Annotated in this window: 55 protein-coding genes, 1 tRNA gene and 2 pseudogenes (1 of these 58 running past the window's edge); 19 read left to right on the top strand and 39 right to left on the bottom strand. The window is 72.7% G+C overall.

The window, feature by feature from the left end; genetic code table 11:
• On the top strand, window positions 1-322 hold the 3' portion of the coding sequence (locus tag A6Q81_RS08820; protein ID WP_286690227.1) for a universal stress protein. The gene continues 65 nt to the left of window position 1, outside the view; only the last 322 of its 387 coding nucleotides appear in the window; the start codon falls outside the window, past its left edge; the stop codon is at window positions 320-322.
• Window positions 323-365: 43 nt separating this feature from the next.
• Here A6Q81_RS08820 and A6Q81_RS08815 read toward each other — a convergent pair whose 3' ends face one another.
• The 9 genes and pseudogenes from A6Q81_RS08815 to A6Q81_RS08780 form a co-directional block, all read right to left on the bottom strand.
• On the bottom strand, window positions 366-821 hold the full coding sequence (locus tag A6Q81_RS08815) for a DUF2231 domain-containing protein (RefSeq protein WP_236749757.1): 456 nt from the start codon (window positions 819-821) through the stop codon (window positions 366-368).
• A 58-nt stretch (window positions 822-879) separates the two neighbouring features.
• Window positions 880-2,262 carry a sensor histidine kinase gene (locus A6Q81_RS08810; RefSeq protein WP_286690226.1) on the bottom strand — a complete coding sequence of 461 codons (1,383 nt, stop codon included), beginning with the start codon at window positions 2,260-2,262 and terminating at the stop codon, window positions 880-882.
• Window positions 2,259-2,963, bottom strand: a complete 705-nt coding sequence (locus tag A6Q81_RS08805) for a response regulator transcription factor (RefSeq protein WP_286690225.1) — start codon at window positions 2,961-2,963, stop codon at window positions 2,259-2,261. Before A6Q81_RS08805 ends, A6Q81_RS08810 begins: the two co-directional genes overlap by 4 nt.
• Before the next feature lie 50 nt (window positions 2,964-3,013).
• The gene (locus A6Q81_RS08800; protein WP_067860404.1) at window positions 3,014-3,223 is read right to left on the bottom strand and encodes a ferredoxin; all 210 of its coding nucleotides are present in this window, start codon (window positions 3,221-3,223) and stop codon (window positions 3,014-3,016) included.
• Complete coding sequence (locus A6Q81_RS08795; protein ID WP_286690224.1) at window positions 3,220-3,741, bottom strand: NADH-ubiquinone oxidoreductase-F iron-sulfur binding region domain-containing protein; 522 nt, start codon at window positions 3,739-3,741, stop codon at window positions 3,220-3,222. Before A6Q81_RS08795 ends, A6Q81_RS08800 begins: the two co-directional genes overlap by 4 nt.
• A 40-nt stretch (window positions 3,742-3,781) precedes the next feature.
• Window positions 3,782-4,300 (bottom strand): annotated as a pseudogene (locus A6Q81_RS17215) (hypothetical protein); the annotation flags it as partial.
• A complete protein-coding gene (locus tag A6Q81_RS08790; RefSeq protein WP_286690223.1) occupies window positions 4,297-4,899 on the bottom strand; it encodes a hypothetical protein in 603 nt (200 codons plus the stop codon). The gene A6Q81_RS08790 and the pseudogene A6Q81_RS17215, both read right to left, overlap by 4 nt.
• Window positions 4,896-5,852, bottom strand: coding sequence for an FAD:protein FMN transferase (locus A6Q81_RS08785; protein ID WP_286690222.1), 957 nt, complete (start codon window positions 5,850-5,852; stop codon window positions 4,896-4,898). The genes A6Q81_RS08790 and A6Q81_RS08785 overlap by 4 nt, the downstream gene beginning before the upstream one ends.
• Window positions 5,849-6,130, bottom strand: coding sequence for a hypothetical protein (locus A6Q81_RS08780; RefSeq protein WP_169795974.1), 282 nt, complete (start codon window positions 6,128-6,130; stop codon window positions 5,849-5,851). The genes A6Q81_RS08785 and A6Q81_RS08780 overlap by 4 nt, the downstream gene beginning before the upstream one ends.
• Before the next feature lie 131 nt (window positions 6,131-6,261).
• Here A6Q81_RS08780 and A6Q81_RS08775 point away from each other — a divergent pair, with 131 nt between their 5' ends.
• Both A6Q81_RS08775 and A6Q81_RS08770 read left to right on the top strand, forming a co-directional pair.
• Complete coding sequence (locus A6Q81_RS08775) at window positions 6,262-7,614, top strand: FAD-binding oxidoreductase (RefSeq protein WP_286690221.1); 1,353 nt, start codon at window positions 6,262-6,264, stop codon at window positions 7,612-7,614.
• Window positions 7,615-7,795: 181 nt separating this feature from the next.
• Complete coding sequence (locus A6Q81_RS08770; protein ID WP_193786272.1) at window positions 7,796-9,220, top strand: ATP-binding protein; 1,425 nt, start codon at window positions 7,796-7,798, stop codon at window positions 9,218-9,220.
• Window positions 9,221-9,260: 40 nt separating this feature from the next.
• Here A6Q81_RS08770 and A6Q81_RS08765 read toward each other — a convergent pair whose 3' ends face one another.
• Complete coding sequence (locus A6Q81_RS08765) at window positions 9,261-10,955, bottom strand: acyl-CoA dehydrogenase family protein (RefSeq protein ID WP_286690220.1); 1,695 nt, start codon at window positions 10,953-10,955, stop codon at window positions 9,261-9,263.
• Between the two features lie 74 nt (window positions 10,956-11,029).
• Between A6Q81_RS08765 and A6Q81_RS08760 the strand changes: the two genes are divergently transcribed.
• The 3 genes from A6Q81_RS08760 to A6Q81_RS08750 all read left to right on the top strand — a co-directional run bounded on the left by A6Q81_RS08760 (window position 11,030) and on the right by A6Q81_RS08750 (window position 13,271).
• A complete protein-coding gene (locus A6Q81_RS08760) occupies window positions 11,030-11,764 on the top strand; it encodes a PaaX domain-containing protein, C- domain protein (RefSeq protein WP_286690219.1) in 735 nt (244 codons plus the stop codon).
• A gap of 105 nt (window positions 11,765-11,869) precedes the next feature.
• Window positions 11,870-12,262, top strand: a complete 393-nt coding sequence (locus A6Q81_RS08755; RefSeq protein WP_286690218.1) for a tautomerase family protein — start codon at window positions 11,870-11,872, stop codon at window positions 12,260-12,262.
• 79 nt (window positions 12,263-12,341) lie between these two features.
• A complete protein-coding gene (locus tag A6Q81_RS08750) occupies window positions 12,342-13,271 on the top strand; it encodes a hypothetical protein (protein WP_286690217.1) in 930 nt (309 codons plus the stop codon).
• Window positions 13,272-13,391: 120 nt separating this feature from the next.
• Here the strand turns inward: A6Q81_RS08750 and yidC are convergent, their stop codons facing one another.
• The 3 genes from yidC to A6Q81_RS08735 form a co-directional block, all read right to left on the bottom strand.
• Window positions 13,392-14,189 carry a membrane protein insertase YidC gene (gene yidC / locus A6Q81_RS08745; RefSeq protein WP_286690216.1) on the bottom strand — a complete coding sequence of 266 codons (798 nt, stop codon included), beginning with the start codon at window positions 14,187-14,189 and terminating at the stop codon, window positions 13,392-13,394.
• 52 nt (window positions 14,190-14,241) lie between these two features.
• Window positions 14,242-14,517, bottom strand: coding sequence for a hypothetical protein (locus tag A6Q81_RS08740; RefSeq protein WP_286690215.1), 276 nt, complete (start codon window positions 14,515-14,517; stop codon window positions 14,242-14,244).
• Between the two features lie 137 nt (window positions 14,518-14,654).
• Window positions 14,655-14,741: transfer RNA gene (locus tag A6Q81_RS08735), tRNA-Ser, on the bottom strand.
• 78 nt (window positions 14,742-14,819) lie between these two features.
• Between A6Q81_RS08735 and A6Q81_RS08730 the strand changes: the two genes are divergently transcribed.
• A complete protein-coding gene (locus tag A6Q81_RS08730; RefSeq protein ID WP_067860426.1) occupies window positions 14,820-15,458 on the top strand; it encodes a nucleoside/nucleotide kinase family protein in 639 nt (212 codons plus the stop codon).
• A 104-nt stretch (window positions 15,459-15,562) separates the two neighbouring features.
• On the opposite strand, the gene A6Q81_RS08725 is transcribed toward A6Q81_RS08730, so the two are convergent.
• On the bottom strand, window positions 15,563-16,711 hold the full coding sequence (locus A6Q81_RS08725; RefSeq protein WP_286690214.1) for a MalY/PatB family protein: 1,149 nt from the start codon (window positions 16,709-16,711) through the stop codon (window positions 15,563-15,565).
• 90 nt (window positions 16,712-16,801) lie between these two features.
• Here A6Q81_RS08725 and A6Q81_RS08720 point away from each other — a divergent pair, with 90 nt between their 5' ends.
• The 3 genes from A6Q81_RS08720 to A6Q81_RS08710 all read left to right on the top strand — a co-directional run bounded on the left by A6Q81_RS08720 (window position 16,802) and on the right by A6Q81_RS08710 (window position 20,020).
• Window positions 16,802-17,215, top strand: coding sequence for a hypothetical protein (locus A6Q81_RS08720; RefSeq protein WP_286690213.1), 414 nt, complete (start codon window positions 16,802-16,804; stop codon window positions 17,213-17,215).
• 24 nt (window positions 17,216-17,239) lie between these two features.
• The gene (locus A6Q81_RS08715; protein ID WP_286690212.1) at window positions 17,240-18,325 is read left to right on the top strand and encodes a dipeptidase; all 1,086 of its coding nucleotides are present in this window, start codon (window positions 17,240-17,242) and stop codon (window positions 18,323-18,325) included.
• A 75-nt stretch (window positions 18,326-18,400) separates the two neighbouring features.
• Window positions 18,401-20,020 carry an AMP-binding protein gene (locus A6Q81_RS08710; RefSeq protein WP_286690211.1) on the top strand — a complete coding sequence of 540 codons (1,620 nt, stop codon included), beginning with the start codon at window positions 18,401-18,403 and terminating at the stop codon, window positions 20,018-20,020.
• Window positions 20,021-20,057: 37 nt separating this feature from the next.
• Here the strand turns inward: A6Q81_RS08710 and A6Q81_RS08705 are convergent, their stop codons facing one another.
• Window positions 20,058-21,125: a hypothetical protein gene (locus A6Q81_RS08705; protein ID WP_286690210.1), complete on the bottom strand. Its 1,068-nt coding sequence runs from the start codon at window positions 21,123-21,125 to the stop codon at window positions 20,058-20,060.
• 90 nt (window positions 21,126-21,215) lie between these two features.
• Here A6Q81_RS08705 and A6Q81_RS08700 point away from each other — a divergent pair, with 90 nt between their 5' ends.
• Window positions 21,216-22,481 (top strand): alpha/beta hydrolase, encoded by a 1,266-nt coding sequence (locus tag A6Q81_RS08700; RefSeq protein WP_286690209.1) that lies wholly within the window; start codon window positions 21,216-21,218, stop codon window positions 22,479-22,481.
• Between the two features lie 7 nt (window positions 22,482-22,488).
• Here A6Q81_RS08700 and A6Q81_RS08695 read toward each other — a convergent pair whose 3' ends face one another.
• From A6Q81_RS08695 to A6Q81_RS08635, 13 genes are all read right to left on the bottom strand, one after another.
• The gene (locus A6Q81_RS08695; RefSeq protein ID WP_067860440.1) at window positions 22,489-22,788 is read right to left on the bottom strand and encodes a DUF2277 domain-containing protein; all 300 of its coding nucleotides are present in this window, start codon (window positions 22,786-22,788) and stop codon (window positions 22,489-22,491) included.
• A 78-nt stretch (window positions 22,789-22,866) separates the two neighbouring features.
• Window positions 22,867-23,475 (bottom strand): CE1759 family FMN reductase, encoded by a 609-nt coding sequence (locus A6Q81_RS08690; RefSeq protein WP_286690208.1) that lies wholly within the window; start codon window positions 23,473-23,475, stop codon window positions 22,867-22,869.
• Window positions 23,472-24,581, bottom strand: a complete 1,110-nt coding sequence (locus tag A6Q81_RS08685; RefSeq protein ID WP_067861894.1) for an LLM class flavin-dependent oxidoreductase — start codon at window positions 24,579-24,581, stop codon at window positions 23,472-23,474. The genes A6Q81_RS08690 and A6Q81_RS08685 overlap by 4 nt, the downstream gene beginning before the upstream one ends.
• A gap of 275 nt (window positions 24,582-24,856) precedes the next feature.
• Window positions 24,857-25,423 (bottom strand): hypothetical protein, encoded by a 567-nt coding sequence (locus A6Q81_RS08680; protein ID WP_286690207.1) that lies wholly within the window; start codon window positions 25,421-25,423, stop codon window positions 24,857-24,859.
• 102 nt (window positions 25,424-25,525) lie between these two features.
• The gene (gene tadA, locus A6Q81_RS08675; RefSeq protein ID WP_257721380.1) at window positions 25,526-25,990 is read right to left on the bottom strand and encodes a tRNA adenosine(34) deaminase TadA; all 465 of its coding nucleotides are present in this window, start codon (window positions 25,988-25,990) and stop codon (window positions 25,526-25,528) included.
• Between the two features lie 681 nt (window positions 25,991-26,671).
• Complete coding sequence (araA, locus tag A6Q81_RS08670) at window positions 26,672-28,039, bottom strand: L-arabinose isomerase (RefSeq protein WP_286690206.1); 1,368 nt, start codon at window positions 28,037-28,039, stop codon at window positions 26,672-26,674.
• A 20-nt stretch (window positions 28,040-28,059) separates the two neighbouring features.
• Window positions 28,060-28,734 (bottom strand): L-ribulose-5-phosphate 4-epimerase, encoded by a 675-nt coding sequence (locus A6Q81_RS08665; protein WP_067860448.1) that lies wholly within the window; start codon window positions 28,732-28,734, stop codon window positions 28,060-28,062.
• Window positions 28,731-30,449, bottom strand: a complete 1,719-nt coding sequence (gene araB / locus A6Q81_RS08660) for a ribulokinase (protein ID WP_286690205.1) — start codon at window positions 30,447-30,449, stop codon at window positions 28,731-28,733. The genes A6Q81_RS08665 and araB overlap by 4 nt, the downstream gene beginning before the upstream one ends.
• Entirely contained in the window at window positions 30,446-31,492 is a 1,047-nt protein-coding gene (locus A6Q81_RS08655) for a LacI family DNA-binding transcriptional regulator (RefSeq protein ID WP_067860452.1), read from the bottom strand. Before A6Q81_RS08655 ends, araB begins: the two co-directional genes overlap by 4 nt.
• On the bottom strand, window positions 31,489-32,493 hold the full coding sequence (gene yjfF / locus A6Q81_RS08650; protein WP_067860454.1) for a galactofuranose ABC transporter, permease protein YjfF: 1,005 nt from the start codon (window positions 32,491-32,493) through the stop codon (window positions 31,489-31,491). The genes A6Q81_RS08655 and yjfF overlap by 4 nt, the downstream gene beginning before the upstream one ends.
• Complete coding sequence (locus A6Q81_RS08645) at window positions 32,490-33,527, bottom strand: ABC transporter permease (RefSeq protein ID WP_067860456.1); 1,038 nt, start codon at window positions 33,525-33,527, stop codon at window positions 32,490-32,492. Before A6Q81_RS08645 ends, yjfF begins: the two co-directional genes overlap by 4 nt.
• A complete protein-coding gene (locus A6Q81_RS08640; RefSeq protein ID WP_286690204.1) occupies window positions 33,520-35,148 on the bottom strand; it encodes a sugar ABC transporter ATP-binding protein in 1,629 nt (542 codons plus the stop codon). Before A6Q81_RS08640 ends, A6Q81_RS08645 begins: the two co-directional genes overlap by 8 nt.
• A gap of 88 nt (window positions 35,149-35,236) precedes the next feature.
• On the bottom strand, window positions 35,237-36,229 hold the full coding sequence (locus A6Q81_RS08635; RefSeq protein ID WP_067860460.1) for an ABC transporter substrate-binding protein: 993 nt from the start codon (window positions 36,227-36,229) through the stop codon (window positions 35,237-35,239).
• Window positions 36,230-36,737: 508 nt separating this feature from the next.
• On the opposite strand from A6Q81_RS08635, the gene A6Q81_RS08630 reads away from it, so the two are divergent.
• From A6Q81_RS08630 to A6Q81_RS08600, 7 genes are all read left to right on the top strand, one after another.
• Window positions 36,738-37,571, top strand: coding sequence for a D-arabinono-1,4-lactone oxidase (locus A6Q81_RS08630; protein ID WP_286690203.1), 834 nt, complete (start codon window positions 36,738-36,740; stop codon window positions 37,569-37,571).
• A gap of 114 nt (window positions 37,572-37,685) precedes the next feature.
• On the top strand, window positions 37,686-38,327 hold the full coding sequence (upp, locus tag A6Q81_RS08625) for a uracil phosphoribosyltransferase (protein WP_286690202.1): 642 nt from the start codon (window positions 37,686-37,688) through the stop codon (window positions 38,325-38,327).
• 178 nt (window positions 38,328-38,505) lie between these two features.
• Entirely contained in the window at window positions 38,506-39,153 is a 648-nt protein-coding gene (locus A6Q81_RS08620) for a hypothetical protein (protein ID WP_286690201.1), read from the top strand.
• A complete protein-coding gene (locus tag A6Q81_RS08615) occupies window positions 39,150-39,749 on the top strand; it encodes a hypothetical protein (RefSeq protein ID WP_286690200.1) in 600 nt (199 codons plus the stop codon). Before A6Q81_RS08620 ends, A6Q81_RS08615 begins: the two co-directional genes overlap by 4 nt.
• A gap of 51 nt (window positions 39,750-39,800) precedes the next feature.
• Window positions 39,801-40,460 carry a hypothetical protein gene (locus A6Q81_RS08610; protein ID WP_286690199.1) on the top strand — a complete coding sequence of 220 codons (660 nt, stop codon included), beginning with the start codon at window positions 39,801-39,803 and terminating at the stop codon, window positions 40,458-40,460.
• A 108-nt stretch (window positions 40,461-40,568) separates the two neighbouring features.
• Window positions 40,569-42,014, top strand: coding sequence for an MFS transporter (locus A6Q81_RS08605; RefSeq protein ID WP_286690198.1), 1,446 nt, complete (start codon window positions 40,569-40,571; stop codon window positions 42,012-42,014).
• A gap of 73 nt (window positions 42,015-42,087) precedes the next feature.
• On the top strand, window positions 42,088-43,113 hold the full coding sequence (locus A6Q81_RS08600) for a CobW family GTP-binding protein (protein WP_286690197.1): 1,026 nt from the start codon (window positions 42,088-42,090) through the stop codon (window positions 43,111-43,113).
• Window positions 43,114-43,120: 7 nt separating this feature from the next.
• Here the strand turns inward: A6Q81_RS08600 and A6Q81_RS08595 are convergent, their stop codons facing one another.
• The 11 genes and pseudogenes from A6Q81_RS08595 to A6Q81_RS08545 all read right to left on the bottom strand — a co-directional run bounded on the left by A6Q81_RS08595 (window position 43,121) and on the right by A6Q81_RS08545 (window position 54,233).
• Window positions 43,121-43,441 carry a hypothetical protein gene (locus A6Q81_RS08595; protein WP_286690196.1) on the bottom strand — a complete coding sequence of 107 codons (321 nt, stop codon included), beginning with the start codon at window positions 43,439-43,441 and terminating at the stop codon, window positions 43,121-43,123.
• Window positions 43,438-43,755, bottom strand: a complete 318-nt coding sequence (locus tag A6Q81_RS08590; RefSeq protein ID WP_286690195.1) for an ArsR/SmtB family transcription factor — start codon at window positions 43,753-43,755, stop codon at window positions 43,438-43,440. Before A6Q81_RS08590 ends, A6Q81_RS08595 begins: the two co-directional genes overlap by 4 nt.
• 114 nt (window positions 43,756-43,869) lie before the next feature.
• Window positions 43,870-45,258: a Re/Si-specific NAD(P)(+) transhydrogenase subunit beta gene (gene pntB, locus A6Q81_RS08585; protein WP_286690194.1), complete on the bottom strand. Its 1,389-nt coding sequence runs from the start codon at window positions 45,256-45,258 to the stop codon at window positions 43,870-43,872.
• 5 nt (window positions 45,259-45,263) lie between these two features.
• Window positions 45,264-46,814 carry a Re/Si-specific NAD(P)(+) transhydrogenase subunit alpha gene (locus tag A6Q81_RS08580; RefSeq protein WP_067860489.1) on the bottom strand — a complete coding sequence of 517 codons (1,551 nt, stop codon included), beginning with the start codon at window positions 46,812-46,814 and terminating at the stop codon, window positions 45,264-45,266.
• A gap of 272 nt (window positions 46,815-47,086) precedes the next feature.
• Entirely contained in the window at window positions 47,087-47,755 is a 669-nt protein-coding gene (locus A6Q81_RS08575; RefSeq protein ID WP_286690193.1) for an HNH endonuclease family protein, read from the bottom strand.
• 100 nt (window positions 47,756-47,855) lie between these two features.
• A complete protein-coding gene (locus A6Q81_RS08570; RefSeq protein WP_067860491.1) occupies window positions 47,856-50,480 on the bottom strand; it encodes a putative bifunctional diguanylate cyclase/phosphodiesterase in 2,625 nt (874 codons plus the stop codon).
• Window positions 50,481-50,570: 90 nt separating this feature from the next.
• Window positions 50,571-51,154: pseudogene (locus A6Q81_RS08565) on the bottom strand (DUF4272 domain-containing protein).
• Entirely contained in the window at window positions 51,151-51,777 is a 627-nt protein-coding gene (locus tag A6Q81_RS08560; protein ID WP_286690192.1) for a suppressor of fused domain protein, read from the bottom strand. Before A6Q81_RS08560 ends, A6Q81_RS08565 begins: the two are co-directional and overlap by 4 nt.
• A 170-nt stretch (window positions 51,778-51,947) precedes the next feature.
• Complete coding sequence (locus A6Q81_RS08555) at window positions 51,948-52,289, bottom strand: hypothetical protein (protein ID WP_286690191.1); 342 nt, start codon at window positions 52,287-52,289, stop codon at window positions 51,948-51,950.
• A gap of 117 nt (window positions 52,290-52,406) precedes the next feature.
• Window positions 52,407-53,102 (bottom strand): DUF3800 domain-containing protein, encoded by a 696-nt coding sequence (locus A6Q81_RS08550; protein WP_286690190.1) that lies wholly within the window; start codon window positions 53,100-53,102, stop codon window positions 52,407-52,409.
• A 186-nt stretch (window positions 53,103-53,288) separates the two neighbouring features.
• A complete protein-coding gene (locus A6Q81_RS08545; protein ID WP_286690189.1) occupies window positions 53,289-54,233 on the bottom strand; it encodes a 1,4-dihydroxy-2-naphthoyl-CoA synthase in 945 nt (314 codons plus the stop codon).
• A 94-nt stretch (window positions 54,234-54,327) separates the two neighbouring features.
• Between A6Q81_RS08545 and A6Q81_RS08540 the strand changes: the two genes are divergently transcribed.
• Window positions 54,328-55,248: an SDR family oxidoreductase gene (locus tag A6Q81_RS08540; protein WP_286690188.1), complete on the top strand. Its 921-nt coding sequence runs from the start codon at window positions 54,328-54,330 to the stop codon at window positions 55,246-55,248.
• Window positions 55,249-55,250 lie beyond the last annotated feature (2 nt).

Raw genomic sequence — 55,250 nt, 5'->3', positions numbered from 1 at the left:
CGACCACGCCCGCAGCACGTCCGCCCGTCTCGTCGTCATCGCGTCCGACGCGCCGCACCCGGACGTCTCGCCCGAGACCGTCGTGGAGCAGCTCGAGTCGCGGCTCGGCGAGGCAGGCGTCGAGCACGAGGTGGTGCACTTCGTGGGCAGCGGTGGCGCCGCCGACGCCATCCTCGACCACGCCAACCGCCACGACGCGTCGCTCGTCGTCATCGGCCAGCGCCGACGCTCCCCCGTGGGCAAGCTGGTGCTGGGCTCCACCTCGCAGCGCATCCTGCTCGAGGCCGACTGCCCGGTCGTCGCCGTCAAGGCCGCGCGCTGACCTCGTCGCCGGTCCCGGCACGTACCTCTCGGACGTCGACTGCTCAGCTGCCGCCAGCCTCGCTGGTCGTGTCGCCCCACACCGCCTTCGCGCCCGAGTCGCCCACGCGGTAGACCTGCACGGCCGCCGCGACGGAGGCGATCAGGACGAGGACGGCCACGCCCCGCGCCGCCGCGGACACGACGCCCCGACGGTGCAGGACGAGCATCGCCACGAGCACCACCAGCAGGGCGATCTCGAACCAGATGAGCTGGTCGCCGAGCTCCGCGTGCCGGCCCGGGTCGCCGACCCTCTTCTCGAGCGCCTCGCCGCTCGAGGTCGCGACCGGGGTGAGCGCGGTCGCCACGACGAGCAGACCGGCCACGAGCCAGCCGTAGGTCTGGCGCCAGGCTGGGCGCAGCGCGACGACGATCGCACCGACCACCGACAGGGGCAGCAGCACGACGACCGCGTGCACGACGAGCGGGTGCAGCGGGAGGCCGTTGAACGTGTCCAGCATGGTGTTCTCCTTCGTGGGACGTCCCCGTGCGGCGAGCGCCGACGTGCGGTGGAGGGGGTCAGGGTGCGCCGAGGACGAGCCGGACCAGGGACCACGGACCGTCGCGGTCGAGCTCGAGGCGACCGCCGCTCGCCTCCGCGCACGACCGCGCGATGTCGAGGCCGAGACCGCTGGAGCCCCGGTCGCTCGTCCCGCGCCGCAAGGCCGACGGCGGCACGCCCGGCCCTTGGTCACGGACCTCGACGACGGTGTCGGTGCCGACGGACGACACGGTCACGGCCACCGGCACTCCCTCGGCCGTGTGCGCGACGGCGTTCTCGAGCAGCGCGTCCAGCGCGGCGGCGAGGTCCGCGTCGGCCAGGCGCACCTCCCACCCCGCGGCGCCGTCCGGCAGCTCGAGCACGGCGTCTCGCCGCTGGTCCTCCAGCAGCGGAGCCCAGTACGCGAACCGGTCCTGCACCACGGCGACCACGTCGGTCCGGGGCACCGCCCCCTCGCGTTGTGGTCGGCGAGCAGCCTGGATCACCGCCGTCAGGGTCCGCTCGAGGTGGTCGAGGTGGTCCTCGAGCTCACGCTTCTGCGGCGACTCCGGCAGGGCCTCGACGTCGAGCCGCACCGCGGTGACCGGGGTGCGCAGCCGGTGCGACAGGTCGGCGACGGTCTCGCGCTCGGCCACGAGCAGCTCGTCGATGCGCCCGGCCAGGCGGTTCAGCGCCGCCGACACGCTGCGCACCTCGCGCGGACCGTCCTGCGGCGCCCGGGCGTCGAGGTCGCCGTCGGCGAGTCGTTCGGCCGTCGCGGCCGCTGCCGTCAGGTGACCCGCGAGACGACGCCCCACCACCACGGCGAGCCCCGCCACCGCCGCGAGCGTGACCAGCCCGGCCAGGCCGAGCACGCCCACCTGCTCGAGCGTCTCCCTCCCCACCACGCTGCTCGGCACGAACGAGCACACCGCGACGTCGCGGCCCCGCTGCTCGGCGACCACGCGCACGAGCCGGCCGCCGTCGACCGACGCCACCTCTGCCCCGTACACGCGCCCGACCCGGGCGTCCGGCGGGCCGTAGGAGTCGCCGTCGGGGGACCGTGCGTCGTCGCGTCGCCCTGGGGGTGTGCCGGCGTCGGCGAGGGGACCGAAACGGGCGTCCGAGTCGACGCTGCAGTCGGGTCGGGTCGACCCCACGGGCGCGCCGTCGCCGGCGTCGACGGTCACCCGACCACCGTCGCGGGCGTCGATGCGCTCGACGACCGCGACGAGGTCGTCGCGGTCGCCCCGCCCCGTGCTCAGCAGGTCGGCCACGCCCTGCGCGACGGAGGCCGCCCACTGCTCCTCGTCCTGCTGCACGTTGCGCTGCACGGTCAGCGTCACCGGCACGGCGAGGAGCAGCAGCATCGCCGCGGCCGACCCGACGCCCAGCGCGAGGATGCGGGCGCGCAGGCTCACGCGACGCCGCCGGTCGCGGGGTCGGGGGCGACGAGCTTGACGCCCACCCCTCGCACGCTGTGCAGGTACCGCGGGTCGGCAGCGCTCTCGCCGAGCTTGCGACGCAGCCACGACAGGTGCACGTCGACCGTGCGGTCGGCGCCGCCCCACGGCATCTGCCAGACGTCGGCCAGCAGCTCACGCTTGCTCACCACCTCGCCGGCGCGGGTGGCGAGGGCGAGCAGCAGGTCGAACTCCTTGCGGTTCAGCGCGACGGCGCGGCCGTCGAGGGCGACCTCTCGTGAGACAGGGTCGACGACCAGTCCGCCCACCCTGACGGTGCGGTCGGCCGCACCGGCCGGCGCGGTGCGGCGCAGCACCGCTCGGACGCGCGCCATGGCCTGCGCGGCGGAGAACGGCTTGACGAGGTAGTCGTCGGCGCCGGCGTCGAGGAGCCGCACGATCTCCCGCTCGTCGTCACGGGCCGTGGCCACGACCACCGGCACGTCGCTGGAGGAGCGCACCAGGGCGAGCACGTCGGCGCCGTCGAGGTCCGGCAGCCCGAGGTCGAGCATGATCACGTCGGGCTGCTCGGCACCGACGCTGCGGATGGCCTCGACGGCCGTCCCGACGGCGGTGACGACGGCACCGTGGTCGGTCAGCCCGCGGGTGAGGGTCGTGCGGATGGCGAGGTCGTCCTCGACCACCAGGATCCGGACCATGGGGTCACCGTAGTGCTCGGTGACGCCGACCGGGGCCGACTCGCGCACGCTCACGACCGGCCCGACCGGTCCAGTGCGGGCAGGACCCGCAGGGCGAGCGCGGGGCACGCCTGCGCCAGCTGGCGGGCCTGCCGCTCGGTGAGGTCGTCGCCGACGACGGGGAAGCCCCACTCGTCGAGGGTCACCTGCTCGGGCAGGAGCGCGGCGCACAGTCCGTGGCCGTCGCAGCGGGTCCAGTCGACCAGGACGCGTGGGCTCATCGCTCGGCACCCGTCGGGAGCACGCCGAGCGTCGGACGTCCGCACCCGCGACCCGTCGCGTGGACGGCGACGTCGTCGGCGAACGCGGTCAGCGCGCTGGCCAGGAAGCCGACGGCGCCGTCGGGGTGGGCGCACGCTCCGCGACCGCGCACCAGGCCGAGCCGTCGGGACAGGCGCGAGAGGTCGACGGGCGCGTTCGCCGCCAGCCCCTCGACGTCGGAGGCGAGGGAGTCGAGCCCGAACACGCAGGGTCCGCACTGCCCGGCCGACTCCCCGGCGAGCCAGCGCGCCACCCGCGCGACCTCCCCCACGGGGCAGGTGGCGCCGGGCAGCACGGCGACGACGCCCGCACCCCACGTCGCACCTCGCGCGCGGAGGGCGGCGCGGTCCACGAGCAGGTCGCCGGCCTTGGTCCAGCGGCCGTGGTACCCACCGAGGAGGACGGTCCGGTCCGCTCCGCCGACGAGGTCGGCGACCCGTCGGCCGTGCGGCACCTCGACCACGCCCGGGTGCGGCACGTCGCCCAGCAGCGTCGCGAGCGTGCTCCCCGGCTCCCGAGAGCCGGTTGACGAGCGACCGCGCCTCGCCGCCGACGAACGTCCCTGCTGCGTCGACGACCCGCACGTGGTGCGCGTCGGTGCGCTCCACGAGCGCGGCACGCAGGGCCGCAGCAGCCTGCGGGTCGTGGACGGCGACCACGGCGTGCGTCGTGCGCAGGGCTTCCGCCACGACGACGACGCCGTCGAGCACGAGGTGCGGGACGCGGCGCATGAGCACCCGGTCTTTCCAGCTCGCCGGCTCGCCCTCGCTGCCGTTCACCACCACCCGCACGTCGGACCCGGGCGCGACTCCGGCCAGCTTGGTCGCGACCGGGAAGGCTGCACCGCCACGGCCCAGCAGCCGCACCGACGCCACGTCGGCGGCGAGCGTGCGCGCTGCGTCCGCCCGGAGCGCGCCATGCAGGAGCTCGTGCTCGACGAGGGGCACGTGGCCGGTGTCGCGCGCGCCGGAGAGCAGGGCGTCCGCTCCCCAGGTGAGGACGGCCGGGGGACCGCTGGGACAGGTCAGGACGGTCATCGGGATCCTCCTCGGACGAGCACACGGTGGGGTGGGACGGAGTCGGTGAGGACGGTCGTCCGACGGGGACGGGCGAGGATGCGCAGCGCCGCGACTCCGGCCACCGCCAGCGCGCAGCCGACGTAGACGACCGTCGCCCAGGCACGACCGGTGTCGGTGCCGGCGAGGACGCCGTGCCCCATGCTCAGCAGCCAGCCGACGTAGGCGGAGCCGTGCACGGTGCGCCAGACGAGGGGCGAGACCCGCGAGCCGGCGAGCCGTCCGCGCGACAGTCCGCTCAGCGCGGCGGCCACGAAGGCCCACACCGCGAGGGCGCCGAGCCCGACCGCGAGCGGCGCGAACCCCGAGGTGAAGGGCACGACCACGGAGGTGAGCGGCACGTCGACGTGGGTGTCGAGCGCGAGCAGCCCGACGTGCAGGACCAGCGCCGCCAGCGCCGTGAGCGCGACCGAGCGGTGCGCGAGCTGGCGGACGGCGCGCTGCTCGTGGGCGCCGCTGCCGCGACCCGTCGACGACGCGAGCGCACCGAGGCAGACGGACGCCGTGAACCCGAGGAGGGCCACCATGCCGAGAGCACGAGCCAGGAACCAGAGGGTCATGCCGCCACCTCCGTCTCGGGCGGCCAGCCGCCGACGTGCTCGACGGCACCGGCGACGGTGACCACGCGTGCGGCCACGTCGTCACGCTGCAGCCAGGGCAGGGCCTCCGGGCCGCGGACCACCGCGGCCGTGCTGAGCGTGTTCGCCAGCACCGCGCTCGGAGCCCACACGGCGACCGTGCGCCAGGAGCTGTCGGCGGGTCGGCCCGTACGGGGGTCCAGCAGGTGGTGGGCCGGGACGCCGTCCGTGGTGGTCCAGCGACGCTCCCGGGTCGACGACGTCGCGAGCCCGCCGCGGGTCACGGCGACCCGGGTCCCCGCCCCGCCGCGTCGTTCGGCGACGTCGACCTGCCAGGGTCGGGACGGTCGGCCCGCGAGCGCGAGGTCGCCGCCGATCTCGACGAGGACGGCGTGGCCGTCGAGCGCGTGCACCCGGCGCGCCGCCTCGTCGGCCGTCCACGCCTTCGCCACGGCACCGAGGTCGAGCCCGACGCCCGCCGGGACCCCCACCAGCCGCAGCTCGGGGTCGACGCGGACGCTGCGCCAGTCACGTCGGAGCGGCCAGCTCGGTCGGTGGAGCGCCTCCAGCTGGCCGAGGCCGGTCCGCGTCCCGGCCGCGCGACCTCGGGGCGCGGCCCGCACCACGTCGAGGTCGGCGTCGTAGCCGAGTGCTGCCAGGTCGGCGCCGAGCGTCGGGTCCACGGCACCGTCGGTCGCGCGCGCGGCCTGCAGGGCCACCTGGACCAGCTCGACGGTCAGCGCCGACGCCGGCACCAGACGGCCGCCGTGCCGAGCGACCCGCACCAGCTCGGCATCGTCGCGGAACCGGCTCACGGCGGCGTCGACGTCGGCCATCAGGTCGCGGACGACGCGCTCGGCGCGGTCGGGCGAGCCGCCCTCCACGGTCACGGACACGGTGCACGACCAGGCGTCCCACCGACGCACGGCGCTCATGACGCGTTGCTCGACGCGTCGCCCTGGCCGCTGGAGCTGCCCTGCTGCAGGCCGCTCCCGCCCTGGTCCGAGCTGCTCCCCTGGTCCGAGGTGCTGCCCTGGCTCGAGTCCTGGGGCGACGTGCTCCCCGACGTGCCCGACGTCGTGCTCTGCTCGACGCTCGCGGCGGTCGAGCTGGTCTGGGCGACGACGGCCGCGAAGCCGCCGGTCGCCACCACACCCAGCACGCCGGCGCCGACCGCCATGCGGCGGGCCCTGGTCCTCACGTCGGTCCTCATGCCGTCCTCCTCGTCGGTGCCGCTCCTGCGGCGGCACCACGAGCATCGGGCGGGACGGGTCAGCCCCAACCCAACCGGACCTCAAATCCACGTCAAGAACGGCGAGGCGTCGCTCGTGGCACGATCGACGGGTGAGCCTCGACGACCTGCCCGCGGCGATCGTGCAGACCGACCCTGACGTCGTGGCCGGGTTCGCGCACGACGAGGCGCGACTGGTGGAGCGCTCGACGCCTGCCGCGGTGCTGTCGCCGCGCGACACCGACGAGGTCGCCGCCTGCCTGCGGGCCGCGCGGGCGGCCGGGCTCACGGTCGTCACCCGCGGCGCCGGCACGGGGCTGGCCGGCGGCGCGAACGCTCCGGCGGGCTCCGTCGTGCTGAGCACCCGACGGCTCGACCGCATCGTCGCGATCGACGTCGAGGAACGGGTCGCCGTCGTGCAGCCCGGCGTGCTGACCGGCGACCTGCGCGCGGCGGTCGAGGAGGTCGGGCTGTTCTACCCGCCCGACCCCGGCAGCGTCGCCATCTCGACCATCGGCGGCAACGTCGCGACCGACGCCGGCGGCATGTGCTGCGTGAAGTACGGGGTGACGGGCGACTACGTGCTGGGTCTCGAGGTCGTCCTGGCCGACGGTCGGGTCCTGCGGACCGGACGCCGCACGGTCAAGGGCGTGGCCGGCTACGACCTGACCCACCTGCTCGTGGGCTCCGAGGGGACGCTCGGGGTGATCACCGAGGTCACGCTCCGGTTGCAGCCCTTCCCACCGGCGCCCGCCACCGTCGTCGCGACGTTCGCCTCGCTGCCCGACGCGGGTCGCGCGGTGGAACGGATGACCGCCGACGCGCTCGACGTGTCGCTGCTGGAGCTGCTCGACGCGACCACGCTCCGGGCGATCGACGCGCACACCGGCATGGGGCTCGACGCCGCCGCGATGCTGCTCGTCCAGTCTGACCAGCCCGACCCCACGGCGACGCTCGCAGCCGTGCAGCGGGCGTGCGAGGGAGCGGGAGCGGTCGACGTCGCGGTCACGACCGACGTCGAGGAGGGACGGCAGCTGCTCGAGGCCCGACGTCAGGCGCTGCCCGCCCTGGAGCGGCTCGGCGACTGGCTGCTCGACGACGTGTGCGTCCCGCGGCGCGCGATCGTGGCGCTCGTGCAGGGCGTCGATCAGGTGGCCCGCGCCGAGGGGCTGACGATCGGGGTGTTCGGCCACGCCGGCGACGGCAACATGCACCCGACGGTGATCTTCGACCAGCAGGACCCGGAGTCCGAGGCGGCCGCCCGGCGCGCGTTCGACGCGATCACGGCGCTCGCCCTCGACCTCGGCGGCACGGTGACGGGCGAGCACGGCGTCGGCCGGCTCAAGGCCGGCTGGCTGGCGCGCGAGCTCGACCCCGTCGCCCTCGACGTCCACCGCGCCGTCAAGGCCGCTCTCGACCCGGAGGGTCGGCTCAACCCCGGGAGCGTCCTCGGTGCGAGGCGCTGAGGACACCTGGACGTCTCTGTGGAGGAACGGGCGGGTCGCCCACCGGCCGAGCCGGTGTCGCGCAGGACGGGACAGCCCACGAGCGGATCGCCGATCGCTGGCGACCAAAGAGTACAGTCCAGGAGACTATCACTCATGATAGTCTCCTCGGTGAATCACTTCCCGACCAGAGGCGCGGCACATGTTCGTGGGACGAGAGCAGCAACTGCGGGAGCTCACCGACCGCCTCACGTCGGTGCGCGAGTCGACGGACGCGAAGCCCGGCAAGGCCGTCCTCATCCGAGGACGGCGTCGCGTGGGCAAGTCCCGTCTCGTCGAGGAGTTCGTCGAGCGATCCGGGGTGCCCTACCTCTTCTACGCTGCTTCGCGACGCCCCCTGCACGAGGAGCTCCAGCTCTTCGTCGACGAGGTCGCCCGCTCCAACCTCCCCGGCGCGGACACCTTCCGCGACCTCACCGTGACAAGCTGGGACGCAGCGCTTCGACTGCTCGCCAGCGCGACGTCTGACACCGGCAGCATCGTCGTCCTCGACGAGCTCCCCTACGTCATCGCTCAGGACCCTGCGTTCGAAGGCACGCTCCAGACCGTCTTCGACAGGATCCTGTCCAGGCACCGACTGCTCCTCATCGGCATCGGTTCCGACCTGGCCATGATGGAGGCGCTCAGCAGCTACGACCGGCCCTTCCACCAACGTGCCGACGAGATGGTCGTGCCTGCGCTCTCGCCGGCCGAGGTCGCCCGCATGCTCCAGCTCGAGCCCGCCGACGCGTTCGACGCGCACCTCGTCACCGGTGGGCTTCCACTGATCTGCGCCGAGTGGAAGCCCGGCCAGTCCTTGACCGACTACCTGAGAAGCGCGTTCGCCAACCCCACCTCCGCCCTCCTGGTCTCCGCCGAACGCGCCCTCGCGGCCGAGTTCCCCTCCGAGGCCCAGGCACGAACCGTCCTCGGGGCCATCGGCAGCGGCGAGCGTACGTTCACCTCCATCGGGCGAGCGAGCGGCGTCACCGCCGCCAGCCTGAGCCGGGCACTTTCGCTCCTGACGGACAAGCGCATCGTGCATCGGGCCACGCCCCTGTCGACGAAGGCCTCGCAGGAAGCGCGCTACTGGGTCGCCGACCCCTACCTGAGGTTCTGGTTGGAGTTCGTCGGGCCGTACATCCACGAGGTCGAGCGCGGACGTGGCGACCGCACCCTGGAGCGGGTCCAGAGGTCCTGGACGACGTGGCGCGGTCGCGCCATCGAGCCGATCGTCCGTGAAGCGATCGATCGGCTCGGCCTCCCGCTCGGACCCGACGGGTCCGCCGGGGTCGTGGGCGGCTACTGGACCCGCAAGAACGATCCCGAGATCGACATCGTCGTCGCGGACCGGGCACCCACGGCGAAGGCCCTCTTCGCGGTGGGATCCATCAAGTGGCTCGAGAACGCACCCTTCAGCCGCCGGGACTACGACCGCCTCGTCGAGCATCGACGCCAGCTCCCGGGGGCGACTGACGAGACCCCGTTGCTCGCCGTCTCGCGGGTACCGACGCAGATCGACGACGTCACCGTCCTCGGCCCCGCCGAGCTCATCGCCGCGTGGCCGTCCGGCGATCCAGGCGTCTGACCGGACGCGCTCGACCAGCGCGTCCCCGGCCCGGCCGCCGTCAGGTCGCGAGACCAGGCAGGGCCCGCTCGAGGATCGCGCCGGCGTCGACGTCGGCGTCGAGCGTGCCGAACGCCAGCCCGCCGCGCCCGTCGAGCCGGCTCGAGCAGAACGCGTCGGCCACGGCGGGCGAGGAGTGCCGCACCAGCAGCGACGCCTGCAGCGTCAGGGCCATCTGCTCGACGAGTCGGCGCGCCCGGAACTCGATGCTGCCGAGGTCGCGCGCGGCGGCGGCGAGGTCGGCGCCCAGCCTGTCGGCCGCGGCGTCGAGGCGGGCGTCGCCACCGCGGGCGAGACCGATCTCGTGCAGCAGGGCGTCGGCCACGGCCGGCTCGCGACCGAGGGCCCGCAGGACGTCGAGCGCGTTGACGTTGCCCGAGCCCTCCCAGATCGAGTTGAGCGGAGCCTCGCGGTAGAGCCGCGGCATGCCGGACTCCTCGACGTACCCGTTGCCGCCCAGGCACTCCATGGCCTCCGCCGTGAAGGCGGGGCCCCGCTTGGTGATCCAGTACTTCCCGACCGCCGTGCCGATGCGCCGGAACGCCTGCTCGTGCTCGTCGCCGCGCAGCGCGCGGTCGGCGGCACCCGAGAGCCGCAGGGTGAACGCCGTCGCGGCCTCCGACTCGAGCGCGAGGTCGGCAAGCACGTTGCGCATGAGCGGCTGGTCGACCAGCCGGCGGCCGAACGCCGCGCGGTGCTGCACGTGGTGGCCGGCCTCGACGAGCGCCTTGCGCATGAGAGTCGCGCTGCCCGTCGCGCAGTCCAGCCGGGTGCAGCTGACCATGTCGATGATGGTGCGCACGCCGCGGCCCTCCTCCCCCACGAGCCAGGCGACGGCGCCGTCGAGCTCGGGCTCGGACGAGGCGTTGGAGCGGTTGCCGAGCTTGTCCTTGAGCCGCACGACGTGGAAGCGGTTGCGCGACCCGTCGGGCAGGATCCGCGGGACGAGGAAGCACGACAGGCCGCCCGGCGACTGCGCGAGCACGAGGAACACGTCGCACATGGGCGCCGACGTGAACCACTTGGCACCGTGCAGCGTGAAGACGCCGGGCTCCTCGGTCGGCTGCGCGACGGTGGTGTTGGTGCGCACGTCGGAGCCGCCCTGGCGCTCCGTCATGCCCATGCCCGCGAGCAGTCCCTGCTTCTGGGTGGGCACGCGCAGACCGGGCTCGTACACGCGCGACGTCAGGAGCGGCTCGTACACCTCGGCCAGCGCCGGGGCGTGCCGCAGCGCGGGCACGACGGCGTAGGTCATCGTGACCGGGCACCCGTGGCCGGCCTCGGTGTGGCCCCACACGAGACTGCCCGCCGTGCGCGCGACGTGGGCGCCCGCACGCTCGTCCGCCCAGGCGGCACCGCCGAGCCCCTCGGAGATCGCGGTGTCCATGAGCTGGTGCCAGGCGGGGTGGAACTCGACCTCGTCGACCCGGTTGCCGTAGCGGTCGACCACGCGCAGCTCCGGCTCGAAGCGGTTGGCGTCCTCGGCCCAGCGCTGCGCCTCCGGGCTGCCCGCCAGGCGGCCGAGTCGGCGCACGTCGTCCTCCGCCCAGCCGGCACCCTCCCGGTGCAGTGCCTCGACGAGCGCGACGTCGGCCGAGGCGTCGTAGGGCGCGAGCGGCGGCGCCTGGTTGGCGTCGGCACCGGTGACCGTGCCGGGGCGGACGTCGCTGACGGGGCGGGGCGGGGTGAGCGTCATGGTCCAAGCATTGCATCATCGTGACAGTTGTCAAGGATCTGCAAGGCCGATCTGCAAGGATGGAGACTGTGCGCATGGACGTCCGCCCCCTCAGCGCCCGGTCGATCGTGCTGAGCCTCATGCTCGCGGTGCACCCGCCGGAGATGACGCCGGCGCAGCTCGTGGCCTCCGGCGAGGTCTTCGACGTCCCCGAGTCGACCCTCCGCGCCGCCCTGACCCGCCTCGTCGCCGCGGGCGACCTCGAGCGCTCGGGCGGCACCTACCGCATCGGCGCCCGGCTGCAGGAACGCCAACGGCGGCAGGACGCCGCCCTGGACCCGCCGTACCGGCCGTGGGACGGCACGTGGGAGACCGCGGTCGTGGTCGCCGCCGGCCGGTCGGCGCCGGACCGCGCCGCGCTGCGCCAGGAGATGGAGCGGCTGCGGCTCGCCGAGCTGCGCGAGGGCGTCTGGACCCGGCCCGCGAACCTCGACCGTCCGCTCCCCACGTGGCCCGACGACCTCGTCGTGGTGGCGAGCTCGCGTCCGATGGACGAGCGAGGGCTCACCGCGCGCCTGTGGGACCTGCCCGGCTGGACGGACACCGGCGCCCGACTGCTCACGGCCCTCGACGAGCCACGACCGCCCGTGGAGCGTCTCGCCGTGGCCGCCGCGCTCGTCCGCCACCTGCGGACCGACCCGGCCCTGTCGCCCGAGCTGCGACCGTCGGGCTGGAACGCGCCGCGGCTGGTCGAGGCGTACGCCGCGTACCAGACCGAGCTGGCGGCGTCCCTCGGTCGCCCGAGCCCCGTCCGCGACACGGCGCGCTGACCGCTCGTGCGGGGGCAGGGTGCCGGACCTCACCCCCGCTCGGGTCGCGCGTCGCCGCGGGCGTGCCGACGATGAGGTGACCGCGTCCCGACGTCAGGAGTCCCCGTGCCGCTCGTCCACCTGCACCTCCTCGAGGGTCGACGCACGCCCGAGGAGGTCCGCCGCCTGGCCGACGTCGTCCAGCAGACCCTCCTCGACGTGTTCGCCGCTCCCGAGCGCGACCGCTACCAGCTGATCTCCGAGCACAAGCCGGGCCACGTGATCGCCGAGGACACCGGGCTCGGCATCAAGCGCACGGACGACCTCGTGATCCTGCAGATCACCCAGCAGGGCCGCAACCTCGACCAGAAGCGCGCTCTCTACGCGACCCTCGCCGAGCGGCTCGAGGCCGAGTGCGGCCTCGCCCCGTCCGACCTGATCGTCTCGCTGACGGAGAACACCAAGGAGGACTGGTCGTTCGGGAACGGCGTCGCCCAGTTCGTCGAGGGGCAGCTGTAGGCCGGAGTCGGCGCGGGTCCGTCCGCGTCGGGTCCGGCACTGCCATGCTGGCCGCGCACCCGACACGAAGGACGGCACCATGGGGATCTTCTCGAGGCGCACCGCGGACCGGCCCGAGCCGATGGACGAGGCGCTGACGTTCCTCACCGTCTCGGACGCCGACCGCGTCCGCACGCTCCTGCACCACGCGTTCGGCGAGCACGGGCTCGAGGTGACCACCCACGCCGATCATGCGGTCGACGCCGAAGGTCGTCAGTTCGGGTTCTGGAACGTCGCGGCCACGTGCGCCGACGTCGACCGTCGGGACTGGCCGGCCGTGGTGCGGGACCACGTGCGGCACCTTCTCGAGAGCTTCGACGGGGAGGACCCCTTCGAGGGCGCAGACCCCGACGACCAGCGGCGTCGCACCTACGTGCGGCTCCTGCCCGCCGACACCCTCCCCGACCTCGACGGGTTCCCGCACCGCGAGCTCGCCCCCGGCATCATCGAGGCCCTCGCTCTCGACCTGCCGGACAGCTTGTCGATCTACAACCACGAGAACGCACGGGCTGCTGGCGGATGGGAGCTGCTGCACCGGGCCGGTCTCGAGAACCTCCGGGCCCTCCCGACGGAGCAGGTGGAGCTGGTCGACGCGCACGACGGCGGCGCCTTCCACGTGCTGCTCGGCGACTCGGTCCACACCGCGAGCCGCGCGCTGCTGCTCCCCGAGCTGCCCGCCGGGGTCGACGACGCCGCGCCGAGCGACCTCGGCTGGCTGATGAGCGTCCCGCACCGTCACCAGCTCTGCTGGCACGTGGTGCGCGACGCGACGGTGGTCTCGGTGGTGAACAGCATGGCGCGCTTCACCGCGCTCGGGTACTCCGACGGCGTCGGCCAGGTCAGCCCCCACCTGTACTGGTGGAACGGGTCGGCCTACGTGCAGCTCACCCGCTTCGACGACGAGGGAACGATGTCCATCCACGTCGACGGCGACTTCGCCGACGTCCTGCAGCGTGCGATGGGCGACTGACAGGCCAGGGAGCCACCGGCCGCCGTCGCACGACAGGTCGAGGCGGCGGACCCTCTCGTCGCTGCCGATGCAGACGCGGCAGACGTCGCAGGCCGAGCGGCGAGCGACAGCGCGGCGTCGTCAGTCCGTGGCCGCCTCGCGTCGCCGCGCCGCCCGACTGCCGGGCGTCGGGAACCACCGCCAGACCACGAAGGACTGGCCGAGCGTCCACACCTGGCTGGCGACCCAGTAGACGAGCAGGCCGACGGGCACGAACGTCCCGGTGAGCAGGAGCCCTCCGGCCGAGAGCGTCGGCATCATGCGGGTGGCCTGCTGCATCGCCTCGGGCATCCCCTCGGTCGGGGTGTTCGGCATGACGAACAGGTGCTGGGTCGCGAAGGAGACCAGCGCGGCCACGGCTGCGAGCGTGAGGACGACGGCCAGGTGGAGCCCTCCGTGGCCGAGCATGCCGCTGTCGGCCAGACCGGTGCCGAACAGCTGGGCGCGGTCGAAGAGCGCCACCTGCTCGGCGTCCATCGACCCGACCGGCGAGCCGGCCGCGACGTCGGAGAGCAGGTGGTAGAGCGCGATCCACAGCGGCACCTGCAGCAGCACGGGCAGGCACCCGAGCCGCGAGACGCCGTGCTCGGCCGACACGGCGCGACGCTCCTCCATCATGGCGCGCACGCTCTCGGTGTCGGTGCGGCCCTTGTACCGCTGGGCGATCTCCTGCAGCTGTGGTCGGGCGAGCGCGGACCGGCGCGCGTTGCGGACCTGGTGGATCGTGATCGGCAGCAGCAGGGAGCGCACCACCACGACGATCGCGGCGATGCTCAGGCACCAGCCGACGGCACCACCGGGGTCGGCCCCGAGGTGCGTGAGGAGGGCGTGGGTGTGGGACAGCAGGGCGGACAGGACGTGCTTCAACGGGTCGAGCATGGGAGTTCTCCTGGTCTGAGGATCGGATCGGGCACGTCGCCCGAAGGCGACCTCAGACCAGACCGGGAGCGCGCGGACGCACCGGCTGCCGCACCGGGTCCGCGATGCGCGAGGAGAGCACGGGCACCAGCCGCACGGCCTCACCGGGCCGCACCCCGACCCCGGTGACACGGTGCTCGACGACGACGCGCGAACCCGCCGCCACCACCAGCGCCGCGGCGATGAGGACGGCGACGCCCGCCGCTGCGGTGGACTCCGACGGCGCCGCGAGGCACAGGACGAACGCGAGCAACCCGGTCGCCCGGCTCAGCATCGCGGTCTCGAACACCTCGCCAGCATAGGCCGGTGGGGCGAAGGAGGGCGAGGACGTCGGTGGCGACGTGGCCTCGCCCTCCCGTGACCAGGGCGTCGCCCGTGGACGGAGAAGGGCCCCCGGCGCAGAACGCTGGGGGCCCTTCTCACCGGCGGTGGCGGTGGGATTTGAACCCACGGTGGGTTTGACCCCACACATCATTTCGAGTGATGCACCTTCGGCCGCTCGGACACGCCACCGCGGGGTACCTTACCGGACCCCTGCGCGTCACCCGGCGGTGGGTTTGACGAGGGGGAGCGACCCCGCGCAGGAGGAGGATGAGCGTCGTGGACCTCGACGACCTCGCCGCGCGGGCGGCAGCGCTGGCTGAGGCCGACCCGGCCCGTCGCGTGCTGGTCGGCCTCGTCGGCGCACCCGGGAGCGGGAAGTCGACGCTGGCCCGACGGCTCGCGAACCGGCTGTCGGCGCGCGGCGTCCCGTCCGTGCGGGTGCCGATGGACGGGTTCCACCTCGCCGACGTCGCCCTGCTCGAGCGCGGACTCCTCGCTCGCAAGGGTGCCGTCGAGACCTTCGACGCGCACGGCTACCTCGCGCTCCTGCGACGCCTGCGCGCGGAGACCGACCACGACGTGCTGGCGCCGGGCTTCGAGCGCGACCTCGAGCAGCCCCTGGCGGCGTCGATCACGATCGCGCCGGAGCACCGCGTGGTCGTGACCGAGGGCAACTACCTCCTCGACGCCGACGAGCCGTGGCCCGACGTCCGGCGCGAGCTCGACGCCGTCTGGTTCGTCGACCTCGACGACGGACGGCGCCGGTCGCGCCTCGTCATGCGGCACGTCAAGCACGGGAAGTCGCGCGAGGACGCGCAGGCGTGGGTCGACGACGTGGACGAGCCGAACGCCCGGCGCGTGCTCGCCCGGCGCGACCAGGCCGACCTCGTCGTCCCCTCCCCCTGACCCCCAGCGCGAACCAGGCGTTTGGTGAACCTTGCGACGCTTTCCCGCCGCGAGACCGTCACCGACTCCACAGAACGCGGGCTCAGGCGTACGGGTGGGTGGGGTCAGGGCAGGGCGGAGGCGACTCGGGTGACGATCTCGCGCAGCACGTCGGGCGGGGTGGCGTAGGTCAGGCGAGCGCGGCCGTCGCCGACGCGCGACGTGCCGCCGAACGTCGGGCCGGGGGCGAGGGCGACCCGACTCTGCTCCAGCAGGCGCGCGGCCGGGTCGTCGCCGACGTCGTACGCGCGCAGGTCGAGCCACGCCGTGTAGGTGCCCGGCCCGGCGAGCAGCCGCGCCGAGGGCAGGTGCTCGTCCACGAGTGCCTCGAGCAGCTCGCGGTTCGCGCGCAGGTCGGCGCGCAGCGCGTCGAGCCAGTCGCGACCCTCGCGCAGCGCCGTCACGTGGGCCAGGGTGCCGAGGTGGCTGGGGCCGTGGCTGACGATCTCGAGCACCGCGGCCCGCTCGTCGGCGGTGGCGGCGCCGCCCACGACCACGGCAGCCTTCAGGCCCGCCAGGCTGAACGCCTTCGACGCCGACAGCACGGCGTAGGCGTCGTCGGTCCCCTCGACCGACAGGTACGGCACGAACGCGTCGGTCTCGCCCGACACCGGCGCGAGCGGGGCGTGGATCTCGTCGACCACGACCCGCACGCCGTGCTCGGCGGCCAGCCGGGCGACGGTCGACAGCTCCTCGCGGGTGTGCACGACCGCGGTGGGGTTGTGCGGGCTGCACAGCAGGTAGGCGGCGCCCGGGTGGCGGGCAAAAGCAGTGGCCAGGCCGTCGAGGTCGAGCCGTCCGTCGGCACCGAGCGGCACCTCCACCCTCGAGCGCCCGACGTGCGCGACCGCGTCGTAGAACGGCGGGTACACGGGCGGGTTGAGGATCACCGGGGCCTCCGGGGCCGCGTGCAGCCGCAGCACCTCCTCGATGCCGACCATCACGTCGGCGACGTCGAGCGTGCTGGCCGGATCGACGGTCCAGCCCCAGCGGTCGGCCGCGAACGACGCCAGCGCCTGCCCGTACGTCCCGGCCTTCGGGTAGCCGGTGTCGCCGAGCGCGACGGCCTCGGACAGCGCCTGGGCGACGGGCTCCGCGAGCGGCACGTCCATCTCGGCGACGAACGCGGGCAGCACGTCGGGCTCGTGGAGCGTCCACTTGACGCTCGTGCGGCGACGCAGGTCGGCCAGGCTCAGCTCGTGCAGCGGGTGCATACGACCCACCCTGCCACCGGCGTCGAGCATTGACACCGCAGCCGACGCCACGGGACAGTCACGTCGACCCGAGCCCCCCGGAGGTGGCGCGTGACAGAGCACCGGACGACGGCAGACCCTTCGACCTCCCGGGGGATCGCGCTCGCCTGGGTGTCGTGGGTCGCCGGCCTCCTCGCCTACCTCTGGACCGCCGCTACCGGCTTCAGCCTCGACGGGCTCACGCCGTCCGAGGAGACGAAGGTGCTCGTCGGCGTCACCGTCGCCATGGCGCTCACCACGGTGCTGCCGTTCATGGGACTGTGCCTCGCGCTCGTGCAGCGTCGCGCCCTGGCCGCCGTCGGGCTCGGCCTCGCGGTGGCGCTGGCGCTCGTGCCCGTCGTGGCCGTGGGACCGGACGCCGCACGCGACTGGCGCGACCGCACCGCGCCCGAGCCGACACCTGCGCGGCCGAACGGCGGGTGCGCCGTGCACAGCGGCGGCACCAACACCTGTCCCGGCGGCTGACGCCCGGCGTCCTACCGTGGAGGCATGGACGCGACCCTCGGCTCCCTGCTCACCGAACCCGCCGCCCAGGAGGCCGTGCGCGTCGCACCCCTCGTCGACGGCCACGACGACCTCGCGTGGGAGGCGCGGGAGGCCGCCGGGTACTCCGTCGAGGGGCTCGACGCCGACCGCGCGGCCGACGGCGTCGAGCCGACGTTCCACACCGACCTCGTCCGGCTGCGCGCCGCGGGCGTCGGCGGGCAGTTCTGGTCGGTCTACGCGCCCTGCGAGCGGCGTGGGGCCGACGCCGTCACCTACACGCTGGAGCAGGTCGACTGGGTGCACCGCCTGGTCGCCCGGTACCCGGAGCGCACGGCGCTGTGCTGGACGGGCGACGACGTCCGCGCCGCCTGGGCCTCGGGGCGGCTCGCATCGCTGCTCGGTGCCGAGGGCGGGCACAGCATCGACGGGTCTCTCGCGGTCCTGCGCCAGCTCGCGCGCCTCGGCGTGCGCTACATGACGCTCACCCACAACGAGAACACGCCGTGGGCCGACTCCGCCACCGACGTGCCGCAGCACGGCGGCCTCACCGCCTTCGGCCGCGATGTCGTGCGCGAGATGAACGCCGTCGGCATGCTCGTCGACCTCTCGCACGTCGCCGCGACGACCATGCACGACGCGCTCGACGTCAGCAGCGCGCCGGTGATCTTCAGCCACTCCTCGTGCCGCGCCGTCACCGACCACCCGCGCAACGTCCCCGACGACGTGCTGGAGCGGCTCCCCGGCAACGGCGGGGTCGTCATGGTCACCTACGTGCCGTCCTTCGTCAGCGCCGAGTTCGCGGCCTGGTTCGAGCGGCACGAGACCGACCCCGCCACGGCCGGCGAGAAGCCCGTCGTCACCGTCGAGCACGTCGCCGACCACGTCGACCACGCCCGCGAGGTGGCCGGGGTCGAGCACGTGGGGCTGGGCGGCGACTACGACGGCTTCGACCACTTCCCGGTCGGCATGGACGACGTCACCGGTCACGCCGCGCTGCTCGACGAGCTGGCTCGACGCGGCTGGTCCGCAGACGACCTGTCCCGCCTCACAGGACGCAACATCCTGAGGGTGCTCGACGCCACCTCCTGAGGTCGGGCCGGAGGCCGGTCGTCGGCGCGTGGCAGACTCGTCGTGACCCAGCACACACTGCTCTCGGGGGGACCGATGCCAGCCCGACCCAGCCACACGACCGGCAGCACCGACGTCCCGCTGCTCGAGACCACGATCGGTGCCGACCTCGCCGCCACCGTCGCGCGCGTGCCCGACGGCGAGGCGCTCGTGGAGTGCGCCACCGGACGGCGCTGGACCTACCGAGAGCTGTGGGACGACGTCACCGCGGTGGCGCGCGGGCTCGCGTCGCTGGGGCTGCAGAAGGGCGACCGGGTCGGCATCTGGGCGCCGAACTGCGCCGAGTGGACGCTCGTCCAGTACGCGACGGCGCGCCTCGGCGTCGTGCTGGTCAACGTCAACCCCGCGTACCGCGCCCACGAGCTCGGCTACGTCGTCGGCCAGTCGGGCATGCGCGCGATCGTCGCCGTGCCCGAGCTCAAGGGCGCCTCGTTCGCCGACATGATCGAGCAGGTCCGCCCCGACCACCCGCACCTCAGGGACGTGCTGTTGATCGGAACCCCCTCCTGGGAGGCCATGACCGACGCCGGCCGCGCGAGCGACCTCGACGTCGACGCCGTGGAGGCCACCCTCGACCCCGGCGACCCGATCAACATCCAGTACACGTCGGGCACCACCGGCTTCCCCAAGGGCGCCACCCTCTCGCACCGCAACATCCTCAACAACGGCTTCGCCGTCGGCGAGCTCCTGCACTACACGGCCGACGACCGGATCGCGATCCCCGTGCCCTTCTACCACTGCTTCGGCATGGTCATGGGCAACCTCGCAGCCACGTCGCACGGCGCGACGATGGTCGTCCCCGCGCCCATGTTCGACCCCGCCGCCACTCTGCGCGCTGCGGCGCAGGAGCGTTGCACGTCGCTGTACGGCGTGCCCACCATGTTCATCGCGATGCTGTCCGACCCGTCGTTCGACGAGCACGACCTGTCCGCGCTGCGCACCGGGATCATGGCCGGCTCCCCGTGCCCGGTCGAGGTGATGAAGCAGGTCATCGAGCGGATGGGCGCCGAGGAGGTGTCGATCTGCTACGGCATGACCGAGACGTCGCCCGTCTCGACCCAGACCCGCACCGACGACTCGGTCGAGCGTCGCGTCAGCACCGTCGGACGTGTGCACCCCAACCTCGAGGTCAAGGTCGTCGACCCGCTCACCGGCGACGTCGTCCCCCGCGGCACGGCCGGCGAGTTGTGCACCCGCGGGTACTCGGTGATGCTCGGCTACTGGGAGGAGCCGGCCAAGACCGCCGAGGCGATCGACGCCGACGCGTGGATGCACACCGGCGACCTCGCCGTCATGGACGACGACGGGTACGTCAGCGTCACGGGTCGCATCAAGGACGTCGTCATCCGCGGCGGCGAGAACATCTACCCGCGCGAGGTCGAGGAGTTCCTGCTCACCCATCCCGACGTGCTCGACGTGCAGGTCGTCGGCGTGCCCGACGCGCGCTACGGCGAGGAGCTCATGGCGTGGGTCCGCCTGCGCGAGGGCATCGGCACGCTGACGGTCGAGGCGGTGCGGGAGTTCTGCGACGGACGGCTCGCCCATTACAAGGTGCCGCGGTACGTGCACGTGGTCGAGGAGTTCCCGATGACGGTCACCGGCAAGGTCCGCAAGGTCGAGATGCGCGAGGAGTCCCGGACCCTGCTCGGCCTCTGACCTCCGTCGGCGTGGGCGGCCCGTCGCGGGTCGCGGGTCAGGCGGGCGGCGCCGGACGCACCCACCGGTCGACGTCGATGCCGTACACCCAGCGACGCCCGGGCCACTCGGTGAGCGTCCACAGCTGACCCCGCTGGGGCCACCACGTGATGTCCTCCGGACCGGTCGGCAGCACGCCGCGGTGCCGGTGGAGCGCACCAGGACGTCCGACCCACAGGTCCCCCGCGACGTCCTCCCCGGCGCTCGCGGTGATCACCCACGTGCCGTCGACGAGCACGGCTCCCTGCATCCGCGGGGCGACACCGTCGTGGGCCTCCACCGGCTCCGCCGGGCCCGCCTCGACGCCACGCAGCAGCTGCGTCGCCCGGTCCAGCTCGTAGCGCAGCAGACGGTGGGTGGCGCCCTTGCGGCCGTACTCACCGGCCACCAGGTGGTCGACATCGCCCGCGCGGTCGAGCGAGAGGAAGGAGTAGGTCATCGGTCGCGCGTCGCCCGTGGTCGACGCGTCGTAGGTCGTCAGCTGCGGCAGGACGTAGCGGTAGCCGCGCGTGCGCCAGCGGTTGCGCACGCGCACGACGTCGTCGACGCGGAACACGCGGATGCCGCGTGAGCTGCCGGCGACGAACAGGTGGTCGCCGTACCAGACGATCCCGCCCGCATGCACCCGCACGGGCCGCAGCCGGTGCAGCCCGAACCGGCGCCGCGGCTCCACGAGCAGCACGTGCCGGTAGCGAGGGTCCGCGGGGTCGGTGAGGTCGACGACGGACACCCGCGACCCGAGGAGCAGCCAGCCGAGCGCCCCGTGGGCGTACCAGCTCGCGAGGAGCACCAGACGGCCCGCGTAGGTGCCCGACTGCGGGTCAGGTCCGTACGCGTCGGCCGACGTCGTCACGCCCTGCGGCCACCACCGGTCGGTGCTCGCGTCGCGCTCCTCCCACGTGAAGCCCTCCGCCACGGCCTCGCCCGGCACCTGCGCCGGCGTCGCCCGCCGGTCGAGGTCGGCGAGCACGCCGCGCAGCCCGACCCGGCGGAACCGGCCGAAGAACCGTTCGCTCAGCCGACGGTCCGAGCGGGCGGGGACGAGCCGGTACGGGGAGGCGACCATCCCTCCACGGTAGGGCCCGGGGCCCCGCTCGCGACCTGGGCCGACCGCGGGTACGGTCTCCGCCGGGGGACGGACGACGAGAGGGACGACGTGGCAGCGGATCGGGCGGGAGGCGGAGCCCTGCGAGGGCTCGGTCGCACCCTGCTGGTGGTGCTGGTGCTCGTCACCGTGCTCGGCCAGGTGGTCGCCTGGACCCGTCCCTCCTGGTGGGAGCCCGTGCTCCAGCACCACGCCGCGCAGTACGTGGTCGTCGCCGTCGGCGTGTGGCGCGACGCGCTCGGCGTGTGGAACGTCGTCCTCGCGGCGGCGCTGCTCGTCATCGCCCTGGTCGGTGCCCGCCGTCGCGGCCTCGACCCGTGGCGACCGCTGCCCGTCGTCACGGCGCTCGCCCTCGTCTCGTCGCTCGGCCTGTGGACCTACCAGGTGGTCGACGCGCAGCGGGTCGGCGCCGACGTCGGCGTCTTCGCACCCACCCTGCCGTTCCAGAGGGGCGTGGTGCAGCCCGACCGGACGGTGACCGTCGGGCAGGTCGACGGAGTCGCGCTGTCGGCCGACCTCTACCTGCCGCAGGGCGCCTCGGCCGACCGTCGCGTGCCCGTCGTCGTGAACGTGCACGGCGGCGGCTTCACGAGCGGCAGCCCCCGTCCCACCGCCTACTTCCCGCCGCTGCTCGACCGCGGCTACGCCGTCCTCGACGTGAGCTACCGGCTCGCGACGCGCGACCGCCAGACGTGGGACCTCGCCGTGGCCGACGTCGGCTGCGCGCTGACCTGGGTCACCCGTCGGGGCCCGCGGGTCGGGCTCGACCCCGACCGCGTAGGGACGATGGGCGACTCCGCCGGAGGTCAGCTCGCGATCAACGCGGCGAACCTGGGCCGCAGCCTCGACCCGTCGTGCGGGTCGCGCGACGACCTGCCGCGCGTGTCCGCAGTGGTGGGGCTGTACCCCGCGGTCGACGGGTCGGCCGCCTACGAGGAGTCGGCGCTGGGACGCGGCTACGGCGACCTGTACGTCGGCGGCTCGCCACGTGAGTTTCCCGAGCGGTACGCGTTCACCGACTCCGCCGAGCACGTCGAGGAGCCCCTGCGGCAGTGCCGGTCCGTGGTCGGCGCGTGCGACGGTGCGCCCGTCCTCGTCGTCCAGGGCGGGGCCGACCACCTGATCCTTCCCGACCCGGTGCGTCGGTTCGCCGACGCGTCGCGCCGGGCCGGCATCACGACGCGCTACGTCGAGCTGCCCGGCCAGGAGCACACGCTCGGTCGAGGCCTGGGGACGGTGTCGTTCGGCACGCTCGTGGCGCGCGACCTCGTGCTGCAGTGGTTCGAGGAGCACCTGCCCGCGTCGACGCCCGACTAGCGGGCTCCTAGGACGCGGCGCCGGTGCGCAGGCGCACCTCGCGCTCCATGCGCTTCTCGTGCCGCTCGCGACCCCTGACCGCCTCGACGTCCCGGTCGCGCGGCGGGGCGCTCGTCACGAGGTCGTCGAGCATGCGCCGGGTGGCCGCCGCGATCTCGTCGACCGCCCGCTCGAACGCCTCGGTGTTGGCGCGCGAGGGTCGGGTCGAGCCGCTCGTCTTGCGCACGAACTGCAGCGCGGCCTCACGCACCTCGTCGTCGGTGGTGGGCGGCTCGAAGTTGTGGAGCCTGCGGATGTTCCGGCACATCCTCCGACCGTACGCCCGACGACGTCGACGCGGTAGACGTTCGGCGCGGCGGCTCGGCGAGCGCTCGGGGACGCTGCGTCAGGGTCGGCGCTGCGGGTCGGAGATGCTCAGCATCGTCTCGCTGAACAGGTCGATGTCGTCGTTGCGGGTGCGCCCCGTGCCGGCCCCGCGCAGCATGCTCATGAGCTCGCCGACCGCGCGGTCGACACGGGTCGTCAGTGCCCCCTCGCCGTCGGCGCTCCAGTCGTGCGGCGACGCGAACACGCCGGTGGGCACCGGCACGGCCTGCAGGTAGGCCATCAGCGGACGCATCGCGTACTCGACGGCCAGCGAGTGCCGGGCCGTGCCGCCGGTGGCGCCGAGCAGCACCGGCTTGCCGACGAGCGCGTCGGGCTCGAGCACGTCGACGAAGGACTTGAAGAGTCCGCTGTAGGACGCCTGGAAGACAGGGGTGACGAACCCGACCGCATCGGCCGCGCCGAGCTGGTCGACCACGTGCTGCAGCCGCGGCGACGCGAAGCCGCTGAGCGTGGCGTCGACGACGTCGTGCGCGAGGGGTCGCAGCTCGACGACCTCGATCGACGCGGTGGTGTCCGCCCGCCGCACGCCGGCGGCGAGCTGGTCGGCGAGCAGCCGGGTGGTCGAGGGGTTGCCGAGGCCGGCGGAGACGATGACGACCCGGGTCATGCGCGCACCTCCTCGTCGGGGCTGTCGGCCTGGGCGGCGTCGCGGGCCGCCACGCGCGAGGCGTGGGTGGGCGCGTCGGGGACGCCGGCGGGCCGGCGGGCCTCGAACTCCTTGCGCAGCGTGGGCAGCACCTCGCCGATCATGTCGATCTGGTGCAGCACCTCCTTCTGCGGCAGTCCGGCGTGGTCGACGAGGAACAGCTGGCGCTGGTAGTCGCCGAAGTAGTCGGCGAAGGTCAGCGTCTTCTCGATGAACTCCTGCGGGCTGCCGACGGTGAGCGGCGTCTGCGCGGTGAAGTCCTCCAGGCTCGGCCCGTGGCCGTAGACCGGCGCGTTGTCGAAGTAGGGCCGGAACTCCCGCATCGCGTCCTGGCTGTTCTTGCGCATGAACACCTGGCCGCCGAGCCCGACGATCGCCTGCTCCGGCTCGCCGTGCCCGTAGTGGGCGTAGCGCTGCCGGTAGAAGTTGATCAGCCGGATGTAGTGCTCCTTCGGCCAGAAGATGTTGTTCGCGAAGTAGCCGTCGCCGTAGTAGGCCGCGAGCTCGGCGACCTCGGGCGTGCGGATCGAGGCGTGCCAGACCATGGGCGGCACGCCGTCGAGGGGGCGCGGCGTGGCGGTGAACCCGCGCAGCGGCGTGCGGAAGCGGCCCTCCCAGTCGACGACGTCCTCGTCCCACAGCCGGCGGAGCAGCTGGTAGTTCTCGACCGTGAGCTCGACGGCGCGCGTCGGGTCCTGGCCGAACCACGAGTAGACCGGGGCGGAGTTGCCGCGTCCGAGCATGAGGTCGACGCGGCCGTCGGAGAGGTGCTGCAGCACGGCGTAGTCCTCGGCCAGCCGGACCGGGTCGTTCGTGGTGATCTGCGCGATGGCCGTGGAGAAGACGATGCGCTCGGTCTGCGCGGCCATGTAGGCCATCAGCGTGGTCGGCGAGGTCGTCACGAAGGGCGGGTTGTGCTGCTGCCCGCTCGCGAAGACGTCGAGGCCGACCTCCTCGGTCTTCTTCGCGATCTCGACGAGCGCCTTGATGCGCGCGTTCTCCGTGGGCGTCGTCCCGTCGGTCGGGTCCTGGGTGACGTCGCCGACGGTGAAGATGCCGAACTGCATGCTGCTCATGGGAGCCTCCTTGCGTCGATGGTCGCATCAACTAGTTCAACATTCAACTTATTCCGCTGCCGTCCGCGCGTGATGATTCCCATGAGGTGATGGGAATCAGAGCAGCTCACCATGCTTCTCCCACGCTCACCGGCTGAATCATCCGCAGGTGGGTGAAAGATTCCCATCAGGACCTGGGAATCAGCGGCGTCCGCGCCTCGCGCAGGCAGACGAGAACGCCCCGGCCGATGGGGGCGGCCGGGGCGCTCGCCGTCGCGCTCGCGGTGTCAGGCGTGCGCGCCGTCGTGCTCCGTCTCGGGCGGCTCGGGCGACTCCGTGGGCTCGGGAGCCTGCGCAGCCTCGGCGCACTCCTCGGCGTGGTCGCGCTGGTCCCGCAACGCCTTCTTCGCTGCGTCCCACTGCGACTTCAGGACGGCGCGCTCGGCCTTGACCTGACGCTTCAGGGTGGCGAGCGACGCGCGCTGCGCACGGGCTGCCTCCTTGGCCGCGGCACGGGCCGTGTCTCGGGCGGCCTTGGCCTCGTCGCGGAGCGCGGGGTCCTTCCGAGCCGCGACGGCGAGGCGTCGTGCTTCCTTCTCGGCGGCTCGCGCCTCGGCGGTCTCGCGGTCCTTGAGCTGCTTCACGAGGTCCTTCGTCGAGGTCCGCGTGTGCGTGACGTACGCCTTCTGCGCGGCCAGCGCGTCCGCCTCGGCCTTCGTGAGCGCGGCCTGGACGACGGCCGGGTCACAGCTGGGCGCCGGGTCGTCGGCGCTCGCCGGCGTCGTGGCGAGGTTGATGCCGGCGATCGTGATGACGACGGTCGCGCAGGCGCGACCGATGATGGTGATGTTCACGGTTCTCCCTCCCGTGGTGGATGGTGCGCATCCACGATGTCACCGAGAACCGGGGTCCCGGGACCAAATACCCTAACCCGGAAGAACGCGCCGGAACCTCGCTCAGCGACGGTCGGCGAAGAAGGCGCGCAGGAGCGCCGACGACTCCTCCGCGAGCACGCCCGACGTGACCTCGGGACGGTGGTTGAGGCGACGGTCGCGGACGACGTCCCACAGCGAGCCGACGGCTCCGGCCTTGTCGTCCCACGCCCCCAGCACGAGCCGCTGCACGCGCGAGGACACGATGGCGCCGGCGCACATCGTGCACGGCTCGAGGGTGACGACCAGCGTGCAGCCGTCCAGGCGCCACGTGCCGAGCTGCCTTGCCGCCGCCCTCAGCGCCACCAGCTCGGCGTGGCCGAGCGGGTCCTGGTCGCGCTCCCGCGTGTTGAACCCCTCCCCCACCACGACCCCCGAGGCGTCGAGCACGAGCGCACCCACCGGCACGTCGTCGGACGTCAGCGCCGACGCGGCGAGGTCGAGCGCGCGACGCATCGCCGCGACGTCGTCCACCGGCCTGCTGCTCACCCCCTGATCGTCCCAGATCGTCCGGGTGCGCTCCCGGTGCGCCGGCTTGGGTGGTCTCGTCCTGCTGCTGCTGCCGCAGGGGGTCTCGTCCTGCTGGTGCGCTGCCGCAGGGAGTCTGGGCTTGCTGGTGCGCTGCCGCAGGGGGTCCGGGCTTGCTGGTGCGCTGCCTCGGCCTTCGCTGGGAGTGGTCTCCGAAAGGGCCTCGACCGGGCGGCTGGCGACGGCGCTGGTCTGGGGTCTCGGGCTGCGGCTTGGGCACGGAGTGGGCGCACGATGCTGCGTTCGTGCACTGAGGGGCCAAGGATGCTGCGTTTGCTACGGGATCCCGTCGTGAACGCAGAAGCCTCTGCGCCCACAGCCCGCCATCGGTGGATCTTCAACCGCAGAACGGCTCCTGCGGTTGCAGATCCACCGATAGGACGCGCCAACGCAGAACGGTGCATCAAGAACGCAGAAACGAAGAACCTTGCGGCGAGGGCGGCCTCAGCCAGACCCCGAGACCCGGAGCTACCCCCAGGCACGCTGCCGGTCGAGGCCCTTGCGGAGGCTGCCCCCGGCGAGAGCCGAGGCAGCGCACCAGCAGGGTCACGACCGCCCCAGGCAGCGCACCACCAAGGTCACGACGACCGCAGCCAGCGCACCACCAAGGTCACGACGACCGCAGCCAGCGCACCAGCAAGGTCACGACCCCGGACGAGGCAGCCCCGGGGGCAGCTCAGATCCCGTCCGCCAGCCGGTAGTACGCCGCGTTCCAGCGCAGCTCCTGCAGGAAGCGGTGGGGGGTGGTGTCGGCGTCGATGTGCACGAGCTCGGTGCGCAGGATCTCGGAGAGGTCCGCCGGAAGCGGTCGCCCAGGTCGGCCAGGCCGACCACGACCGCCTCGCCGGGGTCGGCGACGAAGCGCAGGCGCACCGGGTCCTCGCGGTTGCCCATGCTGAGTGAGTGCGCCTCGGCCGACGGTCGCTGCGAGCTGATCGTCGGGCACACCTCGAGCATGTGCGCACCCAGCGACTTCTGGTTGCCCGGCTCGAGGTGGTACGTGTAGTCCTCCATGAACGACGTGCCGCCGGGCAGCCCCGCCGTCATCGTCTTGGTGGTCCGCACGAGCACCGACGTCTTCCAGTCGCCCTCACCGCCGAAGCCGTAGCCGTCGGCCATGAGCCGCTGCACCGCGATCCCCGGCAGCTGGCGGAGCCCGCCGAGGTCCTCGAAGCTGGTCGTGAAGGCGCCGTAGCCGCCCTCCTCCAGGAAGCGCCGCAGCCCCACCTCGATCTGCGCGGCGTCGCGCAGCAGGTGGTGCCGATCGGCGCCGGCGTGCAGGTCGGGCGCGACGTCGTACAGGTCCTCGTACTCGGCGACCACCTTGTCGACCGCGCCCGGCTCCACCGCGTCGACGACGTCGACGAGGTCGTTGACGCCGAACGTGTTCACCGAGACGCCGAAGCGACGCTGCGCCTCGACCTTGTCGCCCTCGGTGACGGCGACGTCGCGCATGTTGTCGCCGAAGCGCGCGAGCCGCAGCGTGCGCACGTCCTGCGCTGCCGTGGCCGCGCGCACCCAGGTCGCGATCCGGGCGCCGACGGACGGGTCGCTCACGTGCCCCGCGACGGTCTTGCGCGCCACGCCCAGACGGGTCTGCACGAAGCCGAACTCGCGGTCGCCGTGCGCCGCCTGGTTGAGGTTCATGAAGTCCATGTCGATGGACTCCCACGGGATGTCGCGGTGCCACTGGGTGTGCAGGTGCAGGAACGGCTTCTGCAGCGCGTCGAGACCCTGGATCCACATCTTCGCCGGGGAGAAGGTGTGCATCCACCCGACCAGCCCGACGCACGCGTCGTCGGCGTTCGCCTCGAGCACGACCCGTCGGATCGCGTCGGCCGTCGTGAGCACCGGCTTCCAGACGACGGGCACGGGGATCCGGTCGTCGCCGTCGACCATGGCCGCGACCTCGCGCGACTGCGTCGCGACCTGCGCGAGCGTCTCGTCGCCGTAGAGGGCCTGGCTGCCGGTCAGGAACCAGACCTCGCGCGTCTGCTGCTGGGTGCTCATGCGGTGCTCTCCCTCAAGGCTCATTGGCCGTAGACGTTCTGGTAGCGGTCGAACAGGCTCGTCACCTGCTGCTCGGGGATCGGCACGGGCTCGCCGAGCTGGCGGGCCACGTGCACCGTGCGGGCGACGTCCTCGCACATGACGGCGGCCTTGACCGCGGCGCGGGCGTCCTTGCCGATGGTGAAGACGCCGTGGTTCTGCATGAGGACGGCCGGCGAGCGGCTGCCGCGCAGCGTCTCGACGATGCCCCGACCGATGGAGTCGTCGCCGATCAGGGCGAACGGCCCGACGGGGATCTCGCCCCCGAACTCGTCGGCCATCATCGTCAGCACGCAGGGGATGGGCTCGGCGCGCGACGCCCAGGCGGTCGCGTACGTGGAGTGGGTGTGCACCACGCCCCCCACGTGCGGCAGGTGCCGGTAGACGTACGCCTGCGCGGCCGTGTCGGAGCTGGGGGCGAGGTCGCCCTCCTTGACCTCGCCGTCGAGGTCGCAGAGCACCATGTTCTCGGGGGTGAGGTCGTCGTAGGAGACGCCGCTCGGCTTGATCACCATGAGGTCGTGCCCGGGCACCCGTGCCGACACGTTGCCGGCCGTCCAGACGACGAGCTCGTAGCGGGTGAGCTCCGCGTGCAGCGCGCTCACCTGGGCGCGCAGCGTCCGCAGCGTCTCGGTGACGTCGGCGGTCACGGTCATGAGGCGTCCTTCCTGGTCCGGCGACGCCGTACGGCGTCGCGCCGCACCGCACGCAGGCGGTGCATCACGTCGTTGCCGCCCCGGCCGAAGTGGTCGTGCAGCGCGGTGTACTCGGCGAACAGGGCGTCGTACGCGAGCGCCGACTCCTCGTCCGGGACGAACACACCGCGCTGCACGGACCCCATGGCCTTCGCGGCGGCGCGTATGTCCGCGTACGCGCCGGCCGCGACGGCGGCATGGAGAGCAGAGCCCAGGGCTGGGCCCTGCTCGGACCCGACGACGGACAGCGGCAGGCGCGTCACGTCGGCGTAGACCTGCATGAGCAGGTGGTTCTTCGACAGCCCGCCGGCCACCACGAGCTCCTCGACGGGGACGCCGGAGGAGGTGAAGGCCTCGATGATGGTGCGGGTGCCGAAGGCGGTCGCCTCGATGAGGGCGCGGTACACGTCCTCCGGCCGGGTCGCGAGGGTCTGGCCGACGACGAGACCCGAGAGCTCGTGGTCGACCAGCACGGAACGGTTGCCGCTGTGCCAGTCGAGCGCGACGAGCCCGTGCTCGCCGACCTCCTGCTCGGCGGCGAGGGCGGTGAGGTGCTCGTGCACGCTGCGGCCGGCGGCGGCCGCCTCCGCGTGGACGTACGGCGGCACGCCGTGCTCGACGAACCAGCCGAAGATGTCGCCGACGCCGCTCTGGCCGGCCTCGTAGCCCCAGCTGCCGGCGACGATGCCGCCGTCGACGACCCCGCACATCCCGGGCACCTCGCGCAGCACGCCGGCGCTCATCACGTGGCACGTGGAGGTGCCCATGATGGCCACCATCTGGCCGTGGTCCACGGCCTGCGCGGCCGGTGCGCTCACGTGCGCGTCGACGTTGCCGACGGCCACCGCGATGCCCTCGGGCAGCCCGGTCCAGGCGGCGGCGCGTGCGGACAGCGAGCCCGCGCGGTCGCCGAGCTGGCCGATCGGCTGCTCGACCTTGGTCTCGACGTAGTCGGCGAACGCAGGGTCGAGCGCTGCGAGGAAGTCGGCGGACGGGTAGGCACCGTCCTGCAGGACGCCCTTGTAGCCCGCCGAGCACGCGTTGCGCACGTACGTGCCGCACAGCTCCCAGACGATCCAGTCGGCCGCCTCGACCCACCGCTCGGTGCGGGCGTAGACGTCGGGGTCCTCCTCGAGCAGCTGCAGCCCCTTGGCCAGCTCCCACTCCGACGATAGAAGGCCGCCGTAGCGGGCGAGCCACGACTCCCCCCGCTGTGCGGCGAGCGCGTTGATGCGGTCGGCCTGCGCCTGGGCGGCGTGGTGCTTCCAGAGCTTGACGTAGGCGTGGGGGCGGTCGGCGTACCCGTCGACCTCGTTCAGCGGCGTGCCGTCGTGGAGCGTGGGCACCATCGTGCAGGCGGTGAAGTCGGTGGCGATGCCGATGACACGGCTCGGGTCGACCCCGGCGGCCTCGACGGCGGCAGGGACGGCGACCTGGAGCACCTCGCGGTAGTCCTGCGGCACCTGCAGCGCCCAGTCGGGCTCGAGCGCCACCTCCGCACCGCCGGTGAGGTCCGACGGCAGGCACCGCTCGAGGACCGCGTGCCGGTAGGGGTGCACGGCCGACCCCAGCTCGGCACCGTCGGACACGCGCACCACGAGGGCGCGACCGGACAGGGTGCCGTAGTCGACGCCGACGACGTAGGCGTCCTCGTGGTCGTGCTCGTGCTCGGTCATCGCGCTCCTCCGGAGGGCCGGTCGCGCGGGGCGCGCGGGGTGGTGCTGGCGCGGACCACGAGGGTCGGCTCCACCAGTCGGTCGACGTCCTCGGTCCCGCCGACGATGGCCGCGTGGAGCACGGCGATCGCCCGGCGGCCGACCTCGGGGAAGTCCTGGTGCACGGTCGTGAGCGGCGGGATCAGGTAGCCCGCCTCCGGCGAGTCGTCGAAGCCGACGACGCTGACGTCGTCCGGCACCGACAGACCCGACTCCTGGAGCGCGCGGAGCACCCCGATCGCCATCTGGTCGTTGGCGACGAACACGGCGTCGACGTCGCGCAGCACGGCGAGCTCGAGACCGAGCGCGTAGCCCCGCTCGGCCGTCCAGTCGCCCTCGAGCAGCGGCCCGGGCTGCAGCCCCGCCGTCGCGACGGTGTCGCTCCAGCCCTGGGCGCGCGCCTCGGCCTCGGTCCAGCCGTGCGGTCCGCTCACGTGGGCGATCCGGCGACGGCCGAGGTCGACGAGGTGCTGGGTGGCGATGACGGCGCCCCGGTGCTGATCGACGCCGACGGCGAACGTCGCGCGCGACAGGTCGCCCTCGACGACCACGAGCGGCACGCCCGGGTCGGACCGTCGCACGAGGTCGAGGGCCTCGTGCTGCGCAGCGATCATGACGATGCCCTCGACGGACTGGCGGCGCAGGTGGTCCACGGCGGCGGCGAGGCCGTCGGCGGTGATCGTCTTCAGCCCTACCGAACCGGCGAAGTAGCCGGCCTCGCGGGCTGCCTCCTCGACCGTGCGGTGGATGCTGTTCGGCCCGTACAGACCGGTCTCGGTGCTGATGATGCCGATGATCGACGAGCGGCGGGTGACGAGCGTGCGGGCGGCCGTGTTGGGCCGGTAGTCGAGCTCCTCGATCGCGGCGAGCACCCGCTGCCGGGTGGCCTCGCCGACGTGCGGGAGCCCGTTCACCACGCGCGAGACGGTCTGGTGCGAGACCCCGGCGAGCGCGGCCACGTCGGCCATCACGGGGGTGCGGGACTGGTCGGGCCTGACGGTCATGCCTGCCTCCTGGTGAAGAAGCGCTGCATGACGACGAACACCAGCAGGAGGACCCCGATCGAGATCTTGGTCCACCACGAGCTCAGCGTGCCGTCGAAGGAGATGAACGTCTGGATGGTCCCCAGCACGAGCACCCCGAGCAGCGACCCCAGCACCATCCCGCGTCCGCCGACGAGCAGCGTCCCGCCGATGACCACCGCGGCGATGGCGTCGAGCTCCATGCCGACCGCGTGCAGGCTGTACCCCGAGAGCATGTAGAGCGAGAACAGCAGCCCGGCCAGCGCCGAGCAGAAGCCGCTCACGACGTAGACGCCGACCTTGACCCGCGCGACGCGCAGACCCATGAGCAGCGCCGACGCCTCGCTGCCGCCGACGGCGTAGACCGTGCGCCCGAACCGGGTCAGGTGCAGCACCCAGGCGGCGACGCCCACGACGCCGAGCGCGAGCAGCGCCGTCCACGTCACGTACACCCCGCCCGGGAGGGTCACGGTGCGGCTCGCGAGGTCGGTGAAGAACGGGTCGCGGATCGGGATCGACTCGACGTCGATGAGGTAGCAGAGCCCACGGGCGAGGAACATGCCGGCGAGCGTCGCGATGAAGGGCTGGATGCCGAGGTAGTGGATCACCACCCCGTGGAACAGCCCGATGACGACACCGGTCGCGAGCACCGCGGCGATGGCGAGCCCCGGGTTCCAGCCGGCCTGCAGCGTCGACGCGGCCACCATCGTCGACAGCGCCACCACCGAGCCGACGCTCAGGTCGATGCCCCCGGTGAGGATGACGAACGTCATGCCGACGGCCAGCACGATGAGGAACGCGTTGTCGACGAACAGGTTGGCGACGACCTGCGGCGACGCGAAGCCCTCGTAGCGGGCCGACCCGAGGCCGAACATGCCGACGAAGACGGCGAGGGTGGCGACGACCGGCAGGTAGCGGTCGGGGGGCGTGAAGCCCTTGAGCCGGTCGAGCGCCGATCCGGCGGGGACGGTCGCGGTGGTCATGCGGGGACACCTGCCTTCGCGCGGGAGGGGGTCGTGCGGCGGGCCGCGAGCGTGCTGCGGACCTGCGGGGACTGGAGCAGGCAGACCGCGATCACGGCGACGGCCTTGAACAGGTAGTTCGTCTCCGCCGGGATGCCGATGCTGGGGATGGTCGTCGCGAGGGTCTGGATGAACAGCGCCCCGACGAACGTGCCGGCCAGCGAGAACCGGCCACCGGCGAGCGAGGTGCCGCCGATGACCACGGCCAGGATCGCGTCGAGCTCGATCCACAGCCCGGCGTTGTTGGCGTCGGCCGCGCTCGTGTTCGAGGCGATCATCAGGCCGGCGACCCCGGCGCAGAACGCGGCGAACACGTAGACGGTCCAGATGATCGTGCGGCTGCGGACCCCGGCGAGGCGGCTGGCCTCGGGGTTGATGCCGACGGCCTCGATGAGCATCCCGAGCGCGGTGCGCCGGGTCAGCAGCGCCGTGGCGCCGAAGACGACCAGGGCGACCAGGACGGCCACGGGCACGGCCAGGAAGAACCCGGCGCCGATCAGCTTGAACGTCGGGTTCGTGACCGTGGTGATCTGCCCGTCGGTGACGAGCATCGCGAGACCACGTCCGGCGGTCATGAGCACCAGCGTCGCGATGATGGGCTGGATGCCCAGCACGGAGACGAGGAAGCCGTTCCAGAGGCCGAGCAGGACGGCGACGGCGAGCGCCGTCGTCATCGCGACGATGGCCGTGCCGGCGGCGGACTCCTGGTTCGAGCCCGCGATCTGCACGCAGGCCACGGCCCCGGAGATGGCGGCGATGGCGCCCACCGAGAGGTCGATGCCGCGGGTCGCGATGACGAGGGTCATGCCGAGCGCGACGAGCAGCACGGGAGCCCCGTTGCGCAGGATGTCGATGACGCTCCCGTAGAGCCGGCCGTCCTGCAGGCGCACCGAGAGGAAGCCGGGATTGACGACGACGTTGAGCGCCACGAGGGCGAGCAGGGCCACGACGGGCCACACGAGAGAGCTGCGCAGGAGCGCACGGACGTCAGGCACGGGGAGCCTCCTCGGCGTCGGGGACGACCTCGAGCGCCACGGCGGACTCGCCGGCACCCGCGATGGTGCGGAGCACGTCGGAGACCTCGAGGCCGTCGTTGACCTGCTCGGCCACCTTGCGGCGGTCGCGCATGACGACGACGCGGTCGGCGAGCCGCAGCACCTCCTCGAGCTCCGCGGAGATGAACACGACGGCCATCCCGTCGGCGGCCAGCTCGGCGACGAGCTGCTGGATCTGCGCCTTTGCGCCCACGTCGATGCCGCGGGTCGGCTCGTCGAGGACCAGGAGCCGCGGCTCGGTGATCAGCCAGCGGGCCAGCAGCACCTTCTGCTGGTTGCCGCCGCTGAGGTTGCGCATGAGGGCGTTCGGGTCGGCCGGTCGGATGTCGAGGGCCTCGATGTAGCGGCGGACGAGCTCGTCCTTGGTGCGCTGCGGCACGGGGCGCAGCCAGCCTCGCGTGGCCTGCAGCGCGAGGATCATGTTGTCGGCGACGGTCAGGTCGCCGACCACGCCCTCGGCCCGACGGTCCTCGCTGGAGAACGCGACGCCGGCGTCGATGGCCTGGCGCGGGGAGCGCCAGGGGCGGGTCCGGCCCTGCACCTGCACCTCGCCGCGGTCGGCGACGTCGGCGCCGACGAGGAGTCGCGCCAGCTCGGTGCGACCAGAGCCGAGCAGCCCGGCCACGCCGACGACCTCCCCCTCGTGCAGGGCGAGGTCGGTGGCCTCGAGCTCGCCCGAGCGGCCCAGGCCGACGACCTTGAGGACGGGCTCGGCGGCGGGAGCGGCCGGGTCGGCGGGCTGGCGGTCGAGCCGCTCGAGCACCTCCAGCTCGCGGCCGATCATCTCCTGCACGAGCTCGAGCTGCGTGATCTCCGCCGTCCGGTGCTCGGCGACGAACCGACCGTTGCGCAGCACCGTCATCCGGTCGGAGAGCTCGAAGACCTGGTCGAGGAAGTGCGAGACGAAGAGCACCGCGACGCCCTGGTCGCGCAGGGAGCGCACGACGTCGAAGAGCACGCGGACCTCGTCGGCGTCCAGGCTCGACGTCGGCTCGTCGAGCACGAGCACCTTGGCGTCGACGTCGACGGCCCGCGCGATAGCGACGAGCTGCTGCACGGCGATCGGGTGGCTGCCGAGGGTCGAGGTCGGGTCCACGTCGAGACCGAGCCGCGCGAGCACCTCCGCGGCCCGGCGGTTCATGGCCCGGGTGTGGATGCGGCCGAGCCGTCGCGGCTCACGTCCGAGGAGCATGTTCTCGGCGACCGTGAGGTTGGTGCAGAGGTTGACCTCCTGGTAGACCGTGCTGATCCCCGCGGCCTGGCTCTCGGCCGGGCCGGAGAACCGGTGCTCCTGGCCGTCGACCTTGAGGGATCCGGCGTCGATGGCGTAGACGCCGGTCAGCGCCTTGATCAGCGTCGACTTGCCGGCGCCGTTCTCGCCCATGAGCGCGTGCACCTCCCCTGGCAGGAGTCGCAGGCTCACGCCGTCGAGCGCCTTGACGCCGGGGAAGCCGATCTCGATGCCGGTCAGCTCGACCACGGGCTCCACCGCGCTGTCGGCGCGCGGAGCGGGTCGGGCAGCGGGGGTCTCGGCCCTCGCGGCGGCGGTTCCTGCGCTCATGACGTGCTCCTCACGGTCGAGCGGACGGGACGGTCGGGGTGGGACGGGGCGAGGTCGTGGCAGCGACCCCGCCCCGTCACGGGCAGGCTCAGTACTGGCGGTCGGCCAGCACCTGCTTCGCCTGGTCCTGCGTGAACGTCGTCTCCTCGGTGACGACCCGCTTCGGCACGTCCTCACCGGCCACGACCTTCTTCGCCAGCTCCATGAGCTGGGGCCCGAGCAGCGGGTTGCACTCGACGATGAAGTTGATCTTGCCCTCGCTCAGCGCGGTCATCCCGTCCTTCACGGCGTCGACCGTGATGATCTTGATGTCCGTGCCGGGCTTCTTGCCGGCGGCCTCGATCGCCTCGATCGCGCCGAGACCCATGTCGTCGTTGTGCGCGTAGACGACGTCGATGTCGTCGTGGGACTGCAGGAACGCCTCCATGACCTTCTTGCCGCCGTCGCGCGTGAAGTCGCCCGTCTGGGAGGCGATGATCTTGATCGCGTCGTCGGACGACGTGACGTCCTCGAAGCCCTTCTTGCGGTCGATGGCCGGCGCGGCACCCGTGGTGCCCTGCAGCTCGACGACGTTCACGTCGCCGTTCTTGTCGACGTCGGCGTCCTGGGCGTTGTCGACGAGCCACTGGCCGGCCTTCTCGCCCTCCTCGACGAAGTCGGAGCCGAGGAAGGTGACGTAGAGCGAGTCGTCGTCGGAGTCGACGGCGCGGTCGGTCAGGATGACCGGGATCTTGGCCCGCTTGGCCTCCTGCAGCACCGCGTCCCAGCCGGTCTCGACGACCGGGCTGAAGGCGATGACGTCGACCTTCTGCTGGATGTAGGAGCGGATCGCCTTGATCTGGTTCTCCTGCTTCTGCTGGGCGTCGGAGAACTTGAGGTCGACGCCGTCCTTCTTCGCCGTCTCGCGGATCGACGTCGTATTGGCGGAGCGCCAGCCGCTCTCGGCACCGACCTGGGCGAAGCCCATGGTCAGTCCGTCGCCGCCGGATCCGCCGTTGCCGCCGTCCGAGCTGCTGCCGCACGCCGTCATGCCACCGAGCAGGGCCAGGCCTGCTGCGACCGTGATGACCTTCTTGAACACTGCTTTCCTCCATCTGGTTCGGCGCCGGGACGGCACCTGCGGGGGGCTCGTGTGGCGGGCGGACAACCGGACACACTGGCGACGCTGGCACGTGACCTGCATCACTGATGCCTGATTGTTAACGCTCACAACACACCGCGTCAAGCAGTTCGACGAAGAAATTGTGAGCGCTCACAATGGCCGCCTCCCATGGGAGGATGCGGTGTGACCACCACCCCGCGCCGGAGCAGCTGGTCCGGCACCGTCCCGTACCACTTCGCCGCCGAGCACCGTCCCGCCGACCTCGACGCGCTGCGCCGCCTGGTCACGACCACCCCGCGCCTGCGCCCGGTGGGCACCGGCCACACCTTCAACGACGTCGCCGACGGGGCCGAGGCCGTCGCACTGACGGCCTGCCAACCTGGCCTCGCTGCCGCACCTGAACGTCGCCGGCGCGGTCGCGACCGCGACGCACGGGTCGGGCACGCGGACCGGCAACCTCGCCACGCAGGTTCGGGCGGTCGAGCTGGTGCTCACCCCTGGCGACGTCGCGACCGTCCGCCGCGGCGACCCGGACTTCGACGGCGTGGTCGTCAACCTCGGCCTCCTCGGCGTGGTCACGGCGCTCGAGCTCGACGCCGTGCCCGCTGTCGACCACCGCCAGGTGGTGCTCCCCGACGCCGACGTCGCGAGCCTGCCCGACCGGCTCGCCGACCTGCACCGCCTCGGCCGCAGCGTCAGCGTCTTCACCCGCTGGGACGACGCGCCCAGCCACGTGTGGGTGAAGTGGCGCGACGGCGACCCCGACCCCGCCCCGGGGTGGGAGACGCTCGGGCTGGCGCCGGCCACGGAGGAGCTGCACCCGATCCCCGGCCTCGACCCGGTGCACTGCACGGCCCAGCAGGGCGTGCCCGGGCCGTGGGTGGAGCGGCTGCCGCACTTCCGGCCGGGGTTCCTGCCGAGCGCGGGCGACGAGGTGCAGTCGGAGTACCACCTGGCGGCCCAGCACGGACCCGCGGCCGTTCGCGCCCTGCAGGAGGTCGGGCACCTGCTCGACTCCGCCCTGCTGACGTCGGAGATCCGCGCGGTCGCGGCCGACGACCTCTGGTTGAGCCCCCAGTCGGGCCAGGACACCTGCTCCTTCCACTTCACCTGGACGGCCGACCTCACGCTCTCCTCGGCCGCGGCGCTCGTGGTCGAGCACGCGCTGGAGCCGTTCACGCCGCGCCCGCACTGGGGCAAGCACTTCGCGCTCGACGTGCGCGGCCTCTACCCGCGTCTGCCCGACTTCGAGGCGCTGCGCCGACGCCTCGACCCCGACGGCGTGCTCGCCGGCCCCTGGTACGACCGCGTCCTCGCCTAGCCCGACGACAGAAGTCCCCACGATCCGGGACGTGGTGGCCCCTTCTCGCGCCCGGAACGGGCGACGGGGTTCCGCATCGTGGGGGCGGACGACGCTGGCACTAGGCTCGACGTCATGCACGTCCACGTCGCCGACCACCCGCTCGTCTCCCACAAGCTCACGGTGCTGCGCGACGCGTCCACCGACTCCCCCACGTTCCGTCGGCTCGCGGACGAGCTGGTGACGCTGCTGGCCTACGAGGCCACGCGCGACGTCCGGGTCGAGACCGTGGAGGTGACGACGCCGGTCGCCCAGGCGCAGGGCGTCCGGCTCGCCGACCCGCGCCCGCTCGTCGTGCCGATCTTGCGCGCGGGCCTGGGCATGCTCGAGGGCATGCAGCGACTGCTGCCCACGGCCGAGGTCGGCTTCCTCGGGATGGTGCGCAACGAGGAGACGCTCGAGGCCGACACCTACGCCGAGCGGCTGCCCGACGACCTGTCCGGGCGCCAGTGCTACGTGCTCGACCCGATGCTCGCGACCGGCGGCAGCCTCGCCGCGGCCATCCACTTCCTGGTGAGGCGCGGGGCCGACCACATCACCGCCGTGTGCCTGCTCGCCGCCCCGGAGGGCATCGAGCGGATCGAGCGGGAGATGGCGGAGGTCGGCGTGCCCGTCACCCTCGTCGTCGCCGGTCTCGACGAGCGCCTCGACGAGAACGGCTACATCGTCCCCGGGCTCGGCGATGCGGGCGACCGCCTCTACGGCGTGGCCGACTAACCATGAGCGCGGCGCAGGAGCTTTGTCCGGGCGGTGGGGACTCCGGCGACCGTCTGGAGGACGTCCGCCGCTCCTGGCCGGCGCTCGTTGCCGCCGTAGCCCTCCTGCTCGTCGCGTCCCGGTCGCTGTTCGGCTGATCGGCTGCGGTGAGTCCCCGGGTCGTGCCAGGGTGTGCGCCATGACCGGGCAGGGTCTTGACGCGGACGCATCGGCGCTCGTGCTGCGCCCGCTGGGCTGGCGCGAGGCCGACGGCGTGGCGCGGCTGTGGCGCGACCTGCTGGTGCTGGCCGTGCCGTTGACACCCGGGGTCCTGTGGCTCGCCCTCGCGAGCGAGCAGCACCCTTTGGTCGCGGCGGCGGTGCTGGCGGGTGTGCTGGCGGCGCTCGGTGCCTACGCGACGGAGCTGCTGATGGTGCGCCACGAGCGAGTCGTCGTCACCGCGAGCACGGTGGAGTGGTGGCGTGGCAAGCGGGTGCGTGCCCGTCTCCGCCGAGGTCCGACCCTGCGAGCCGCGCGCTACGTGCCCTGGCCGGTCGGGCGACCGCTGGGCCTCCTGCACCTCGCCGTCTCCGACGGGACCACGGGGTTCCGCCTCGGCGACGCACGCTGGATCGCGCACTTCGAGACGATCGCGCTCGCCGCCGAGGTGGCCGCGCCGCGGCTGACCCACGACAGGGCCCGTCGACGCATGCCGGAGTGCTTCACCCCGGTCGAGCGCCTCGCGGGTCTCGTCGGTTCACGACGCCGCCGCGTCGCAGCGCTCGTCGTGCTGGCCCTCGGCGGCGTAGCCTTCCTGGCTGGAGTGTTGAGCGGCCGCGGTGCATGAGTGACCCCGGCACCGTCCGTGTCCTGCACCCCGTGCCCTGGTCGGAGCAGCCGCAGTGGGTCGCGCTGCGGCGTCTTGTGTTCTACCGGTCCCTCCTCGCGCTGCCCTTCCTCTTCCAGTTCGTCGTCCAACGTGGGGACCGACCGGTGCTCGCGCTCCTCCTGCTGAGCGCTGCGGGGCTCATCGCCTCCGGCACGGCGTGGGAGTGGTGGCAGGGCACCCGCGAGCGGCTCGTGCTCACCGACGACACGGTGGAGCCCGTCCGAGGGCGACGGAGGCGGCCACGGTCCCGCCTGGCCCGGAAGGACCTGTGGGCTGCGCGCTTCTCCCTCTACCGTGGCGAGCCGGAACCCGGGACGCAGGCCCTCGCGATGTCCGACGGTGGCGACGGCATCCTGCTCACCCACGCCGGCTGGACGCCGAGGTACCCGGAGCTGCTGACGATCCTCGGGGTCTCCGCTCCAGGCGTGTCATCCAAGGTCGCTGCGCGGCGCCATCCTGAGGCGTTCGGCTGGGCCACCCCTCACCAGCTCGCGTCCGCCGTGCTGGCGGTCGTCGGACTCGTCGCGATCGTCGTGGCCCTCGCCCTGCTCTGAGCCTCGCGATCCGGCTGACGGTGTACGGACCGGCGTGGGAGGGTGTCGGCCATGACCGGTCCGACGTCGCCGACGCCACCGTGGCCCGTCGAGATCCTCCCCGTGCCCTGGTCGCAGTCCCAGGGCCGCACGCAGGTGGCGCGGGAGCTGCGCTGGAACCTGGTCGGGGCGCTCGGCCTGGGGGCGGGCGCCCTGGCGAACTTCGACCACGCTCCGGTGCTGGCCGGCCTCGCGGTCGCCCTCGGACTCGCCGGTCTGGTCGCACCGGTGGTGGCCCCGGTCGTGCGCTGGCCCGAACGGGTCGTGGTCGACGAGGAGACGGTCACGCTGTGGCGCCGCGGGAGGGTGCGGGGCCGTGTCCAGCGCGGGGTCGATCTCCGAGCCGTCCGGTACCGCCTCGGGCGGGGCGACGGATCCTCGCCTCAGCACCTGGCACTGTCGGACGGTCAGGAGGGGTTCCAGCTCACCGACCCTCGATGGGCTCCGCGGCACCTCGAGCTGGCGAACGTCGCCGGTGTCGACGCGCCGATGTCCCACGTCACCCTCGTCCGTCGTGAGATGCCCGAGGCCCTGCCGGTGCTCGACCGGACCTTCGTGGCCTGGGGACGCCCCGAGCTCAGGCGCCGACGTCTCGCGGTCGTCGCCCTGCTCGTCGTCGCCGCCGCCGCGATCGTGATCCTGCTCGCGCGCCACCAGGCCGGGGTCTTGTGAGCGGAGACCTCCTCGGCGCCGTGACCTGACCACACCCTGCGCCGTCGTACCCGTCTCACCCCACACCGTTCGGCTTGCGCCGACCCTGGACTCGGCCACGCTGGTCTGGTGAGCGAGGAGCCGGTCGACACCCACGAGGACCGACCGACCACCTCGGACGAGCCGAACCCGGCACGGTGGCAGATCCTCGCGGTCACCCTGGTCGTCGGCTTCATGTCGCTGCTCGACGTCACCATCGTCAACGTCGCGATCCCCTCGATCCAGAAGGGGCTCGACACGTCGGCCTCGACCGTGCAGTGGGTGGTCTCCGGCTACGCGCTCACGTTCGGCCTGACCCTCGTGGCGGGCGGACGCCTCGGCGACGCGTACGGCCGCAGACGGCTCATGCTGATCGGCCTGGCCGGGTTCGTCGCCTCGAGCGCCGCGGTCGGGCTCGCGCCCACCGCCGAGCTGGTCGTCGTCGCCCGACTGCTCCAGGGCGCGTCGGCCGGGCTCCTCACGCCCCAGAGCTCGGGGCTCATCCAGCAGTTGTTCTCCGGCGCCGAGCGGGGCCGCGCGTTCGGCTACTTCGGCCTCACCGTCTCGCTCGCGTCGGCCACCGGACCGCTCCTCGGCGGTCTCGTCATCGGCCTGGTCGGCGAGGAGCTCGGCTGGCGGCTCGTGTTCCTCGTCAACGTGCCGATCGGCGTGGTCGCCGCGATCGCCGTCGCCCGCATGGTCCCCGGACGCGAGGACGACAGCACGCCCGGCCGCATCGACACCCTCGGCGCGGCGCTTCTCGGGGTGTCCGTGCTCTGCCTGCTCTACCCGCTCGTCAGCCTCGAGTCGGGTGCGCGCTGGCCGCTCGGGCTGCTCGTCGGCGTGCCGGTGTTCGCGTGGGCGTTCGTGCGCTGGGAGCACCGCGAGAAGCGACTCGGCCACGACCCCCTGCTCGACCTCGACCTGCTGCGCCGCCTCCCCGGGTACGGCAACGGGCTGCTCGTCGGCACCGTCTACTTCACCGGGTTCACGGGCGTGTTCCTGGTCGCGTCGGTGTGGCTGCAGGACGCGCGCGACGTCAGCGCGCTGCACGCCGGGCTGCTCCTGACCCCGTTCGCCCTCGGGTCGGCGATCACGTCCCCGCTCGCCGGACGGCTGGTCAGCACGGTCGGTCGACCACTCACGGTCATCGCGCTCGGCGTCATGATGGTCGGCGTCCTCGGTGCCGCGCTGGTCGCGCCCGGTCGCCCCACCGACGACCTCTGGTGGGCGCTCTCCCCGTTCCTGCTGCTGGCCGGTCTCGGCGGCGGCGCCGTCGTGTCGCCGAACATCACGCTGACCCTCCAGGAGGTGCCGCCGCGGATGGGTGGCGCGGCCGGCGGGGCCCTGCAGACCGGCCAGCGCATCGGCTCCTCGCTCGGCGCGGCACTGCTGGCCACCACCTACCAGGTGGTCGCGGGACGCTCCGACGGCGACGCCGGCATCCAGGTCTCGCTGCTCGTCGCGCTCGCCGTCCTGGCCCTCGCCCTCGCGGCGGCAGTGCTCGCCTGGCGCACCGCCCGACAGCCCCGCTGACCGTGACGTCCTGGCCCTCGAACGGGGCCATCCGGGGCCAGGTCGTCACGGTCAGGGTCCGTATCCTCGGGCCGTGTCCGCCACCGTCCCCGTCGTCGCCCTCACCGGCAGCCTCGGGAGCGGCAAGACGACGATCCTCAACCACCTGCTCGCCCACCGGGGCCGACGTCGGGTGGGCGTGCTGGTCAACGACTTCGGCGCCGTCGACGTCGACGCGCTGCTCGTCGACGCCGGGTCGGCGGCCACGCTCTCGCTGGCCGGCGGGTGCGTCTGCTGCCGGGTCGACGACGACACGCTCGACTCGACGCTGGAGCAGCTGACGTCGACGCGCGCCGGACTCGACCTGGTGCTGGTGGAGTCCAGCGGGGTGGCCGACCCGGCGACGCTCGCCGCCCGTCTCCACCGCGCGGTGCGGCACCCCGGGCAGGCAGGCGGGCTGCTGCACGTCCTCGACGCGCGCGCCTGGGCCGACGACGACACGCTGCTCGACCCCGCCGCGCTGGCTCGCGCCGACCTCGTGGCGCTCACGAAGACCGACCTGCCCGGTTCCGTCCCCGTCGCCGAGGCGCGACGCCGGCTCGAGCCGCTGCTGCGCACCGGGGTGCCCGTGGTCGACGCGCCGCACGGCGCACTCGACCCCGAGCTCTTCGCCGACGCCTCGGCTCCGCTGAACGACGGACCCCGTCAGCTGTCCCTCGCCGAGGCCCTCCCACTCCCCGGCGGACACCAGCACGTCCACGCGAGCACCTGGGAGCACGACGGGCTGGTGCACCCGCGACGCCTCGCCGAGCTGCTCGACGGTGGACTGCCGGAGGCCTACCGGCTGAAGGGCGTGGTCCGGCTCGACGTGCCATGGGGTGCACGCTGGTGGACGGTGCACCGGGTCGGCGGGCTCCCGAGGGTGACTCCCGCACCGAGGCCCGCGCCGACGAGCCGGCTCGTGGCCCTCGGTCCGACGCTCGACGAGCGCGCGGCGGAGGTCGCGCTGACGCACGTCGGGCGCGACCCCCAGGAGGAGGTCGCGCCCGACGACCACGCGGCGCTCATGCGCTGGGTGCCCGACGACCTGCGCCCGGAGTGGGCGCGGGTCGAGGGGTGAGCCCGACTCAGGCGGCGTGCTTGCAGGTGCTGCAGGTGCAGTCGCTGCACACGCAGTTGGCGCAGCTGTCGGAGCAGTGCGCGCAGGAGCAGACGTTGTGGTTGCAGGTCTCGCACGTGCAGTCGGTGCAGGTGCAGGTCGCACAGCTGTCGGAGCAGTGCGCACAGGAACAGGTGGCGCACTCGTCGTAGTGGCCGTCGTGCTCACGGTGCACGTGGCCGTCGTGGAGGTAGTCGACGTGGTCCTCGTGGACGACGGCGTCGTGGCCGCAGCCCGGGCCGTGCGTGTGGTCGTGCTTCTCGGCCTCGCGGTGGTCGATGACGGTCATGGGTGGTTCTCCTGGGTGTGCTGGAAGGCGTCGAGGAGCACGTGGGCCACGTGCTCGTCGGTGAGGGAGTAGACGACCTCGCGTCCGCGTCGCTCGCCCGAGACGAGACGTGCGGTGCGCAGGATCCTCAGGTGCTGCGACACGAGCGGCTGCGACCGCCCGGTCCACTCGACGAGGTCTCCGACCGTCTGCTCCCCCGCGCACAGACGGTGCACGAGAGCGGCGCGCAACGGCGTCGACATGGCGTCGAAGAGTGCAGCGACGGACGCGTAGGCGTCGATGTCCCCCCGCCCGGCGTCACCCCGCTCACTCATGCACACATCCTTATATAGCAATCCGTGCATGTCAACACGATCCGTCGTCCCTTCTCCCACGAAGCACGACGGCCGGCCACCCCTCGGGCGACCGGCCGACCGTGCACCTCCGACTCACAGCGCGCGCAGGATGTCCTCCACGCGGTCCTTCGCGTCACCGAACAGCATCTGGCTGTTCTCCCGGAAGAACAGCGGGTTCTGCACCCCCGCGTACCCGGCGGCCATCGAGCGCTTGAACACCACCACGTTCGACGCCTCCCACACCCGCAGCACCGGCATGCCGGCGATCGGGCTGGTCGGGTCCTCCGCCGCGGCCGGGTTCACGGTGTCGTTGGCGCCGATGACGAGCACCACGTCGGTGTCGGCGAGGTCGTCGTTGATCTCGTCCATCTCGAGCACGATGTCGTACGGGACCTTCGCCTCGGCGAGGAGCACGTTCATGTGCCCGGGCAGGCGACCGGCGACCGGGTGGATGCCGAACCGCACGTCGACGCCGCGCTCGCGCAGCTTGCGGGTCAGGTCGGCGACCGGGTACTGCGCCTGTGCCACCGCCATGCCGTAGCCCGGGGTGATGACGACGCTCGACGCGTCCTTCAGCAGCTCGGCCACGCCCTCGGCGTCGACCTCGCGGTGCTCGCCGTAGTCCGTCGCCTCGCCGGCCGGCGCCTCGATGCCGAAGCCGCCCGCGATCACGGAGATGAACGAGCGGTTCATCGCCTGGCACATGATGTAGCTCAGGTACGCACCCGAGGAGCCCACGAGCGCGCCGGTGACGATCAGCAGGTTGTTGCTCAGCAGGAAGCCGGCCGCGGCCGCGGCCCAGCCCGAGTAGCTGTTGAGCATCGACACGACGACGGGCATGTCGCCACCGCCGATCGAGGCGACGAGGTGCCAGCCCAGGGCGAGGGCGAGGGCCGTCACCAGGATCAGCAGCCAGATGTTCGGGCTCGCCACGAACACGACGGTGAGCACGAAGAACAGCACCAGCGCGCCGATGTTGAGGTAGTTCTTGCCCGGCAGCACGAGCGGCGACGACTTGATCCGTGCGCTCAGCTTCAGGTACGCGACGATCGACCCGGTGAACGTCACGGCGCCGATGAACACGCCCACGAAGACCTCGGCCGAGTGGATCCGCTCGAGCGACACCAACGGGTACACCGGGTGCTCGAGGTAGCCGTTCCAGCCGACGAGCACGGCCGCCATGCCGACGAAGGAGTGCAGGAGCGCGATCAGCTCCGGCATGCCGGTCATCTCGACCTCGCGGGCCCGCCAGATGCCGATGCCCGCGCCGATCACGATCGCACCGACCAGCAGGACGACGCCGACCGTCTCGGCGTCCTCGACGGCCAGCACGATGGTCGCGACCAGGGCGATGGTCATGCCGGCGATGCCGTAGGCGACACCCGAGCGCGCGGTCTCGTGCTTGCTCAGCCCGGCGAGGCTGAGGATGAACAGCAGGGCGGCGACGATGTACGCCGCGGTCGCGATGCTCTGTGCAGTCACTCTGATCAGCCCTTCGAGAACATGCTCAGCATGCGGCGGGTCACGGCGAAGCCGCCGAAGATGTTGATGGAGGCCAGCAGCACCGCGACGAACGCGAGCAGGCGGATCGCCCACGCGTTGTCGGCCCCGTCGCCGACGCCGATCTGCAGCAGCGCACCCACGACGATGATGCCGCTGATGGCGTTGGTGACGCTCATGAGCGGTGTGTGCAGGGCGTGGTGGACCTTGCCGATCACGTAGTAGCCGATGACGACCGACAGCGTGAGCACGAAGAAGTGCTCGGGCAGCGGCGGCGGCGCGTACGCGTTGACGAGGAAGAGGGCGGCGATGCCCGCGGCGATGAGAAGGTACTTGCCGCGCTGGGTGAGGCCGGGGCGCGGCTCCGGCTTCTCCTGCACGGCCGGCATCTCGGCCGTCGGGGCGGGTGCCGCCGAGACCTGCACGGGCGGCGGCGGCCAGAGGACGTCGCCGTCGTGCACCACGGTCACGCCACGCTGCACCACGTCGGAGTGGTCGAGGACGAGCTGACCGTCCTTGCCCGGCGTGAGCAGCGTCAGCAGGTTGACGAGGTTCTGCCCGTACAGCTGGGAGGCCTGCGTGGGCAGGCGACCGGCGAGGTCGGTGTAGCCGAGGATCGTCACGCCGTTCGCGGTGACGACCTTCTCGCCCGCCACCGAGCCCGCGACGTTGCCACCCTGGGCCGCGGCCATGTCGACGATGACGCTGCCGGGCTTCATCGAGGCGACGTCGGCCTCGGTGAGCAGCCGCGGGGCCTGACGTCCCGGGATCAGCGCCGTGGTGACCACGATGTCGACGTCGGCGGCCTGCTCGGAGTAGATCTCCGCGGCGCGGCGGTCGTACTCCTCGCTGGTGGCCTTCGCGTAGCCGTCGGTGGACTTCTCGACCTCGACGTCGACCGCGAGGTACTCGCCGCCGATCGACTTCACCTGGTCGGCGACCTCGGGGCGCGGGTCGGTGGCGCGCACGATGGCGCCGAGGCTGGACGCGGCACCGATCGCCGCGAGCCCGGCCACGCCGGCGCCGGCGACGAGCACCTTGGCGGGCGGCACCTTCCCGGCGGCCGTGACCTGCCCGGTGAAGAAGCGGCCGAACTCGTGCGCCGCCTCGACGACGGCGCGGTAGCCCGCGATGTTGGCCATCGACGACAGCACGTCCATCGACTGCGCCCGCGAGATGCGCGGCACGGCATCCATCGCGAGGACGGTCAGCGGGCGGGCCGACAGCGCCTCGAGCAGCTCGGGGCTGGTGGCCGGCGCGATCAGGCTGACCAGCGTCGCATGGTCGTTGAGCCGGTCGATCTCGGCGGTGCTCGGCGGGTTGACCTTGAGGACGACGTCGGCCGTCCATGCCTCCTCCCCCGTGACGACGGAGGCACCGGCCTCCGCGAACGCCTCGTCGGCGAACGCGGCCTTCGCCCCGGCCCCGGACTCGACGCTCACGTCGTACCCGAGCTTCAGCAGACGTGCGACCGTCGCGGGAGTCGCAGCGACCCGGGTCTCCCCGGCACGCGACTCGGCGACCACTCCGATCCTCATTCCGCGGACACTAGCGGAGGCCTCGGGAACCGACCACTGGATGAGACCGGTGTCTCAGGTACTGGCGGTATCTGAAACTTCCGGCCATCCGGACGACAAGTTCACGCGTTCCGCCCTCAATGGCCACCTGGCTGCTGGTTCCCATCAGTTCATGGGAACCAGCAGCCCACCATGGTTCTCCCTCACTCACCTGCGGATGCAACCCCAGGTGAGCGAGGGATTCCCATCCATTGATGGGAATCAGCATCGACGGCGACGGGTCGAGCCGGGCGTCAGCAGCCGGCCAGGACGTCCTGCAGGGCGGCCTTCTCGGCGGAGTCGACGCTGAGACCCCACCGGTACTTCACGGCGATCCAGTCCGACACGTACGTGCAGCGGTAGCCGGTGGCGGGCGGGAGCCAGGAGTCCGGATCCTGGTCGCTCTTGGACCGGTTCGTCGACGCCGACACCGCGATCAGGCTGCGGGCGTCGCCGAGGTCGTTGGCGAACGACTCGCGTCGACTCGCCGTCCAGCCCGAAGCACCGGAGATCCACGCCTCCTTCAACGGCACCATGTGGTCGATGTCGAGGCTTCCCGCGTCGGTGAAGCGCACGTTGTCGTAACGCGACAGCCAGGAGCCCGACGTGATCGTGCACGTGCCGGTGCGCCCCGTCGCCGACGACGACTCGTCGATCAGCACCTCGGCGCGTGTGTTGCAGCCGTCGCCGTCGGCGTCGATCCAGTGCCGGAACGCGTCGCGGTCGTAGGTCGTGCCGTTGGCCTCCGCCCGCACGGTCAGCTCGGCGAGCTGCGACTCCGGCGACGCCGACGCGGCTGGTGCGACGAGGACGGTCGCGACGAGCGTCGCGACCAGCAGGCCGACGACGTGGGTGAGGCGGCGCCGTCGCCGCCCGACGGCGGGACGGACGTGGACGGTGGACGAGGCAGCACGAAGCGGCATGGCGGGACTCCCCCCGAAGTCACTGGTCAGGTCGAGAGGACCCTAGGCTGCGCCGTCGCCCGTCCGGAAGGCTCGGAACCAGACGTTCACCCGAACGTCATCAACCGCGTCCCTGCGCGCCCACGCCGGCCGTCGGTGGCGTGGCGGGAGCCGGCCGGCCCAGGTGGTAGCCCTGGAGCAGCCGGTAGCCGAGCGACTCGAGCGCGGTCTGCTGCTCCGCCGTCTCCACTCCCTCGGCCACGACGTCGATGCCGATGCCCTGGGCCATCGCGACCACCCCGGCGCAGACCGAGCGCGCCCGGCGCGAGTGCGTCATGCGGGCGACGAACGACCCGTCGAGCTTGACGACGTCGACGGGCAGGTCGACGAGGTGCGCCAGGGTGCTGTAGCCCGTCCCGAAGTCATCCACCGCGATCCGCACCCCGTGGTCGCGCAGGGCGAAGAGGTCGACGACCAGACCGCCCGTCACGTCGAGCAGCTGCGTCTCGGTGATCTCGAGGACGAGCATCGACGGCGGCAGCCCGACCTCGTCGAGCACCGACAGCACCCGTGCCACCAGGCCCGCCCGCCCCAGCTCGACGGCCGAGACGTTCACGTGCACCGGCACCGGCGTGCCCTGGGCAGCCAGCGCGGCCGCGTGCGCACACGCCCCGCGGAGCACCCCGTCGCCCACCTGGTGCATCAGGTCGCTGACCTCGAGCACGGGCATGAAGTCGCCCGGACGCAGCTGGCCCCGGATCGGGTGGTCCCAGCGCAGCAGGGCCTCGACCGCGTGGAGGTAGCCGGTGGCGACGTCGACGATGGGCTGGAAGACGAGCGAGAACTCCCCCGAGGCCTGCGCCCGCTCGAGGTCGACGAGCAGCCGCGCCGACGACTCGATGCCGGCGTGCACGGTCGGGTCGTAGAACTCCGCCCGGCCGCGACCACGGTCCTTCGCCGCGTAGAGCGCCTGGTCGGCGTGGCGCAGGAGCAGAGGCGCCTCGGCCTGCTCGTCGGCGGCGGCGATGCCGATGCTGACGGTCACGGAGACCGTCGTGCCGTCCTGCAGCACGACGGGCTCCGACAGGCGGTCCATGATCCGCTGCGCCTCGGCGGCGAGCTCCTCACGCGTCCCCGCCGACGTGCACAGGACCACGAACTCGTCGCCGCCGAGCCGGGCGACGGTGGCGCCGTCGCCGACGAGGGCGGAGAGCCGCTCGGCGAGCTCGACGAGCACCGCGTCGCCGACCGCGTGACCACGGCCGTCGTTGACCTGCTTGAAGCGGTCGACGTCGATGAACATCACCGCGAGGGCCGGCCGCTCGGACCCGACCACCTGCGCGGCGCGCTCCAGCGAGTCCGCCCAGAGGGCCCGGTTGGCCAGGCCCGTGAGGTCGTCGTGGAGGGCCGCGTGGGCGAGCGCCTGCTCGGCCTCCTTCTGCGCGGTCACGTCGATCATCTGCAGCGTGATGGCCGCCGACGACGCACCCGACCCCCCGAGCGAGAGGCTCGGGTCGAGGTCGGGGTCGACGAGCGCCAGCGCCACGTCGACCCATCCGCCGCCCCACGCGTCGTCGAGCCGCAGCTGGGTGCGCCAGCCGAGCGCGCGGCCCAGCGTCAGCTCGCAGACGCCCTGGCGGAAGGCCTCGACGTCGTCGTCGACGAACCAGGTGCGCGGATCGACCCCGAGGAGCGCGTGCCGGGGTCGGCCGGTGAGCGTCACGAGCGCCGCGTTCACGGCGTCGACGTGCACGAAGCCGTCGGGGTCGACCACCACGTGCGCCGACGCCAGCAGCGCCGCCTCCATGTGGTCCTGCAGCTGGTCGCGGTCGCGCCGGCTCTGCACGAGCGCGGCGTCGCGGGCGTCCTCGAGCGTCGCCAGCACCACGCCCACGACGGCCAGCACGAGGACGAAGGCCTGCGCCGCGACGACCCTCGCCTGGGGGTCGTCGAGCGACGCGAACTGTCCGTTGCCGGCTACCGTCGCGGCGACGACGAGCACGCCCTGCAGCGCCACCAGCACCGACGTCGCCTGCGCGCCGCAGCGCAGTGCCACGACGACGACGATCGGCACGATGGCGAAGTCGACCGGCCACGGCAGCCAGAGCAGCGCGCCCGTGACCACGAGTCCTGCAGCCACCGTCAGCGGGCACCCCGCTCCCCGCTCGCGCCGGGTGCGCCAGAGCTGGGGCAGCGCCAACAGCGCGTTCAGCACGACGAAGGAGCTGACCACGTTGCGGAAGCCGATGATGAACAGGCCCTCGAGGAACGGCTCGTCGAAGCGCCACCACGCCACCAGCGACCCCAGCAGCCCGCTGGTGGTGGCGGCCGCGGCTGCCACGCCGAGCAGCACGCCGACGTCGCCGAGCGTCGTCCACGTCGAGCGGAGCCAGGCCGGACGCCAGCGATGCAGCAGGACCGCACCCACGGCACCGTGCGACAGGTTGACCAGGCCGAAGAGCCAGGCTCCCAGCGGCTCGGTGCCGGTGAGCTGGTTGAGCACACCGCTGACCACCACCACGACGACGCACGCGACGATCCGCTCGAGCGAGCTGCGGGCCGCGAGCAGCCAGAGGATGACCACGCCGGCAGCCGGCCAGGCGAGCGCCAGCTGCGCCGGGGGCACGCGGGTCGCACGGCCGGCGAGGAACGCCAGGGCGAAGAGCACGGCGAAGCCCAGCGCCAGCGCCGCGGATCGCGTCCGCGTGCGCGGGGCGCTGCTCTCGAGGCCGAGCAGCCGCTCCATCTCAGGCAGTCCCCTCCCGACGTTCCACCTGCGGAGAAGCGTAGACCTCGGTGAGGCCACCCGGGTAGGGATCGGTCCTGGACGCCTTGCTCAGGTGGACAGGTCCACGTCGTCCCAGCTGTCGTGGACGCCGTCGCCGGCGGTCCACTCCAGGGCCCGACGTCGCTCCCAGAGGACGGACGGATCGACACGCCCGGGGTGGGGTCGGCCCGCGAGCCGTGCGTCGGTGATCCCCCACGTCAGGGCGAGGTGCAGGTCGAGCCGCACGGCGCGCTCGCGTCGAGCTCGGGCACGAGCCCGAGCACCCAGGCCAGCGCCCACAGGGCCTCGACCTGCGCCTCGTCCGAGTAGTCCGGCTCGACCTCGCCCGACAGGAGAGCGCGCTCGCGCGGGCTGAGCGACGCGAGCAGTCCCTGCTCCGCCAACCAGGCGCGCGCGAGCTCCGGCGGCATGCGCAGGGCCAGGTTCACGCGCACCGTCAGCACCAGCGCACGCTGCATCACCTGCTCCTCGTCCACGAGCACGAGGGGATCGGCAGCGTCGGCCACCGGGGGCAGGTGCGACGGGGGCTGCGGGAAGCCGAGACCGGGCAGCGCCGCGAGGCTGCGGCGGCGTGCCTCTGCGGCAGCGTCACCGTGCCCACGGCTGGCGTCGCGACCCCGAGACCACCTCACCGTGGAGGACCGAGGACGCTCGGGCGGTCGGGGTCCAGCAGCTCCGTCACGCCGTGCGCGTCGAGTCCGTCGAGGAGGCCGTCGACCCCCTCGGTCAGCTTCATCTCGAGCTCGTCGGGCAGGAGCGGCAGCATCGCGAGCAGGGCGACCTCACGACCGTCGTCGGTGCGGAAGGTCCGCGCCCCCTGCGGCAGCCGGAGCGGCGGGGCGAGCATGAGGCCGCAGAAGCGGGTGTCGTCGGCGTACGGCTCGGCCGGGTCGCCGTTCGGCAGCGAGTGCCAGGCACCCAGCCAGGTCTCGTACTCGTGGGGGAAGCGGGCGAGCACCTTCAGCGCGCGCACGGGCCAGTAGGAGCGCTCGTCGACCCAGGAGGCCTCGTCGACCGGCCAGTCCGGCGGGAGCATGACCATGACCTCGATCCGGTCGGGCACCTGCCCGCGGAGGTCCTGCGGCACGCTCATCCTGCGGTCGGACATGCCCGACGTCGCCAGCGTGTGGAACGGCCGACCCTCGCCGGCCGGCACGAGGTGCACGTCGACGTGCACGAGGTCGGACACGATCTCGTGGAAGACCGTCTCGACGGGCCCGACCCACTGCTCCAGGTGTCGGTCGACGGCGTCCACCGTCTCCGAGCACCCGAGACCTGCTGGCTCGAACGGCCGCTCCCGCTCCTGGTGACGGATGGTCGTCGGATGCTCCCGACGCCGCGCGCGCCTGCGTCCGAACACGAGCCCTCCGTCCCTCGGTTCCCGGTGGGCACGACCCTAGCGTCGCGTCGGTGCCGGATCCAGGGTCAGCGGAACACCTGCACCACGTCGATCGTGCCGACGATGTGCTCGTTCAGGTCGGCGAGGTCCGCGGCAGGTATCCAGTACTCGAGGATGGAGTCCCCGCCGACCTGGTGGACGTCGTAGGCGTCGAGGAACGACGTCTCGACCTCGAAGCGCGTCACGTAGCCCACGCCGCTCGCCTTCACGTTCCAGTCGCGCGCGATCCGCACGGCGTAGTCCTCGTTCAGGACGGGGTAGAAGATCGGCTGGTCGGGCAGCCGCGGCCGCCACGCGCGCCACCCCGATGCCTCGACCAGGGCGAGCTCCTGCGGCCCGGTCGGCCTCCAGAGCGTCGTCGTGTCCATCCCGTCATCCTGCCGCAGGACACGGCGGGCGACCCAGCCACTTTCGGCCGCTTGGAGATACTCGGCGAAGCGCGGCGGGCGGACCGGTCTCCGCCGGGTCGATGGACGGGAGGGGCTTCACCCACCGAACCGCTGACGATCCAAGCTCTTGAAGTAGCCCTTTCGCAGCGCGCGCTCGGCGCTGTCCTTCGACGTCGAGAAGAAGCCGCGCTCGGACGCCGACAAGCCTGAGGTCTCGATCTTTCGCCGGAGCAGCGAGAGCGTGCAGCACAGGTCGGCTGCCTGGAACAGGCTGTAGTCGGCCGGGATCACCTTGCGCACCTCGACACTCAGGTGAGCGTTGAAGACGCTGTTGACAAGATTCGTGATCTCCTTCTGACCATTGTCGTAGTAGATGACGATGCGCTCCCACGAGCTGAAGAACTCGTAGCTCGACCGGATCAGCTCACCGAGCTCACGTGACATCGCGCTGACGAGCCGATCTGTGTCACCCGGCTCGCGTTTGCTGAACACCCACGAGTGGTGCGTGACCTCGGACGTCCTGACGAAGTCGACGAGCACGCGGAAGATCGAACGGCGGGACGGCATGTCGAGCAGTCGATAGTCCTGCTCCCGGCGCACGAGGGGACCGGTGTGGATCGCATGGTCTGCCGGCAAGCCACGCGCCACCAGGGCGTCGCGGATCTTCTCCAGGTGCTGCGCGATGTCGTCGCTCTGATCGTGGAAGACGAGGCTCAGCACGTAGAAAGGCGAGTGCTTCTCGAATGGGCCGAAGTCGCCGGACTCGTCGACGAAGATGCTCAGCTCGCGCACGACGACACCCCTGGAAACGTCTTGAGGCGGGAAGACCCCGCCTCAAGAGGGTGGCGGGGGATATCCCCGCCTAAAGGTTGGACCAGGGCCTCTCGGCCAGCCCAGGTCGTCAACTCTAGCACCGGGCACCGCCAGCACCCGTCCACCTTAGTCGGTGGCGTCGCACGGGCGCGCCAGGCTGGGCCCTCAGTAGTACCAAGGGAACTGCGACCAGTCGGGATCGCGCTTCTCCAGGAACTGGTCGCGACCCTCCTGCGCCTCGTCGGTCATGTAGGCCAGGCGGGTGGTCTCGCCCATGAGGACCTGCTGGCCGACGAGTCCGTCGTCGATGAGGTTGAAGGAGTACTTGAGCATGCGCTGCGCGGTGGGGCTCTTCGCATTGATCTTGCGCCCCCACTCCAGGGCGGTCGCCTCGAGCTCGTCGTGAGGGACGGCCCGGTTGACCGTGCCCATGCGAACGCCGTCCTCGGCGGAGTACTCGTCGGCGAGGAAGAAGATCTCGCGGGCGAACTTCTGTCCGACCTGGCGGGCCAGGTACGCCGATCCGAAGCCGCCGTCGAAGCTCCCGACGTCGGCATCGGTCTGCTTGAAGCGGGCGTGCTCGGCCGACGCGAGGGTCAGGTCGGCGACGACGTGCAGGCTGTGCCCGCCGCCTGCCGCCCAGCCCGGGACGACGCAGATGACGATCTTCGGCATGAAGCGGATGAGGCGCTGGACCTCGAGGATGTGCAGCCGCGCGAGGCGGGCCTTGTCGATGGGCGACGGCTCCTCCGCGCCGGTGTCGGAGCCGGACGCCTCGCCGTCCTCGTACTGGTAGCCGAACCGGCCGCGGATGCGCTGGTCGCCGCCCGTGCAGAACGATCGCTTGCCGTTCTTCTCGCTCGGGCCGTTGCCGGTGAGCAGCACGCAGCCGACGTCGGCCGACGTGCGCGCGTGGTCGAGCACCTGCAGCAGCTCGTCGACCGTGTGCGGGCGGAACGCGTTGAGCACGTCGGGGCGGTCGAACGCGACGCGCACGGTGCCATGCGCGCGGGCGCGGTGGTAGGTGACGTCGGTGAGGTGCTCGAAGCCGGGCACCTCGTCCCACGCGGAGGGGTCGAACGTCTCGGACACACCGGGCAGGGCACTCATGGCCGCGAGGCTACTGGTGGGCGACTGCGGGGCGCGCGTCGGGAATCGGTCACACCCGCGTGACGCGCCCAGATACCGTCGGTATCTTGACGCCATGGCACTGTTCGCCCGCAAGGGCTTCACCGGCAAGGTCCTGCTCGTCACCGGCGCCGCCCGCGGCATCGGCGCGGGCGTGGCGCGGGCGTACGTGGCGCAGGGCGGCAAGGTCGCGCTGCTGGGCCTGGAGCCCGACCTGCTCGAGGCGCTCGCCACCGAGCTCGGCCCGGCCGCGGCCTGGTGGGAGGCCGACGCGCGCGACGGTCGCGCGATGACCGAGGCGATCGACGCCGCCGCAGCACACTTCGGCCGCATCGACCACGTCCTGGCGAACGCCGGCATCGCGTCGTACGGCACCGTCCGCCAGATCGACGAGGCGTCGTTCGAGCGGGTCGTCGACATCAACGTCAACGGCGTCTACCGCACGCTGCACGCGTCGATCCCGCACCTGGAGCGCACCCGCGGGTACGCGCTCGTCGTCGCGTCGCTGGCTGCCTTCACCAACCTCGCCGGGCTCGCGTCGTACAACGCCAGCAAGGCCGGCGCCGAGTCGCTCGCCCTCGCGACCCGTCAGGAGGTCGCCCACCTCGGGATCAAGGTCGGGGTCGCGCACCCGTCGTGGATCGACACCGACATCGTGCGTGGCGCCGAGGCCGACCTGCCGACGTTCAAGACGATCCGCGGCAAGCTGCCCTACCCGGCCAACAGCACCACGACCCTGGCCGACTGCGTCGACGCGATCGTCGCGGGATTGCGCCGTCGCAAGACCCGTGTGTACGTGCCGCGGGGCGTGCTGCTCGCCAACTGGACGAAGCCGCTGCTCAACTCCCCCGTCGCGTGGCTCTTCATGCGTCCGCAGCTCAAGCGGCACGTGCCCGACCTCGAGCGCGAGGTCGCCGCCCTGGGTCGCTTCCAGCACGCGCACGTCCCCCTCACCGACCCCAAGAAGCCGCTCGAGGAGACCCCCTCCACCCCCTGACC

This window comes from Aeromicrobium sp. REDSEA-S38_B2 (genome assembly GCF_001628525.1).
Lineage (GTDB): Bacteria > Actinomycetota > Actinomycetes > Propionibacteriales > Nocardioidaceae > Aeromicrobium > Aeromicrobium erythreum.
This window is presented reverse-complemented; position numbering and strand designations above follow the sequence as displayed.

Bases quoted from the DNA above. Each gene is read 5' to 3' on its own strand.
- A6Q81_RS08815 (WP_236749757.1), bottom strand. From the start codon at position 821: ATGCTGGACACGTTCAACGGCCTCCCGCTGCACCCGCTCGTCGTGCAC.
- A6Q81_RS08805 (WP_286690225.1), bottom strand. From the start codon at position 2,963: ATGGTCCGGATCCTGGTGGTCGAGGACGACCTCGCCATCCGCACGACC.
- A6Q81_RS08800 (WP_067860404.1), bottom strand. From the start codon at position 3,223: ATGAGCCCACGCGTCCTGGTCGACTGGACCCGCTGCGACGGCCACGGA.
- A6Q81_RS08790 (WP_286690223.1), bottom strand. From the start codon at position 4,899: ATGACCCTCTGGTTCCTGGCTCGTGCTCTCGGCATGGTGGCCCTCCTC.
- A6Q81_RS08785 (WP_286690222.1), bottom strand. From the start codon at position 5,852: ATGAGCGCCGTGCGTCGGTGGGACGCCTGGTCGTGCACCGTGTCCGTG.
- A6Q81_RS08780 (WP_169795974.1), bottom strand. From the start codon at position 6,130: ATGAGGACCGACGTGAGGACCAGGGCCCGCCGCATGGCGGTCGGCGCC.
- A6Q81_RS08770 (WP_193786272.1), top strand. From the start codon at position 7,796: ATGTTCGTGGGACGAGAGCAGCAACTGCGGGAGCTCACCGACCGCCTC.
- A6Q81_RS08765 (WP_286690220.1), bottom strand. From the start codon at position 10,955: ATGACGCTCACCCCGCCCCGCCCCGTCAGCGACGTCCGCCCCGGCACG.
- A6Q81_RS08760 (WP_286690219.1), top strand. From the start codon at position 11,030: ATGGACGTCCGCCCCCTCAGCGCCCGGTCGATCGTGCTGAGCCTCATG.
- A6Q81_RS08750 (WP_286690217.1), top strand. From the start codon at position 12,342: ATGGGGATCTTCTCGAGGCGCACCGCGGACCGGCCCGAGCCGATGGAC.
- yidC (WP_286690216.1), bottom strand. From the start codon at position 14,189: ATGCTCGACCCGTTGAAGCACGTCCTGTCCGCCCTGCTGTCCCACACC.
- A6Q81_RS08730 (WP_067860426.1), top strand. From the start codon at position 14,820: ATGAGCGTCGTGGACCTCGACGACCTCGCCGCGCGGGCGGCAGCGCTG.
- A6Q81_RS08725 (WP_286690214.1), bottom strand. From the start codon at position 16,711: ATGCACCCGCTGCACGAGCTGAGCCTGGCCGACCTGCGTCGCCGCACG.
- A6Q81_RS08715 (WP_286690212.1), top strand. From the start codon at position 17,240: ATGGACGCGACCCTCGGCTCCCTGCTCACCGAACCCGCCGCCCAGGAG.
- A6Q81_RS08710 (WP_286690211.1), top strand. From the start codon at position 18,401: ATGCCAGCCCGACCCAGCCACACGACCGGCAGCACCGACGTCCCGCTG.
- A6Q81_RS08705 (WP_286690210.1), bottom strand. From the start codon at position 21,125: ATGGTCGCCTCCCCGTACCGGCTCGTCCCCGCCCGCTCGGACCGTCGG.
- A6Q81_RS08695 (WP_067860440.1), bottom strand. From the start codon at position 22,788: ATGTGCCGGAACATCCGCAGGCTCCACAACTTCGAGCCGCCCACCACC.
- A6Q81_RS08690 (WP_286690208.1), bottom strand. From the start codon at position 23,475: ATGACCCGGGTCGTCATCGTCTCCGCCGGCCTCGGCAACCCCTCGACC.
- A6Q81_RS08685 (WP_067861894.1), bottom strand. From the start codon at position 24,581: ATGCAGTTCGGCATCTTCACCGTCGGCGACGTCACCCAGGACCCGACC.
- araA (WP_286690206.1), bottom strand. From the start codon at position 28,039: ATGAGCACCCAGCAGCAGACGCGCGAGGTCTGGTTCCTGACCGGCAGC.
- A6Q81_RS08665 (WP_067860448.1), bottom strand. From the start codon at position 28,734: ATGACCGTGACCGCCGACGTCACCGAGACGCTGCGGACGCTGCGCGCC.
- araB (WP_286690205.1), bottom strand. From the start codon at position 30,449: ATGACCGAGCACGAGCACGACCACGAGGACGCCTACGTCGTCGGCGTC.
- A6Q81_RS08655 (WP_067860452.1), bottom strand. From the start codon at position 31,492: ATGACCGTCAGGCCCGACCAGTCCCGCACCCCCGTGATGGCCGACGTG.
- yjfF (WP_067860454.1), bottom strand. From the start codon at position 32,493: ATGACCACCGCGACCGTCCCCGCCGGATCGGCGCTCGACCGGCTCAAG.
- A6Q81_RS08640 (WP_286690204.1), bottom strand. From the start codon at position 35,148: ATGAGCGCAGGAACCGCCGCCGCGAGGGCCGAGACCCCCGCTGCCCGA.
- upp (WP_286690202.1), top strand. From the start codon at position 37,686: ATGCACGTCCACGTCGCCGACCACCCGCTCGTCTCCCACAAGCTCACG.
- A6Q81_RS08620 (WP_286690201.1), top strand. From the start codon at position 38,506: ATGACCGGGCAGGGTCTTGACGCGGACGCATCGGCGCTCGTGCTGCGC.
- A6Q81_RS08615 (WP_286690200.1), top strand. From the start codon at position 39,150: ATGAGTGACCCCGGCACCGTCCGTGTCCTGCACCCCGTGCCCTGGTCG.
- A6Q81_RS08610 (WP_286690199.1), top strand. From the start codon at position 39,801: ATGACCGGTCCGACGTCGCCGACGCCACCGTGGCCCGTCGAGATCCTC.
- A6Q81_RS08595 (WP_286690196.1), bottom strand. From the start codon at position 43,441: ATGACCGTCATCGACCACCGCGAGGCCGAGAAGCACGACCACACGCAC.
- A6Q81_RS08590 (WP_286690195.1), bottom strand. From the start codon at position 43,755: ATGAGTGAGCGGGGTGACGCCGGGCGGGGGGACATCGACGCCTACGCG.
- A6Q81_RS08580 (WP_067860489.1), bottom strand. From the start codon at position 46,814: ATGAGGATCGGAGTGGTCGCCGAGTCGCGTGCCGGGGAGACCCGGGTC.
- A6Q81_RS08575 (WP_286690193.1), bottom strand. From the start codon at position 47,755: ATGCCGCTTCGTGCTGCCTCGTCCACCGTCCACGTCCGTCCCGCCGTC.
- A6Q81_RS08570 (WP_067860491.1), bottom strand. From the start codon at position 50,480: ATGGAGCGGCTGCTCGGCCTCGAGAGCAGCGCCCCGCGCACGCGGACG.
- A6Q81_RS08555 (WP_286690191.1), bottom strand. From the start codon at position 52,289: ATGGACACGACGACGCTCTGGAGGCCGACCGGGCCGCAGGAGCTCGCC.
- A6Q81_RS08545 (WP_286690189.1), bottom strand. From the start codon at position 54,233: ATGAGTGCCCTGCCCGGTGTGTCCGAGACGTTCGACCCCTCCGCGTGG.
- A6Q81_RS08540 (WP_286690188.1), top strand. From the start codon at position 54,328: ATGGCACTGTTCGCCCGCAAGGGCTTCACCGGCAAGGTCCTGCTCGTC.